A 55,200-nucleotide genomic window follows, 5' to 3' on the forward strand; every position below is an offset into this window, starting at 1 on the left:
CATCGTCCGCGACATCCAACGCGCACTCGCCATCTGGATCGGCACCTGCCCACTGTGTCACCACAGGTTTCCAACCTAACAAAGTCCTACTAGTGCTCGACCGACTTCGCGAGCAGCGGCAGCGCCCGGAACGGCACCACCTGCGAGAGCACCACCACCGACACCGACCGCGCGACGGTCGCCGAATGATGCAGTTCGATGAGCAGCGTCTGCAGGTCGTCGTGTGACGCGGCCGCAACGCGGCACAGGACGTCGCCGACGCCGGTGGTGGCCCACGCCTCGACCACCTCGGGGAACTCCTCGAGTTCCTTCGTCAGCTGCCCCAGCGAGCCCTGCGCGATCTCCAGTGTCACGAACGCCTGCACCGGGTATCCGGCTGTGCGCAAGTCGATCTCGGGGCCGTAGCCGGTGACAATCCCGGACTCCTCGAGTCGGCGCAGCCGGGCCTGGACGGTTGCTCGCGCGACCCCCGCCCTACGGGAGAGTTCCAGCACCCCGATCCGCGGCTCGTCCCGCAGCCGCGTGATCAGGTCGACGTCGAGAGCATCGAGTCGGTGCCCACCCCGATCCACGACTGGTCCGGACTCTCAGGGCGTGACTCGGGAGCGGGCGACGATCACCGGGCACTGCGCGTGGTAGAGGAGTGACTGGCTGGTCGAGCCGAGGACGGCGCTCTCGAACCCGCCGAGGCCGCGGCTGCCGACGACCATGGCGCGAGCGGATGCACTGAGCGAGACGAGGTGCTTCGTGGGGCCGGCCTTCGCGATCACCGTTTCGGCGGACACCGACGGGAACTTTGCGCCCCATGTCGCGATCAGCCGGTCGATGCGGCCGCGGGCCTCCTCGTCAGCCTCCTGGCTGCCGCGCCGGCGGCGGGCGTGGATCGCGATCAAGTCGGCGTGGCGGATCGACGCCTCCTGCATCGCGGTGCCGACCACGATGTCGGCACTATCCGAATGGTCCACACCTGCAATGATCGGGCCGGATGTGGGCGGCACGGGGCTGCCGTCGGCGCCGCGGATGATCGCGACCGTGCACTTGGCGTGGTGCGCCAGCGACAGGGCCGTGGAGCCCAGCACCATCCGCTCGAAGAAGCCGGCACCGACCGAACCGACGACCAGCAGGCTCGCGTTCTCGGACAGATCGACGAACGCGCGATTGACCCGGCCGCGCAGCAGTTCCACCTCGACGTCGACGGTGTAGTCCTCGACGGTGGCGGCCTCGCGGGCGGCCTTGAGGGATTCGCGCCCGAACGCCTCTTCTTCCTCGAGGTCGTCGGCGACGAACGGGAAGTCGTTCTCGGTGTCGATGACGTGCACCAGTTTCAGCGGCACCTTGCGGGCGTGCGCTTCGACGGCTGCCCACTTGACGGCATGGATCGCGGCGTCGGATCCGTCGACGCCGACGATCACCGGCCTGGTCTCGTTCGCTGGTGACATCGTCCACTCCGATCGCCTCGGTGCTGCACATTCGGTATCAGACTAACGGCGAAACCCGTCCGGGGGCGTGAGCTTGGGACGGCGGTGCCGGAGAGGTTCAGGAGGCGATTTCGTCCGACGGATCCTGATTCGTCCGGTTGACTGCGGCTTCCTCGAACTCTGTGAGACTCGCGCGGATCAGGGCGACGTATCTGTCGGTGTCGGGCATCATCCCGCGGTCGGCCATCACGGTCAGTGTCAGGTCTCCACCAGCAGCGGCCGCCAGGAAATGACGCAGACCGTCCCCGTCCACCGGCGGCTGCCCGCCGAACACCGCCGCGGCCGGCGCACCGTTCAGGGTGAGGCTGTCGACCCCGAATGCCACGTTGCTGATCATGGTGTGCTGGTGGCGGGGGTGGCCGGGGTCAAGATTGGCGGCTTCCCTGCGCGTGTATATGAACAGTCGCATCATGGGCGGAGGCACCGTCTCCATCGCCGCAGCGGCCCTGCGAACCGCAATGTGGGAGGTGCGGGCCTTCTCGGACTTCGACGATTCGGCGATGCGCGCCACCCGTTCGAGCGGATGCTCGACATCGGTATGCATGTCGACGTTCATGATTGCCAACTGGTTCGCCGATTCCCAAGCCTCCACCTGCCGCACCGATCGTGGCACGATCGCGACGAGCGAGCCCGGGTGGGGCTCGCCCTTCTCGGCGAGGTAACGCGCGAGAGCATCCCCCACGACAGCTAGCAGGGCGTCGTTCACGGTCGCGCCGGGAACGGCTTCTCTGATACGGCGGAGCGATGTCGTGGGCAAAGTGATCGGCACCATGGCGCCGGATCCACTCACCTTGCCGTTGAAACGGATGCCCGGCTGTTCGGCGTTCGCCAACCAGGCACCGGACATCTCGGCCTCGTTCAGGGCCCGATCGGCGGCACGGTTGCCCGGAACATCCTTCGCGAACCGGATCAGCTGACGCGGAAAACCCAACACCGACTTGGCGAGCAGCCGGGCACCGAGGCACCGCGCTGGGTGGGCAGGGGCAGGAGTGCACGTCTCGTCCGAGAAGACCTTTTCCACCAACTGCAACACCCCCAGCCCGTCTCCGATGCTGTGGTGGGCCTTGAGCGCTACCGCGGTGAGGCGGCCTGGCTGATCGACGATCCCGGAGACACCGGTGAAGAAGTGCAATTCCCACGGTGGTCGGGTGAGGTCCATACGTGAGGTCAGCAACTCGGCGAACGGCGCCTCGAGGGGCGCCCATCCGGGTTCGCTGACTGTAGTGGCCCGCACGTGGGCACTCAGATCGAAGTCGGGAACAGGGATCCAGTGCGGATGTTCCAGACCCAGCGGCACACGGCGGATGCGATGGGTGAACATGTGGTGGTGGCCGAGCCGTGCACGAACCCACTCGACTGCGCGTTCCTGGGTTAGCTCCGCATCCGGATACTGCGTGGTGTCGAAGACATACACGACAACGAAGTGCCCCAGGTGCCCGTCGGTCTCCCCGTAGATGAACTCGGCATCCCGGGTCGGAATGGGCCAAGTTCCCGCCGCGAGCCAGTCGGCAAATCTCATACGCACCTTACTCTTTTGGGTTCTTCTGCTTACAGGATGCGCAACGCGCAAAAGCCCTGAAGCACGCTTCAGGGCCTCGCGACTCCGTTCGAGCCGTGCGCGGACGAGCGGAACCGACCGACTGCCGCGCTACTTGTTCTTGATCGCGTTGCTGCCTATCCCCATGAGGGTGAAGTTGTTGGCCATCCAGAAGATCATTTTGTTGAGGTAGTCAGGAATCATTGTCAGCCCTTTCCGGAAGTAGGCATTGGTCAGGTGAACAAGGCGAGCAGATACTGCGTGATCGAATTCACGAGACTGACAGATCCGACTCCCACGAGATCAGAGCTGTAGGTGAGCGACGACTCGAACATGTTTCTCCTCCCGTTTACAGGCCGGCGACAGAGCCGATGACTGTATCGACGCTTCCGAATATCGCGACCGATCCGGCGTTCCCCATATTGAGGAGGCCCGCCACGATCGCGGCCACACCGTCGACAAGACCCTTGAGGGAGTTGATCGGCGCCACCATCGATGCCGGATCAACACTCGTGACGAGGTCCAACAGGCTTCCGCTATCCATTTTCACTTACCCTTTCTTGCGTTTCAGTTGTCACTCGAACGGAGGCATCCAGTTGAAGTCGACCGAGAAGCCGAACGGCAGGAAGATCAGCATTCCGATCAACGGCCTGAGAAAGGCACCAGTTTCGCCATCCAAGGCGGTGGCGACGGATCCGAGACTACCCATTATTCTCCCTTAACTCTCTTGATGCGGCTCACGCCGCAATCATCAGCTGAGTTCGATTGACGAGACCAGCGCATCGGACACGAGGTTGACACCGGGCATAAATGAGCCCGCCCAGGCCCCGCCCAGCAGATTCAACATCAAAGCCTTAGTCGCGTCGAAAAAGACTACGCTCATACGAAATCCCACCCTCTCGATCGGCGTTGGAAGCATTCCTCGGAAACCTGCACGGCATCGCACCCGCCTTCCACGCAGAAGCGATATCGAGCAGCACACAGACACTCAGGAAGCACACACATCTGAGGCCCTGATCGCCCCTCTCGGGTCCCTTTGTAGCCGTGATCGAAAGGAAACTAACCCATGCCCGTCCCCTTTGGGAGGCTTTTTGCGGAAGATCCTCCAGCAACCCCAAGGCGACACCATCAGACCTGGTCAGAGAGGTGCACGGAGCGAAGCCCGTGTCCACAGCATCCCCGTCGATCGGCGCTCGGAGATTGATTGCACTGGAGTCCAATGAATGCCGACGATCAAATAATCAAAATGTACTGCAGTGCAATTTTGAAGGTCCGTGGGCAGTATCTGAGACGAGTGCCAACACAATGCCGACCGGGCAACCTCCGAGCGGATGTCCAGCTCACTTCTGTACACATTGACCACCCATGTGGCGCTCAAGCGATGCAGATCGTTCAATCTGAACAGAGAAATCAGTCGATGTTGCCGAGGCGGATGCGGCGAAGGTGTGATCAAGACACGTCGTCCACGGGAGGTTCGCTCATGACCGTCGACCAGTCACTCGGCCGCCTCGACGACGCGGCGCTGCGCCAGCTGCTCGGGCTTGTCGAACACGATCCGTCCACCGATCCGTTCCCGGTGGTCGGCTGGGACGCGATCGTCTGGGCGGTGGGCAACGCGACGCAGGCCGCCGCGTACTACCGCACGGTGTTCGGGATGGACCTCGAGGCGTACTCGGGTCCCGAGACCGGCAACCGCGACCACCGCGCATACGTACTACGCAGCGGCGCCGTCAGATTCGTGCTCACCGGCGGCGTCGACCCGTCCAGCCCACTGCTCGACCATCACCGCCGGCACGGTGACGGCGTCTACGACGTCGCACTCGAGGTCACCGACGTCGACCGCTGCATCGCGCACGCGCGCGGCCAGGGTGCCCGGATCCTCGTCGAACCGCACGACGTCACCGACGAGCACGGCACCGTCCGCACCGCGAGCATCGCCGCCTACGGCGACACCCGGCACACGCTCGTCGACCGCTCCCGCTACACCGGGCCCTATCTGCCCGGCTATGTCTCACGCAGGCAGTCCCACGGCACCGGCCGGCAGGTGATCCAGGCGCTCGACCACGTGGTCGGCAACGTCGAGCTGGGCAAGATGAACGAGTGGGTGGCCTTCTACCACCGCGTCATGGGATTCACCGACCTCGCCGAGTTCGTGGGCGACGACATCGCCACCGAGTACTCGGCGCTGATGAGCAAGGTGGTCGCGAACGGCAACCACCGCATCAAGATCCCGCTCAACGAACCTGCTGTGGGGCGCAAGCGGTCTCAGATCGACGAGTTCCTCGAGTTCTATCGCGGCCCCGGATCGCAACATCTAGCACTGGCGACGTCCGACATCCTCGGCGCGGTGGACCACCTGACGGAGGCGGGCGTCGAGTTCCTGCCGACACCCGCGTCGTACTACGAGGATCCGCAACTGCGCGCCCGGATCGGCGCGGTGCGGGTCCCGATCGGGGAACTCGAGCGCCGCGGCATCCTCGTCGACCGCGACGAGGACGGCTACCTGCTGCAGATCTTCACCAAACCGATCGGCGACCGGCCGACGGTGTTCTTCGAACTCATCGAGCGGCACGGCTCACTCGGGTTCGGCAAGGGCAACTTCCAAGCCCTGTTCCTCGCGATCGAACGCGAGCAGGAGCGGCGCGGCAACCTCTGACCGTGCCGCCCCTGTGCGATCGAATCAAATGGACGTGATGCCCAGGTCCAACGACATCTGCGAACCGGTGACGGTGCGCGACCGGTCGCTCGCCAGGTACAGCACGACCTCGGAGACGTCGTCGACGGTGCACTTGTTGAGGCCGGCGAGCGGCCACTTGTAGTTGTCCAGGTAGCGCGGGAACTGGGAGAGGATCTTGCCGACGTTGGCGTCCTGGCCCATCGGGGTGTCCACCGCGCCGGGGTGGATCGAGTTGACGCGAATGCCGAACTCGCCCAACTCGATCGCCGCGGTCTTCGTCAGACCCACCAGGCCGTGCTTGGCGGAGGTGTAGTTCGACGTACCCGGGCTGGCCTTGATGCCGGCCGCCGAGCTGACCACGATGATCGAGCCGCCGCGGCCGCCGTCGATCATCGCGGGCACCGCCGCCTTGAGCGTGCGCCACACACCGTTGAGATTGATGTCGATCATCGTGGTCCACTGCTCCTCGGGCATCTCCCAGAAGCGGTTCCACGTCGAGATGCCGGCGTTCGCGACCACGATGTCGAGACGGCCGAAGCGCTCCACACCGGCGTCGACGGCGGCCTGCAGCGCGGCCTGGTCGCGCACGTCACCGATGGACGTGACGATCTCACGGCCCTCGGCGCGCACCAGGCGGGCGGTCTCCTCGAGATCCTCGGGCGTCGCCGCCGGGTAGCCGACGTCGTCGGAGATCGGTGCGCAGATGTCGAGCGCGACGATGTCCGCGCCCTCCTGGGCGAAGCGCACCGCGTGGTTGCGCCCCTGTCCGCGTGCCGCGCCGGTGATGAAGGCGACCTTGTTCTCGAGCAGTGCCATGCGAATCCCTCCGGATCCCTCGTCGTCCAGTGTCTTCGCAGATTAGGACGGCTATCCGGACCAGCGGCCCAGCATTCCAGTGACCGGGAACACAGCGCCTCCAGCGCTCGGTGGTCATTCGGGCTCCGAAACTCGTGTAAGCTGAAATTACCGACGCGGGGTGGAGCAGCTCGGTAGCTCGCTGGGCTCATAACCCAGAGGTCGCAGGTTCAAATCCTGTCCCCGCTACAAATGAAAGTCCGGGTCAACGAATTGTTGACCCGGACTTTCGCATTTGAGGCGGAACGTCGTCGCCGCAGCGGATGCCCTTCATGGCGACCCTCGATCGTTCAACCGACCCGCATGGGCAGTGCAGTCAGACGTGATAGGCGTCGGCACGGTGCGAGATGGCGGTGACCTGTACGCGTCGGGCGTCCTCGTCGATCAGGTACAGCACTCGGTAGGTTCCGCGGCGCGCGGAGTAAGCCGGGGCGAGCGGTGGCGCGAGCGGTTTACCGACCCGGTGAGGATTCTCGAGCAGGGCCCCGGTGATGAACTCGTAGACCGCGGCCGCGACCTTCTCGGGCAGGGTGTGCTTCAAGGCGCGGGCCGCCGACCTCGCAATGGAGAGGGTGTACGGCTGCTCGGGCGCGCTCATTCGTCGTCGGACTTCTCGGCAGCCAAGAAGTCGGCGAGCGAGTCGGCGTCGAGAACGTCACCGCCCTCGACCTCCGCCATGCCGGCGACATGGTCGGCGAGCAGTGACTCGTCGGCGAGGACGGCGATGGTCTCGCGCAGCGCGTCGTAGTCGTCGGCGCCGAGGAGTACGGCGGCGCGATGTCCGTTGCGGGTGATCTCGAATCGCTCGTGCGTGCGCTCCGCCTCGTCGACGAGACGGGAGAGCTGCGCCCGTGCATCTGCCACCGGAAGAGTCGTCATGTACATAATTCTAGCTAGAATTCAGGATTCGGCCAGTGCGGCGCTTCGACTCGACCACCGCGCCCGATCCACCGGGCCACGACGTGCCGGCGTCACACAGGTTTTCCGAACAACACATACGAAATGCGCATCGAAAGGGTGTGTGACGCCGACAGAAGGTGTGTGACACCGCCGTATCCGCGGAGGCACCGCCTCGACCGACAGCCTGACACGTCCCGCGCCCGCCCCGCCGCCCCTCCCGTCGACACCCCCGTCGGCGCTAGATTGCTTGTATGGCCGACCGCGATCGGGACACCCTCGGCAAGCCCCGCAACGCCCGCCCCCGGGACCGGTTGGGCCGGCCGCTCGAGTGGGGCGAGGAGGGGTTTCCGACGATGCCCGACGATCTGGATCTGGATCCCGGCGAGGCGATCACCGAGGCGCAGCGCCTGCTCGACCACGACCTGCCGTTCCACGCGCACGAGGTCCTGGAGGCCGCGTGGAAGAAGGCGCCGCACGAGGAACGTGGGCTGTGGCAGGGCCTGGCGCAGCTGGCCGTCGCCGTCACCCACCAGATGCGCGGCAACCCGGCCGGGGCGGTGTCGCTGCTGCGGCAGGGCCGGCACCGGATCGTGCCGTTCGAGGACAACCCGCCGCACGCCCTCGACGTGACCGGGCTGGTCGCGTGGGCCGACCATCTGATCATCGAACTGGACCGGGACACCCCGCCCGACACGGTCCCGGTTCCGAGGCTCCGAATGCCGTGATGGGCCATTCTGGTCGAATGACCGTTCTGCCCATGTTTCCCCTCGGCTCGACGCTGCTGCCCGGGGAACGGTTGCCGCTGCACGTGTTCGAGCCGCGCTACCAGGCGCTCGTGCGCGACTGCCTGGCCGCCACCGAGGGTCCCCGGTTCGGCACCGTCCTGATCGCGCGCGGCCACGAGGTGGGTGGCGGCGACGTCCGGCACGAGGTGGGCACGTCGGTGCGCATCGTCTCGCACGTCGACATCGGCGACGGCCGCTACGCGCTGAACTGCGTGGGCGAGGAGCGCATCCGCATCCGGCACTGGCTCGACGACGACCCGTACCCGCGGGCCGAGGTGGAGTCGTGGCCGGTGGGACCGGGCGGCCGGGTGGACGACACCCGGCTCGAGCAACTCACCGACCGGCTCACCGAGCTGTACGTCCTGCTCACCCGCATCCGCGGCCGCGAGGACGAACCCCAGCCCGCGCCGCCGCGGCTGTTCGACATCCTCGAACAGCCCGGCGATCACCTGTACGCGCTCGCGGCGTGGGTGCCGATGGGCGCCGCGGACCAACTGCAGGTGCTGGCGGCGGAGTCCGCGGACGACCGCTACCGCGCGGTGGCCGAGGCGATCGACAACGCGCGCGAGATCGCCGAATTCCGACTCTCGGGACGCCAGTGACGGGGGTCACGTTCGACGTGTACTAGCGTCCACTCTCCAGGTTGTTCAGGGGAGGGGAGAACTCATGATTCACGTTCGCCACAAGGCGGTCGCCATCGTTCCCGTCGAGCTGGCCTTCGCGCACATCGACGACTACCGCAACGTGCCCGACTGGATGTTCGGCATCACCCGGTTCGACCCGATCGGCGCGCTCGATCAGGGCCTGGGCGCCACCTACGACGCGACGATGCAGCTCGGCCCCAAGGCGTTGAAGTCGACGGTCGAGGTCACCGAGTGGGAGCAGGACCGGCTGATCACCCTCAGCTCGGTCTCCGGTTTCGGGAACCGCTCCAGCTGGATGTTCACGCCCGTCGCCGACGACCACACCGAGCTGTCCGTGGACTTCGGCTACGAGCTGCCCGGCGGGCTGGCCGGCAAGGCCCTGGGCAAGCTGATCGAGCCGTTCGTCGTCACCGCGATCAAGCAGACCGAGGCGAACCTGCGCAGGCAGATCGAGGCGCGGGGGCTGTAGCTCAGGCCGAGTGCCGGCCGCGGTATCCCAGTGCGCGCCGGGCGAAGTCGAGGCTGAACGCGATCGTCATGGTGCTCTCCTTCAGGACCGTGCCCATCACCGGGTAGGCGTGGATCTGGCCGCTCCACACGTGGGTCTCCACGGCCTGCCCGGCGTCCTCGAGCATCCCGGTCATCGCCTCGACGTCCGGGCGCATCAGTTCGTACTGCGCGACACTGAAGAACGTCGGCGGGAACAGGTGCGGGTCGGCCTCGATCGGCGAGTCGGCGCCGACGATCGGATCCGGCCCGCCCACCCACTTGTCCTTGAGCGCCTCCACCTGGTTCATCGGCAGATACGCGTCGCGGCGCATGTAGTCCGGATCGTGCTTCTCCAGTGCGAGATTGAGCAGCGGCGAGTAGCCGATCACCGCCGCCGGGGTGATCATGCCGCGGGTCGCCGCGAGCTCGGCGACCTTCATCGCGAGGTAGCCGCCCGCCGAGTCCCCCGCGACGATGATCTTCGTCGGGTCCGCACACGTGCTGAGCAGCTCGGTGTACGCGGCCATCGCATCATGGATCGAGGTGCCGATGCCGCCGTACGGCAGCTGGCGGTACTCCACCGAGATCACCGGGATACCGGCCCGCGCGGCCAGGACCGCGCACAGGCTGCGGTGAGTGGCCAAGCCGCAGAACACGAATCCGCCGCCGTGGAGGTACAGGATGGTCGCGCCGGCCAGCGAGTCGGAGGCCTGGCGGTGATGCCTGATCAGCTCGCTCGGCACACCCCCGAGCGTCATCGGCTCGATGTGCACGCCCCGCGGCCGCGGCAGCCGATCGACCACCTTCTCGAGATGCCCGAGCGCCGCGATGCCCCGATCGGTGGTGGGCCACGCCGCGAACAGCGGTTTGACGAAGATCCGGGCGAACCAGAACACCAACCATGCCCGCAGGCTCACCTTCCAGTGCCGGATGATGGTCGTCTCACGCGTTCGCATACCGCCCCCAGTCGTCTCCGCACGGGTGGCTCCGCCCACCCCGTCCGCCACCCTAGAGACCAACGCCGCCGCGCGCAGCCGCTCCGACGGTCAGATCTGCAGCAGCGGCACCAGCAGCTCGTCGTCGGTGAGCGCGCCGTGCTGCCCCGCCAGCATCGACATCCGGGGTTCGGCCTCGCTGCGCACGATCGCCGACCCGCCGCGGGCGATCGCCACCACGTCACCGATCCGGCGGCGCGCGGCCTCCGACGGGTCCGGGCCGATCAGCCCCGCGGCGACGACGTCGTCGCGGGTCCCCACCCACGCCCGCTCCCCCAGCTCCGCCCGCCACCGCCGCAGCACGGCGTCGGCGCGACCGGGTTCGGTGTGGACGTAGCGGCAGCGGGCCTCGCCGGTGAGCGCCGCGACCCCGTCCGACAGCGCGGCATTGCCGTCGAAGTCGATCCGGTCGGCGGCGGCCACCGGCACCATGCCGTGATCGGCGGTCACCAGCAGGTTCACGTCGGATCCGAGATGCGCGACGAGGTCCTCGACGAACCGGTCGATGATGGTCAGCTGCGCCACCCAGCCGTCGCTGCCGGGGCCGTACACGTGACCGAGGGTGTCCATCTGGCTCAGATAGCAGTAGACGAGCGTCCGCTCCCCCGCCTTCGCGGCGTGCACCGTCGAATGCAGCAGGTCCCCGTACGCGACGGTGCCGACGAAGCGGGCGCCGCGCAGCACCGCGCGTGTCAGCCCGGTTCCGGCGAACTCGCGGGGCAGCACCGTGGTGGTGACGACGCCGTCGGCCGCCGCCCGCTCGAAGGCGGTGTGGGACGGCTGGATCCGCTCCGGCACCACCTGCCCGAGCACGTCGCGGTGGTCGCCGACGCGCTGCCAGCGCAGCCAGTTGAACGGGCCGCCGGCCTCCGCGACGTCGGAGACGTACCCGGTGACGCCGTGCCGCCCCGTCGGCAGACCGGTGCCGAACGACGCGAGACTGGTCGCGGTGGTGGTGGGAAAGCCCGCCCGGATCGGCCGGCCCGCCGCCTCGTCCAGGAAGGGCGCCGCATCGACGTTGTGACGCAGCAGGTTCCACCCCAGGCCGTCGACCAGCAGCACCACCGTCCGGTCGGTGCGCGGCAGCCCCAGGGCGTCGACCTCGCCGGGCACCCCCAGCGACGCCAGCACCGACGGCAGCACGTCGGCGAGGGTGGGCTCGGCATACACGTCCCGCAGCGGAAGGTCGTCCGACACTGGTGGTCACTCGCAATCGTCGCTCGGTGTGCTGGGGTTGTACCCGACTGTAGGCGCGCACCCCCGCCGAGTTCGGGGAATCGGCACCGAGAAGCGGCCCGCAGTGCCAACCTGAGTTCATGACCGCCGCACATGTCCGTTCACGAGGTGATCGCTGATGGCCCGCCCGGTACGCGTCGTGGTGCTCGGGTCGGGCTCGTGGGGCACCACCGTGGCCAAACTCGCCGCGCACAACACCCCCACCCTGCTGTGGTCGCGCAACCCCGAGACGGCCGACGAGATCAACATCGAGCACCGCAACTCGCGCTACCTCGGCGAGCACGAATTGCCCGAGAGCCTGCGGGCGACGTCCGACATCGTCGAGGCGGCGAACGAGGCCGACGTCCTGGTGGTGGGGGTGCCCTCGCACGCGATCCGCAGCACGCTGGGCCAGATCTCGAACGAGGTCCGCGCGTGGGTGCCGGTGCTCTCGCTCGCGAAAGGCCTCGAGCCGGGCACCCGGCAGCGGCCCACCGAAGTGATCTCCGAATGCCTGCCCGGACATCCCGTCGGGTTGCTCGCCGGACCGAACATCGCGAAGGAGATCGCCGACGGCCTCGCCGCCGCGTCCGTCGTCGCGACGCAGGACGTGGACGTCGCGACGGCGTTGCAACCGCTGTTCGCCTCCAAGGTCTTCCGCGTGTACCGCAACACCGACGTGTTGGGCTGCGAACTCGGCGGGGTCCTCAAGAACATCGTCGCGATCGCGTCGGGCATGGCCGACGGTCTGGGCGTCGGCGACAACACCCGCGCAATGGTGCTCGCGCGGGGACTCGCGGAGATGACCCGCATGGGCGAGGCGATGGGCGCGAACCCGCGCACGTTCGCGGGCCTGACCGGGGTGGGTGACCTGATCGCGACGTGCATGAGCCCGGCGTCGCGCAACCGGCGTGTGGGCGAGGCCATCGCGCGCGGGCTCACGGTGGAACAGGCCGTCGAGAAACTCGGGCAGGTGGCCGAGGGCGTCAAGACCGCGCCGACGGTGATGGAACTGGCCCGCGACTACAACGTCGAGATGCCGATCGCCGCCGAGGTCGAGGCCGTCGTGGCCGGCCGGAGGACGCCCGAGGAGGCCTACCGCGGCCTGCGGAAAGTCGCCCCCGGCGGCGAGGACGAGGTGGCCTGACCCGGCCGACCGATTTGTCTTGAACACCGTTCAAGTTGCACACTGCTGACGTCAGGCGGTGAGGGGAGGCGCTGCGCGAAACCTCATGGATCGGAATGCAGCGTGTCGCAGGAGCAGGTTCGCCGTACCCGGGTGCTGATCGTCGGCGCCGGATTCGCCGGACTCGGGATGGCGCTCGAGCTCACCCGCCGCGGCGAGCGCGACTTCCTGATCCTCGAGCAGGCCGACGCCGTGGGCGGCACGTGGCGACAGAACACCTACCCGGGCTGCGAGTGCGACATCCCGTCGGTGCTGTACTCGTATTCCTTTGCCCCCAAGCCGGACTGGACGTCGTCCCACGCGGCACAGCCCGAGATCCTGGACTACCTGTCCCAGCTCACCGACCGGCACGGCCTCGCGGACCGCATCGAGTTCGGGACCACCGTCGCCGGCGCGCGCTGGGACGAGAACGACTGCCGCTGGCACGTTTTCGACAGCACCGGCGGCGAGTACGTGGCGCAGTACCTCGTGATCGCGTCGGGCGCACTGAACGTGCCCCGCCTGCCCCGCATCCCCGGCGCCGAGACGTTCACCGGTGTCAGCATGCACTCGGCGGGCTGGAACGACGCCGTCGAGCTCACCGGCAAGCGGGTGGCGCTCGTCGGGACCGGGGCCAGCGCGGTGCAGTTGGCGCCGCAGCTCGCCCGCGCCGCCGCGAAGCTGCACGTCTTCCAGCGCACACCGGCGTGGGTGCTGCCGCGCCGGAAGCTTCGCGCGGCGGTGGCGGCGAGTCGTCGGAGCACGCTGGCGCGCAGGCTGTTTCGTACGGGAGCGTACTGGGCGGCGGAGACGCTCGCGCTCGGCCTCGGCCGTCGGCCCCGGCTGCTGGGGATCACGCAGGCGCGCGCCCGGCGACACCTGCGCCGGCAGGTCCCCGACCCCGCCCTGCGCGCGGCGCTGACACCGGACTACCGGATCGGCTGCAAGCGGATCCTGCGCTCCAACGACTTCTACCCCACGCTGACCCGACCGAACACCACGCTCGTCACCGACGCCATCACCGAGATCCACCCGGACGGTGTCGTGACCGCGGACGGAACCCACCACGCGGTGGACGTCATCGTGTACGCCACCGGATTCCGCGTCGCCGGCGCCCTGAACCGGATGCAGCTCGTGGGCCGCGGCGGCGTCAGCCTGCTCGAACGCTGGCAGCGGGGCGGAGTCCGCACCCACCTGGGTGTCACGATCGCCGGCATGCCCAACGCGTTCTTCCTGTCCGGTCCCAACACCGGCCTGGGCCACAACTCGGTGATCGTCATGATCGAGGCGCAGATCGCGCACGCACTCGAGGCGATGCACCTGGTCGAGCGGCACGGTGCGGGCGGGCTGGACGTGCGCACCGAGGTCCAGGACGCGTTCGATGCGGCCCTGCGGGAACGGCTCTCGCGCGGCGTGTGGAGCACGGGCGGCTGCGCCAGTTGGTACCTGGACGCGCGCGGGTCCAACCACGCGCTGTGGCCCGGGTCGTCGTGGAGCTACCGGCGCCGCACCCGCGTCGTCGATCCCGCGGACTACGAGCTTCTCCGAGCCGCTCCGGAATCGGTCGCGTGACGGGGAGTCGACGATCGGCAGGAATTGGCTGGACGGGATTCGGTTCCGGTTGATAGCGTGCGCCCGACCGTGACTTCACGCCAGGAGGTGAGACCCATGTACGCAACATCCATGTGGGTGCTCCCCCTCGTGTCCACGGTCGGGCGATTGACGTAGGTGTCGCCGGGAGCGCCTGAACAAGGCAATCCCGAAAGGCCACACCATGCATTTCATCTCCGAGACATCGTCGAACGGTGTCATCGAACGCAATTTCATTCTGGACGGGATCACCGGCGTGCTCTGGTCGCCCGCATCCGGAACCGTCGGCGCACCGCTGCTGCTGTCGGGGCATTCCGGCGGCATGCACAAGAAGGCGCCGGGGCTGGTAGCCAGCGCACTCCACAGCGTCACCACCTGCGGGTTCACCGTCGCCGCCATCGACGCCCCCGGCCACGGTGACCGGCCGCGGAACCTGCAGGATCAACGATGGGCCGAGGCGATCCATCAGGCCCGGGCGGCGGGCGAGCCCATCGCCCCGATCGTCATCGACTACAACATGTCGCTGGCGGAGCGTGCGGTGCCGGAATGGCAGGCGACCCTGGACGCCCTGCAGGCGCTGCCCGAGATCGGCGCCGACGCGCCGATCGGCTACGGCGGCATGACATTGGGTGTCGCGACCGGGCTGATGTTGACGCCGGTCGAACCCCGGATCGCGGCCCTGAGCCTCGGCGGGGTTTTCGTGAACGACGCCCTGATCGAGGCGGCACGGAAGATCACCGTCCCGGTCGAGTACCGGATTCCGTGGGACGACGAGGAGATCGACCGCGTGTCCGGGCTCGCGCTGTTCGACGCCTTCGCCTCGAAGGAGAAGACGCTGCACGCCCATCCGGGCGGGCACTTCCAGGTGCCCGAGCACGAGCGTGACAGTTCGGCCCGGTTCTTCGCCCGCCATCTGGTCCGGACCGCCGACACGCCGTCGGACTGACGTTAGGCGGTATCGGCGTCCGGCCCCGCGCCGGACGCCGATACCGGCACCGCGCCCCGGACCCGCGGACGTCCCCACATGCACGAATGCAGATCTTCGACTTTGACAATGATTTTCATTACCCTATAGACCTTGCGGCATGATTCGCATCGAACCCACACCCCGACGCCTCACGCTCGCCGCCTCGGTCGCCACGTGCGCGGCCCTGCTCGCCGGCTGCACGTCCACCGCCGACGGCGCCACCACCGAGACGTCGACGTCGTCGTCGGCCGGGTCGACCGAGCCGACGCAGGCCCGGTCCGCGACACCGCGGCTGGCACTGACCTACGACGGCGGCATCCTCGTCGTCGACGCCGAAACCCTCTCGGTGGTAGGCGAATCCGAGCTCGACGGGTTCAACCGCATCAGCCCGGCCGGCGACGACCGGCACGTGATCGTCTCCACCGAGGGCAGCTTCCGGGTCCTCGACACCGGCACGTGGTCGGAGGCGCACGGCGACCACGCGCACCACTACACCGCGGCCCCGGCGCTCACCGACATCACGTTCGACGCCGACAAGCCCGGCCACGTTGTCCGGCACGCGGGCCGCACCGTGCTGTTCGACGACGGCACCGGCCGCGTCGAGTCGTTCGACCCCACCGGGCTGGCCGACGGCATGCCGCAGGTCTCGACGTTCACCACCCCGCACGCGCATCACGGCGTCGCCGTCGAACTCGCCGACGGCGGCCTGATCACCACGGTCGGCGACGAGAAGACCCGCACCGGCATCGTCGTGCTGGACGCCGGCCGGGGCGAGGTGACCCGCAACGAGCGGTGCCCCGGCCTGCACGGCGAGGCCGTCGCCGCGAACGAGGCCGTGGTGTTCGGCTGCCAGGACGGCCTGCTGATCTACCGGGACGGCGCGATCACCAAGGTGACCAGCCCCGATCCGTACGGGCGGATCGGCAACCAGGCCGGGTCCGAGGAATCGACCGTGGTGCTCGGCGACTACAAGAGCGATCCCGACGCGAAGCTGGAGCGTCCGCAGCGGGTGTCGCTCACCGACACCGTCACCGGTGAGCTGCGGCTCGTGGATATCGGCACCAGCTACACGTTCCGGTCGCTGGGCCGCGGAATGTTCGGTGAGGCCCTGATCCTCGGCACGGACGGCGCGCTGCACGTGCTCGACCCGGCGACCGGCGCGACGATCCGGACCGTGCCGGTGATCGACCCGTGGACCGAGCCCGAGGAGTGGCAGTCGCCGCGGCCCGCGCTGTTCGTGCAGGGCTTCACCGCGTACGTCACCGACCCTGCCACCAAGCGGATCCACGCCGTCGACATCGAGAACGGCCAGGTCACGACCAGTGCCGAGCTGCCGCACACCCCGGACGAGATCACCGGCGTGCGCGGCTGACTTGGCCGGAGGGTTGCGTGTATCCGCGAGTCGCGCTTAGACTCCTCGGTCATGCAGCGCATTCAGGTAGTAGTTCACCGCCGTAGCGGGGTCTGATTCGGACCGACCCCTCGCTGCGGGTCGTTGAGCTATCTACTTGTCGGTCCTTCCTTCACTTCAGGAAGACCCCCGAAAATGCGCACCTCCCAGGCTTTCGCCACCACCACCGCGTCGTTCTCCGACGATCCGTTCTCGCTCCGCTTCGGCCTCCCGCTGCCGCGCGACATGCGCGCCCAGGCACAGGGTCTGACCTGGGCCGAGTTCACCGAGCGCTTCGGCCCCACCGGCGGCCCCGTCCGCCTGGGCAGCTGGACGTCGGAGCACCTCGGCGCCGGTCGGCACACCTTCACCGCCACCCTCGGGCTCGGCGACACCATCTCGTCGGCGTCCGCGACGGCCACCGGCCCCATCGCGGCGCTGACGTCGATGCTCTACGACGCCGGTTTCCAGCTCGAGATCCTCTCGTTCCACCAGCAGCGCACGTCGGCGGGCACCGCGACGTTCCTCCTGTGCGAGCACGAGGGCGAGCGCCGCTGGGCGATGTCCATCGCCGACGACTGCAACTCGTCGGCGCGGGAAGCGATCATCGCCGGCGCCAACCTGCTGCACCGCTGAGAAAGTGATCATCCGGACCGATCCGGGGTGGGAGGCGGCTCCGAATACCGGGTGACCGCCTCCCCCTCGGAAAGGACCGCCATGCGCGCCACCAGGAAAGTCACCGCCGGATTGTTCGCCGCTGCCGCCGCGGCACTGCTCGTCAGTGCGCCCGCCGCGGCCCAGCCCACCGGATCGGCCGACCTGTGGCAGCCGCTCGCCCCGATCCCGTCGTTGGACGTGGCCCGCTACGCCGGCACCTGGTACCAGCTCGCGGCGGTGCCGCAACCGTTCAACCTGGACTGCGCGCGCGACACCCGCGCCACCTACGGCGTGATCGACGCGTCCAACGTCAGCGTGAACAACACGTGCACCACGTGGACCGGCGGGACCAACGGCATCGTGGGCAACGCCCGCGTCAACGACCCGGCCACCAACGCGCAACTGCACGTGAGCTTCCCGTCGGTGCCGTTCCAGAACTCGGCCGACGGCCCCACCAACTACGTCGTCACGTACATCGCCGACGACTACTCGTGGGCCCTGGTCGGCGACCCCATGCGCGTCTCCGGGTTCGTGCTCTCCCGCACCCCCGCCGTGAGCGCAGAGGGCTGGCAGCAGATCCGCAGCGTCGTCGAGTCCCGCGGCTACAACTCGTGCCTGCTGCTCACCTCGCCCACCACCGGCGGACGCTCCGACATCGCCCCGCTGTGCACCGTGTGATGCTCAACGATCGGTGACTGCCCCCGAACCGGCCTCGTCCTCGTCGGCCAGTTGATCGAGCACGGCCGACAGCCGACGGATCGAGGCGAGCGCGTCGGCCAGCTCGTCCCGGCCCATGGCCCGCGCCAGTCGGGCGGCGAAGGCGGCGTGAGCGGGGCCGATCCCCGACACCGCCCGACGCCCCTCCGGCGTGGGCGTGACGAGCTTGGCACGGCGGTGCGCGGGGTTCGGCTGGTACTCGGCCAGACCCCGGGTGACCAGCAGATCGGCGATGCGCTGCACGCTCTGCCGGGTGATGCCCATCTCGCGGGCGATGTCGGCGACCGACAGCGGCTGCGTCAGGACGGCGCCGAGCACCTGCCACCACGCGGCGGTGAGACCCACCGGGCGGGCCAGCCCCTCCGCCACCTCGAGGAACTGGCCGTTGAGCCGGAACGAGCCGAGCGCGAGACCGCTCAGCAGATCCTGGTCGTCCCGTGCACTCATTCCGCCATCAGTTCGTAGAAGCCCGCGGGATCGCGGTCCCCGTAGAGCTTGAACCACGACGCCAGCACACCCGGCGCGAACACGTCGAGCCGTTCGAGGATCTCGCGGGCGAAGTGGACCGGCGCGTTGGCCGCGCCCGTGATGAGGTCGCGATCGGTGACGGCCGGCTCGTCGCGGTACAGGTGCCCGCCCGCATACCCGACCGAGTTGAGGAACTCGGCCGCGTTGCTCGTGTGCGCGCGGTCGTCGAGCAGTCCGGCCATCGCCAGCCCACCCGTTGCACCGCAGATCGCGGCCACCGGCACCCCCGCAGCGAGGAAATCGCGTGCCTTCGCCGCGAACGGCGAGAACTGTTCGGTGTTCCAGATGTCGTTGCCCGCCAGGATGAGCATCGCGCTGTCCTGCGGCCTGACCACGTCCAGCGTGGTGTCCGGGACGACGCGCATTCCGCCCATCGTCACGATCGGGCTCGCGGTGGCGCCGACCGTGGCCACGGTGAATCGGCCCGGCTCCCGCTGCCACATCGGCTTGTTGATGTGATCGATCGCCAGACCGATCTCCCAATCGACGAAGGTGTCGTACACGGCGACATGCACTGTTTCAGTCATGACAGGAGGCTGTCACTTTGACAGCATTCTGTCAATACCCACCGGGCCGCACTCAACCGGTCGCGGCGTACTCCCGCGCCGCGGCGCCGGTGATGTTGGTGAGCATGCCCTTGAAGATGATCCCGTGGAACGGCAGGATCGAGTACCAGTAGAGCCGTCCCGCAAGACCTTTCGGGAAGAAGATGGCGCGCTGCTCGAGCCGGGAGCGGTGCGGGCCGTCCGGGTGCACCCGCCATTCCAGCCAGGCACCGCCCGGCGTCCGCATCTCCGCGCGCAACCGCAGCAGCGAGCCGCGGTCGATCTGCTCGACGCGCCAGAAGTCCAGGGGGTCACCGGTGTTCAGGCGGCGGGCGTCGCGTCGCCCGCGGGTGAGCCCGACCCCGCCGACGAGCCGGTCCAGCCAGCCGCGGATCACCCACGCGAGCGGGAACGAGTACCAGCCGTTCTCGCCGCCGATGCTCTCGAGCACCCGCCACAACGTGTCGGCGTCCGCGTCGCAGCCGGCGCTGCGCTCGTCGGTGTACACCGCCTCCCCCGCCCAGTTCGGGTCGGACGGAAGCGGATCCGACGGCGCACCCACCGGCGACGCGCTGGCCCAGTTGGTCTCCACCTCGCCGCTCCGTATACGGCGCAGCGCCAGCCGGACGGCCTGCCGGTACGGCGTCAGCCCCTCCTTCGGCGGCGGGATCACGTCGTCGATGTCGCGGTTCGCGGCGACGGCGTCGTTGTGGAGCGACTCGATGAGCGCCCGCCCCAGCGAACTCGGGATGGGCGTCACCAGCCCGATCCACAGTCCCGCCAGCCGCGGGGTGAGCACCGGCAGCACCAGGACGCGGCGACGCCGCAGCCCCGCCACGTCGGCGTACACCTTCATCATGTCGCCGTACGTCAGGACGTCGGGGCCACCGATGTCGAAGGTGCGACTGCCCGGCAGCGGGGCCTCGGCCGCCGCCACCAGGTAGTAGAGGACGTCGCGCACCGCGATCGGCTGGATCCGGTTGTTCACCCACCGGGGCGTGGTCATCACCGGCAGCCGATTCGTCAGGTGCCGGATCATCTCGAACGATGCCGATCCGGACCCGATGACGACCCCGGCCTGCAGCACCATGGTCGGGATCCCGGAGTCCACGAGGATGCGGCCGACCTGCGCGCGCGAGCGCATGTGCGGCGAGAGTTCGGTGCCCTCGGGGTGCAGTCCCCCGAGGTAGACGATGCGGCGGACGCCGCTCGCCTTCGCCGCGGCCGCCAGGTTGGACGCCCCGATCCGTTCGGTCTCCACGAACTCCGTCGACGTCCCCATCGAGTGGACGAGGAAGTACACGACGTCCATGTCGGCGGTGGCCGCCGTCAGCGAGTCCGGATCGCCCAGATCGCCGCGGACGATCTCGACCTGCTTCGCCCACGGCACGTCCCGCAGTTTCTCCGGGGACCGCACCAGCACCCGCACGTCGTACCCGGCCGCGAGCAGGCGCGGGGCGAGACGGCCACCGATGTACCCGGTGGCCCCGGTGACCAGCACCCGTGGTCGCTGCACCGTTCCACGGTAACCTCGATGGTCATGAGCGCGCTCGACGAACCGGTCCTCCTCGACACCGACGGGGTGTACGGCTACCTGCACCGCCCCGCAGGCGACGCGGCCGGCAAACTGGTCCTCGCCCACGGCGCCGGCGGTGACTTGAACGCAAAACTGTTGCAGGCCATGGCGTCCGGATTCGCCCAGCATGGACTTCTGGTGCTGCGCTACAACCTCCCGTTCCGCCGACGACGGGCGTCGGGCCCGCCCAACCGGGCCCACGCCGGCACCGACCGCGACGGCATCGTCGCGGCCACCGACGCGATCCGCGAACTCGCCGACGGCCCCCTGCTCCTGGCCGGACACTCGTACGGCGGCCGCCAGTCCACGATGCTGGCCGCGGAACGGCCCGATGTCGCGGACGGCCTTGTGCTGCTGTCGTATCCGCTGCACTCACCGGGCAAACCGGAGAAGCAGCGCACCGAACACCTGCCGCAACTGCGCACCCCGTCGCTGTTCGTACACGGCGACCGGGACCCGTTCGGCACGCCCGACGAGATGCGCGCCGCCCTGGAACTGATCCCCGCCGAGCATCCCCTGCTGTTGATCGAGGGCGGCCGCCACGGACTCGACCCCGACCGCGCCGACGTGGTGGCACGGACCGTCACCGCCGCCGCCGAGCTGTTCGCGCTGCCCGCCGCGCGCTGACGCCGGAGCCGTTGTCCCACATCGTCTATCGGTACCCGATCCCCGACGAGCGGGAGGTCAGGGCATCAGCGCCGAGCTGCCCGCACTGACGTCGAGCGACGTGCCGGTGACGTACCGCGCCTGTTCCGAGACCAGGTACAGCACCGCGTGCGCGATGTCCTCCGGCGCCACCCACGGCACGCGCATCGGGGTGATACCGGCGTAGCGGGACTCGACGGTCTCCCGCGTCGGATTCTCGACATCCGGGGCGAACAGCCCGTAGAAGGCCTCGTTGTGAACCATCGGGGTGTCGACCGAGCCCGGACAGACGGCGTTGACGGTGATCCCGTATCGGGCGAGTTCGAGCGCGAGCGTCTTCACGAGGCCGATCACGCCCCACTTCGCGGACACGTAGTGGGCGAGGTTCGGGATGCCGGTGCGCCCGCCCATCGACGACGTCGCGACGATGCGTCCGTAACCCCGTTCGATCATGTGCGGGGCCACCGCACGCAGCGTCTTGAACACGCCGGTGAGGTTGGTGTCGACGACGGCGTCCCACATGTCGTCCGTCAGGTCCCACGTCTTCGCGAACGCGCACACACCGGCGTTCGCGACGCAGATGTCGATCTTGCCGAACTCCGCGATCGCGGTCGCGACGGCCGCGTCCACCGCCGCGCGCTCGCGCACGTCCACGACTGCGGTTCGGCAGCGCACGCCGTGCTGCTCCACCAGCCGCCGCGTCTCGTCGAGGTCCGCGACGGCGGCCAGCGGGTACGGCACCGTCGCGACGTCGGCGCAGATGTCGATGCCGAACACGTCCGCGCCCTCCGCGGCGAGCGCGAGAGCGTGCGCGCGGCCCTGGCCCCGCGCGGCGCCGGTCACGAATGCGGTCCGCCCTTCGAGTTGCCCCATATCTCCTCCAAGTCTCTACTGCCCCAGATCATTACCGATAGGACGCCCGTCCGGTCCAGAGTCTCCTCCACGGAGCGGGCAACGGGCCCTTTCCGGAGCGGGAACCGCGCCGTCCGCAAAGCACTGCCGCGACGTGACCGCGCTGGGTAGTCTGAAAAGCGACCAACTACCGGGAGGTCGAGGAATGCTCTACAGCGATATTCCGAGTCATGCCGAGGTTCGCCGGCTCGCCGGGGTGGAGGGTCACACCTGCATCTCGATCTACACGCCCACCGAGGACGACATCCAAGAGCCGGGCAAGAGTCGTATCGAGTTCACGAACCAGGTCAAGTCCGCGCTCGAGCAAGTCGAAGACCACAAGGAACGGGTGGCATTCGAGCAAGCATTCGACGACCTGATCGAGGACGAGGCCTTCTGGTGGTATCAGGCGCGGACGCTCGTCGTGCTCGCCACGACGGACAGGGTGCGGCGCTACCGACTGCCCAACCGGCTCGGAGCGTGTGCCATCGTCAGCGACCGCTTCTACATCAAGCCGCTGCTGCGGACGGTGACCTTCCCGCAGACCGCGTTCGTACTGGCCCTCGCCGAGGGATCCGTCCGATTGATCGAGGTCACGGCCGATCAGCCGCCGGCAAAGATCGACGTGCCGGGTCTGCCCAAGGACGCTGCGAGCTACGCCGGCGTGCCGTCACTCGGCAGGACGACCGGCGGCCGCGTGCACGGCCGGGGAGGATCCGCCGGGGGTGCCGGGAGCGGGCGGGCGGCGCCCGACCGCGCGCCGGGGCGGGTGCAGGGCGAAGAGGGACGAAAGCTGCGCGTGCGCGAGTACGCCCGCGCGATCGACCACGAGCTGCGCAGCGTGCTGACGGGACGGGACACTCCCCTGATCCTGGCCGCCGCCGAACCGACGGCCTCGATCTATCGTTCGGTGAACAACTACCACCAGCTGCTCGACGAGGGCATTCAGGGCAATCCGGAAGAAATGAGCGACGAGCAGATCGCCCGGACCACTCGCACGGTCCTCGACGGTCACTACGCCCAGCAACTCGCGGACACCCGCAAGCAGTTCGACGACCTGCGCTCGAAGGGCCGGGCCCAGGTCGAGATCTCCGACGTGGCCCGCTCCGCGACGTTCGGCCGAATCGAGACGCTGCTGGTCGACATCGAGGGCATCGTCCCCGGCACGATCGACCCGGACAGCGGAACCGTCGAACTGGCCGAGCTGAACGGCAACCACGAGTACGGCGTGGTGGACGAGATCGCCCGGCGGGCACTGCTCACGGGCGCGAAGGTCCTCGCCGTCCGCTCGGGCGACGTGCCCGACGAGGTACCTGCGGCCGCGATCCTGCGGTTCGCGCAGTGAGCGACGGAACCCACTGCACCGGAACCGATCCGCGGCATGGGGCTAGGACGCCCCCGATCCGAAGGAGCCACCCGAGCCCGTAGCGAGCGCGTCGGGTACGTACAGGGCGAACCCGATGGGCGGGGTTCCGTACCCGTACTCGGCACCGGTGTGGGTCCACGTCCCGGGCAGCGAACCCGTGAAGTCCGGCCTGCTGATGTCGTTCAGCCTCCCGGTCAGGGCCATGTTCCCCGTCGGCGCACCGTAGCTGGTGGTCTGCGCGAACTCGTCGAACGGCGGGTACGCCCCGAAGGTGATGTACTTCGCCGACTGCGACGCCAGCGCCGCGCGGTCGGTCACCTTCCGGAACAGCAGGATCGGATAGCCCTGCCCGATGTATCCCGGGAAGGCGGCTTGTCCCGCGTCCTCGAAGATCGGGACGTTCGCGTCGAACGCCGCTTGCAGCGTGGCCAACGTCGGCGGCAGTGCCGCATCGGTTCCCCCACTGGATCGACACGAGGCGGCCCGGTTTCCGGTGCCACTACCGGGCTTGTCGCCTGCGGCCGCTGCACCGTTACCGGGCACCCCGTACCGAGCTCCGAGGGCGCCGCGTCACGCCCCCGCGTCGTCGCGTGCCGCGAGGAACTGGGACAGGGTCGCGACGATGAATGCGTCGGCCGCCTCCTTGTCCACTCCCAATTCGGCGAGCACGCCGGCGCCGTCCTCGAGTTCGAGCAGCGCGAGGAGCAGGTGCTCGGTGCCGATGTAGTTGTGCCCCAGCCGCAGTGCCTCCCGGAACGTGAGTTCGAGGGCCTTGCGCGCGCCGGCGTCGAAGGGGATGAGCTCGGGCAACTCGTCGACGCCCTCCGGCAGGACCGCGGTGGCTGCCTGCCGAACGGATTCGGGAGTAAAGCCCTGGGCGGCGAGCACTTTCACCGCGATCGCCTCGGGGTCCGCCAGCAGGCCGAGCACCAGGTGCTCCGGGGTGATCTGGTCGTTGCCCGCGGCCCGCGCCTCGTTCTGCGCCGCCATGACGACGTTGCGGGCGCGGGGGGTGTACCTGCTGAAGCCCTGACTGGCATCGAGGTCGGCGGGCTCCTCGGGGCCCTTCGGCACGAACCGCTTCTGTGCGGCCTGCTTGGTCACCCCCATGCTGCGGCCGATGTCGGTCCAGGACGCGCCCGAGCGTCGGGCCTGGTCCACGAAGTGGCCGATCAGGTGGTCGGCCACCTCGTCGAGGTGCTCGGCGGCGAGGACCGCATCGGTCAGCTGTTCGAGTGCATCGGTGTGCACCTTCTTGATGGCTTCGATGAGATCGTCGAGCCGCACGGGGTTCGACATGCGCGTCGGATCAGTCATACGACAACCGTAGGTTGACGATCCGGGATCGTCAACCCCGGGTTGTCGATTCTTTCGGTACTCGGACCGGCGCCTCGGCACCTATCGTGAGGAGAGGATCGTCACCAGACGAAGGAGCCCGCTGTGCCCGACTACGGCCACACCATCCGATTCGGCTACTTTCTCGTCCCCGATGCCCACGCTCCGCGAGCGGCACTCGACACCGCCGCCGTGCTGGACGAAGCCGGGTTCGACCTCGTCGGCATCCAGGACCACCCCTATCAGAAGAGTTTCCTCGATGCGTGGACCCTGTTGTCCGCCATTGCCGCTCGCACCGAGAAGCTCGCAGTGTTCCCGGACGTCGCCAGCCTGCCGCTGCGCCCGCCCGCGGTGCTCGCGAAGGCCGCCGCGAGCCTCGATCTCCTCAGCGACGGCCGCGTCGAACTCGGACTCGGCGCCGGCGCCTTCTGGGACGCGATCGCGGCGATGGGCGGCGAGCGACGCTCGCCCGGGGAGTCGGTGCAGGCCCTCCGGGAGGCGGTATCGGTGATCCGTCTGATGTGGAGCGGCGAGCGATCGATCCGGTTCGACGGCGAGTTCCACTCCGTGAACGGCGTCCACCCCGGGCCCGTTCCCGCGCACCCGATCGGCATCTGGATCGGCGGCTACAAGCCGCGCATGCTCCGCCTGATCGGGGAGATGGGCGACGGCTGGCTGCCGTCGCTCGGCTACATCGACGCCGACGGGATCGCCTCGGCCAGTGCGGCGATCGACGACGCGGCCACCGCCGCGGGCCGCGACCCGTCGCGCATCCGACGCGTCCTCAACATCGGCGACGGAATCGACGTCCGGGACGTCGAGAACCTCCCCCGCGCACTGTCCTCGCTCGCGCTCGATCACGGCTTCGACACGTTCGTCCTCAGCGGGCCCACCGACGAGCCGTCCCTGCGGTACCTGGCGGGTGAGGTGTTCCCACGCGTGCGCGAACTGGTGGACCAGGGCCGTTCCGGAGCCCGCTGACGGACGGGTCAGTCCTCCGCCGTCACGAACCCCTGGTCCACCAGCCACTGCCGGGCCACGGCCGCCGGATCCTTGCCGTCGACGTCCACCTGACGATTGAGTTCGGTGATCGCCTCGTTGGTGAGCACCGCCGAGATCGGCGCCATCACCTCGGCCACCTCCGGGTACTGCTCGGCGAAGTCCGCCCGCATCGTCAGCGCCGGGTTGTACTTCGGGAAGAACTGCCGGTCGTCCTCGAGCACCACGAGGTCGAGGGCCGCGATTCGGCCGTCGGTGGTGAACACCTCGCCGAACTTGCACTGGCTGCCGTCGGCGGTGGCCTGATAGATGATGCCGGTCTGCAGGATGCGCTTCTCCGCGCGGGCCGGATCGAACCCGTACGCCGCCGCCATGCCGGGGAAGCCGTCCTGACGGACGTTGAACTCGGTCTCGACGCACGTCGCCGCCGCAGCCGGATCACGTTGCACCAGAGCGGCGTAGTCCGACAGCGTGCGCACGCCGGTCTGCTCCGCGGTGGCCCGACTGGTGGCCAGCGCGTACGTGTTGTTCATCGGCGCCGGGTCGGTCCACACCATGCCGTTGCGCGCGAGGTCCTCGTCCCGGACGGCCTCGAACTGCGCCTGCGAATCCGGGATCGGCTGCTCGTGCCCGAGGTAGTTGATCCACCCGGTGCCGGTGTACTCGTAGCTCACGTCGATCTGCCCGGCCAACTGCGCGTCACGGGTGCTGTTGGACCCCTGGATGTTCGTGAGGTCGCGGACATCGGCACCGGCGGCGGACAACGCGAACTCGATCATGTAGCCGAGAATGATCTGCTCGGTGAAGTCCTTGGAACCGACCGTGATCCGAGCACCGTCGAGCTCGGGCACCGGCTGGATGCTCGCCGGGCCGACCTTCAGCGGGAGGGCGCCACCGGATTCCAGGCCGCACGACGCGATCAGGGTGGTCGCGAGCACCACCGCGGCACCGGCCAGGACCCGTCGAATCACCGTCATGTCAGCGCAGCCCCTTCGGCCCGAGGTACGTCTCGGCGAGGGCACCGAGCCAGTCGACCAGCAGCGCCAGTGCGACGGCCAGCACCGCACCGACGACGAGGGTCACGTTGTCGCGCAACTTGTATCCCGTGTCGATGAGGATGCCGAGACCACCCGCGCTCACCAGGAAGCACAGCGTGGCCGTACCGACGGCGAGGACCAGCGACGTCCGCAGCCCGGCCAGGATGTACGGCACCGCCAACGGGAACTCCACCCGCCGCAGCACCGCGAGCGCCGACATCCCCTGTCCGCGTCCGGCGTCGACGAGGGCCGGGTCCACCTCCTGATAGCCGAGAATCGTGTTCCGCAGCACCGGCAGCAGCGAGTAGAACGCGATGGGCAGCACGCCGATCCAGAACCCCGTCGTCCGCGTCGCGAGGTAGAACAGCACCAGCAGGCCGATCGCCGGGGCGGACGCGCCGATGTTGGCGATTCCCACGAATACCGGTGCCAGCTTGGTGAATCCGGGGCGGGTCACGAGGGTACCGAGCGGCACCGCGAGCGCCAGCACGATCAGGACCACCACGACGGTGATGAGCACGTGCTGCCACGTGAGGGTCGCGATGTTGCCGATGCTGATGCTCGCCTGCTGGGTGGCAGTGAGATCGCGGGTGAAGGCCCACCCCAGCACGCCCCCCACCAGCAGGAGCACGAGCAGCGGCTGGACCAGGAGCCTGGCCCGTTCGGCGCGTTGCGCGGCAGCCGGTGTCTGCGTGGTCATTTCGACGAGTCCTCCGCCGCACCGGCAGTGCTGTTCTGGGCGTCGGCATGATCGTCGGCGTGTTCCTCGCGCATCTCCTGCAGCGCCTGCACCAGGGTGTCGATCGTGATGAGCCCGACGAACTCGCCGCGCCGGCCGGTGACCGCCGCCGACGCGCTGCTCTGCACCAGCAGCGCCTCGAGCGCGTCCTGCAGCGTCGACTGCACCGACACCAGCTCGCCCACCGGTTCGCCGATGTCCTGCAACGACGCCGCCGACGCGAGCTGCGCCGGCGACACCCATCGCAGCGGGCGGTCGCGGTGGTCCAGGATCAGCCCCCAGTGGGCGTCCTGTTGCGCGAGCGCCCGGCGCAGGTCGGCCACGGAGCCGTCCCGGTACGCGGTGGGACAGTCCGTCATCTCGACGTCCCGGACCCGGGTGAGCGTGAGCTGCTTGAGCGAGGCGTCCGCCCCCACGAACCCGGCGACCATGTCGTTGGCGGGATTCGCCAGGATCGCCTCGGGAGTGTCGTACTGCATGATGTGGGACTGACTGCCCAGCACGGCAATCCGATCGCCGAGCTTGACCGCCTCGTTGAAGTCGTGGGTGACGAACACGATGGTCTTGCCGAGCTCGGACTGCAGGCGCATCAGCTCATCCTGCAACAGCCCGCGCGTGATCGGATCCACGGCCCCGAACGGCTCGTCCATCAGCAGCACCGGAGGGTCGGCGGCCAGGGCCCGGGCCACCCCGACACGTTGCTGCTGACCGCCGGAGAGCTGGCGCGGGAACCGGTCCCGATAGGTATCGGGATCGAGGCCCACCAGGTCGAGCATCTCGTCGGTGCGCTCGGCGATGCGCTTCCTGTCCCACCCGACCAGGCCCGGGACGGTGGCCACGTTCTTGGCCACCGTGAGATGCGGGAACAGCCCGGCCTGCTGGATCGAGTAGCCGATCCCCCGCCGCAGCCGGTCCGGATCGATCGAGTGGGTGTCGCGGCCGGCGATCGTGATGGTGCCCGACGTCGGCTCGATGAGCCGGTTGATCATCCGCATCGTGGTGGTCTTCCCGCAGCCCGACGGCCCCACGAACACGACGATCTCGCCGGCGGGAATGGTCATCGACACCCCGTCGACGGCGGCAACGCCCTGCCCGGGGTACTGCTTGACGACGTCGTCGAGCACGATCTCGACGCCCTTGCCGGTCTGTTCTTCGGCGGGTAGCAGTTCAGTCACGGATCCCCCTGGAGGTGGTGAGGCGCCCGACGAGGACCAACAGCCCGTCGAGAACGAGCGCGAGAATGACGATGAGCACGGTTCCGGTGAGCGCCTGCGGCACCGCGGTGGGGCTGCCGACGCGGGACAACCCGGAGAAGATCAGGTTTCCCAGGCCCGGGCCCTTGGCGTAGGCCGCGATCGCGAGGATGCCCATCAGCATCTGGGTGCTGACCCGGATGCCGGCCAGGATCGACGGCCAGGCCAGCGGCAGTTCGATCCGGCCCAGGACGCGCAACCGGTTCATCCCCACCCCGCGGGCCGCGTCGGTGATCGCGGGATCGACCGACGCGAGGCCGATGATCGTGTTGCGGATGATCGGCAGCAGCGCGTACAGCACCAGAGCCGTCACCGTGGGCGCGACGCCCAGCCCGAGAATCGGGATGAGCAGGCCCAACAGGGCGAACGACGGCAACGTCAGGATCGTGCTCGCCAAACCCGTCGCGACCGCCGACCCGATGGGACTCCGGTAGACGGCAATCCCGATCAGGACCGCGATGATCCCGGCGATGACCACCGACTGGACGACGGCACTGACGTGGAGGTACGAGTCCGTGAGCAGCTGCTGGCGCCGCTCGAACACGAAATCCCACAAGGTCTGGAAATCCAAACCGGGCACTCCCTTCTGCAACGCGGAAGGGCGGAAACGCCCACCCGGACAGTCCGAGCAGGCGTTTCCGTTTCGACGCCGCGCTGCGCTTGCCGTCCACATTGCCCCTATCGGGCGGATTCTGCACGGCAATCGAGTCAGAGCGTCAGCGTTCGTGACCGAAGAGCAGTCCGCTGCGCGCGATCGGACGAACCGCGATCCGTACCAACGCCAGCGAACTGTCGTCCCCGGCCGACCGGTTCGAACCGATCCACCCGCAGCCGGCACAGCTGTGGATGATCACCCATTCGCCACCGTCACGCACGGTGATCGAGATGGGGTCCATCCGGCCCCGACACGACGACGCGCGGTCGCCGGGTACGGTCCGGTCCACGTGCCGACTGCACAGACAGTGCGGACAATGGTTGCGATGAGCGGTGCCGGGCGCGCGCATCGGCACGTCCAGCCCGCACCCGACGCACCGGAACGACGAGCCGCGCCGCGCCGGGCCGTCCCTGTGCACCGGCTTGCCGCGTTGCCGTCGTCCGGCTCCGATGTTCCTGCGTGCCATTCGAACTCCTCCCCGCGCTACAACTGGGCGAGGTGCTCGAGCGGGAACGGCGGCTGCGCCAAGGGTTTCACCGCGATCCGCACCAGCAGCAACTGGTTGTCGTCGCCGGCCACCGGGCTGGCCGACAACCGGTCGCAACCGGTGCAGCGATGGATCAGCATCCAGTCACCGTCGCGGAGCACGGCGATGGCGATCGGGTGGGTCCGCGAACCGCAGCGCTGCTCGGCGGTCGAGCCGTGCTTGCCCGCCAGGCAGTTCGGACAGTGCGTGCGCGGGCCCGCGTCCGGCGTCGCCCGGGACACGGCGAGTCCGCAGCGGATGCAGGTGAAGGTCGAGAGATGTGAAATTGGTGTGCCTCGATGGGACACGCGGATTCTCCTCCGTGAGATCGATTGAACGGCAGCGATTGCCGAGCATGTCGATCCCGCGAGAAGCTCACACCGGACGGAAGACCCGATGTCGTCGTCGGATCACCGGCCTGAGCAGTTCACGGGAGCGTGAAGGTACTCGGCGGTTGTCCGGGGCATAATTCACCACTTTCACCAGCGCAGGGACCGGCCGTGTGCCGGATGTCGTGAACCCTAGGTTCCCGTCGGTGGTGCCGCAATCGAATTATCGCGCTGCGGATGCGGTGGCACCGAACTGCAAGTGCGCCAGCGCTACCCGTGCATCGTCGATAGTCGGCGGACACCTCCGGCGGCACCGGAATCGCGCGGGGCCGGGTGTAGTTGCGGACCCGGCCGCCGTCGGGATCGTCGAAGCGGGCGCCGACCACCACCACCGGGTACGCAGCGACGACGAACCGGTGGCGACACTCGAACGCGAATGGGCCGAGGTCGCCGAACTGTGGCGCACCAGCCTCGAGCAGCGGCGCACGGTCCAGCAGCACCTCATGGAGGCACTCGCCGGCAAGGCCGTCGACGTGGCACTGGTCCTGCTCAGCCCGGAGACCTACACGCGAATGGTCTTCGACAGCGACTGGTCGCCCGAACGGTACGAGCGATGGGTGCACGACACAGTGTCGGCCGCAGCCGGGATCTGATCGGAATTCCGAGGGGCGAGAGTTAGTCTCGGGCGATGACCACCCAGAAGTCCGATTCGATCCTGACCCGCGTATCACCGACCCAGTGGGCCGCACTCGCGCTCGCCGTCCTCGCGATCATCTTCGTCGCCCAGAATCGGCACGACGTATCGATCTCGCTGTTCTTCATCTCGGTGACGGCGCCGCTGTGGTTGACGCTGCTCGTCATCTTCGCGATCGGGTGGCTCGTGGGGATGCTCACCACGCGGCGGCGCAAGTCGTCGAAGGGCTGACCTCGGACTGCGATCGTCCCGACGCCCGGACAGCACCGTGCGAAGTCAGCGTCGACGGCTGAACCAACCCCGCTTGCGTTTGCTCCGGTCGGCATCGAACTTCAGGCGGAGGACGGTCCGGTCGGGGTCGAAGGCGCTCGGGGAGTGGTCGACGACGATCTCGGCGGCTTCGGTGGTGCCGATCGTGTCGCCGTCGTTGATGACGGGTCCTTGCTCGACAAGGTACGAGGCGATGCTCGTGAGGCGGTCGAAGGTGTCCTCGGCGGACTCGGGGGTCTCCGGGATTTCGACGTCCGGGAGGCCGAGCATGCCGAGACCCCGTGTGTGGCCGGTCATCACGCCGTCCGGGCGCTCACCGATGTTGATCGCGACCCATGCAAGCAACGACGGCTCGGGCAGCGTGTCCAGCATGAGATCGCGGAACAACGCCGGCAGGACGACGTGATCGGCACTGCCGAAGTACACAGCGCGAACGGTGTCGGTGAGCGCGATGATCGACGCAACGACGCGGGACAACAACACGGCGTGCGCGATCGCGTCCTCGTGTCCGTCCCCTCGGCCGAGGACAGTGACAATCGTGTGTGCCGAGTAGTCCGCCGGCGCGGGTACCTCGTTCGGCCACAGGCGGCTGTGCTCGACGATCTCGGCGACGTCGTCACCCGCCGGGGACGGGACCGTCAGCAACGCGATCATCTTGCCGTCCAGGTCGAGACACATCGGCGCATCACGGTCGGCGGACTCGTCCCCGCCGACGGCCAGCCCGGAGAAGTCGACGTCGGGCCAGTCCAGCTGCAGTTGCGCAGCCAGGGCTCCTTCGGTGACATCGGCGTCGAGTCGGTCCTGGAACAGCATCGCGAGCGTGGGCATGACTCCCCCTCAGGCTTGGTCGTGTAGCGCGATCGGTCACCTCGCCGGGTGCTTCCGGTGTCCGGTTCGCGCGTTACACCCTATCGGGCAACCGGACAGGGCCTAGGTTGGGCGCACCCCGTCCAGTACCAGCCGAACCAGGTACTCGACGAGGTCGGCCTCGCTCCACGACGGCCGCGTGAGGATCAGCATCGTGACGGCTCCGCGCAGGGTGTCGAGCACCGCACCGCCGTCCACGTCGGCGCGTACCTCTCCGGAATCGATTGCGCGACGGAACACCTCGACGTACCGGGCCCGTACCGGCTCGATGAACCGGCGTTCGGCGGCCTCCTGCAACGCCGGGTCGGCGACCATGTCTCCGATGAGTCCGGGCAGCCCCCGGCGGTACTGGGGCAGGGCGTGCAGCGCCACCATGTCCCGCACCATGGCAGTGAACGTCTCCGCGAAGGTCGCGTCGGCGGGAACCGCACGCGCCGAGAGCGGTTCGGCACGGAACAGCACCTCCTGCACCAGTGCCGCCTTGGAGCCCCACCACTGGTAGAGCAGCGGCCGCCCGACGCCGGCCCGCCGGGCCACCGCCGCGAGGGTGAGCGCCTCGTAGCCGTCGTCGATCAGCAACTCGGTGGCGGCGGCGAGCACCGCACGATGCCGCTCGCGGTCGCGGGGACGACCCCGCCCCACACCTGTCTCGCCCACTCGACACTCCTCCGCCGGATCTACTGACAAATAATCTTACGTCGTGTAAGGGTAATAGTCGGACACCTCACGTCCGGTCCGAACGAAGCGGAGCCCGAATGCCTTTGATCGACGTATCCCGGCCCAACCCGGCCGTCACGGTGCTCACCCTCAACCGCCCCGAGCGGCTCAACGCGCTCAGCTACGCCCTCGTCGAGGAACTGCACGCCGCGCTCACCGAGCTCGAGTACGACAACTCGTGCCGCGTCGTGATCCTCACCGGGGCGGGACGCGGCTTCAGCGCCGGCCTGGACCTCAAGGACTCGACGCACGTGGCGCCCACCGCAGCCGGACTCACCGGACCCGCGGCCGGGATGCGCACCCAGGAGTACATCGCCTCGCTGGTCCCCCGTCTGCAACGGCTCCCGCAGACGGTGATCGCGGCGGTCAACGGGCCCGCCTTCGGTGGCGGTCTGGCTCTGGCCGCGGCGTGCGACCTGCGGATCGCCGGGGCGTCGGCACGCTTCGGGGTGCAGTTCGTCAAGGTCGGAGTCTCCGGCTGCGACATCGGCATCAGCTACACGCTGCCACGGCTGATAGGCGCGGGACGTGCCACCGAACTGATCACCACGGCACGGGAGTTCGACGCCACGGAGGCCGAGCGCATCGGATTCGTCACGCGCATCGCGCCCGACGACGAACTGCTCGACGCGGCCCTCGAACTCGCGCGGACGCTCTGCAACCACAGCCCGTTCGCCCTGTCCATGACCAAGCAGGTCCTCGCCGCGAACTCGTCGGCGGGCAGCGTCGACGCGGCGATCGCACTCGAGAACCGCACCCAGATCCTGGCCGGCACCGGCGGCGAGTTCGCCGAGGCCGCAGCCGCATTCATCGAACGCAGACAGCCCGCCTGGGTGGACACAGGAGACCGACCGTGAATCGCGACAAACTGAATCGCCTCTTCGACCTCACCGGCCGTACCGCCGTCGTCACCGGTGGCACCCGCGGCATCGGGCTCGCCCTCGCCGAGGCCTACGTGGCCGCGGGTGCGAACGTGGTGGTGGCCAGCCGCAAGGCGGAGGCCTGCGCGCGCGCCGAACAGCATCTGAAGGACATGGGCGGCAACGCACTCGGGGTGCCCACCCATCTCGGCGAACTGGACGACCTCTCGACGCTGGTCGATCGTTCGGTCGACACCTTCGGCGGGATCGACATCCTCGTCAATGCGGCCGCGAACCCGCTCACGCAGCCGCTGGGAGCGTTCACGCCCGACGCGTGGACCAAGTCCTACGACGTCAACCTGCGCGGCCCGGTGTTCCTCACCCAGGCCGCACTGCCGCACCTCGAGGCCAGCCCGCACGCGGCCGTCCTCAACGTGATCTCGGTGGGCGCGTTCATGTTCTCACCGGGCGTCGCGATGTACGCGGGTGCCAAGAGCGCCCTGCTGTCGTTCACCCGGTCGATGGCGGCGGACTTCGCGCCCCGCGGGATCCGGGTCAATGCGCTCGCCCCCGGATCCGTCGACACCGACATGGTCCGCAACAATCCGCCCGAGGCCATCGAGGCGATGCGCACGATATCGCTGCAGAAGCGGATCGCCGATCCCGACGAGATGGTCGGTCCCGCACTGCTCCTCACGTCCGATGCCGGCAGCTACATCACCGGGCAGGTGATCATCGCGGACGGCGGAACCGTCGTGCACTGACCCGGAGTGTGACCCGTACCACTGAGCGAGAAGCGTCCTTCACATCCCCGCCCCGACGCGAGATGGTCTGCCTCGAACCGGACAGTCCGGTTCGAGGCAGACCTCGGAGGACGCATGGCACGGCTCGACGGCAAGATCGCGATCATCACGGGCGCAGCGCAGGGCATGGGCGCCGCGACGGCCCGCCTCTTCGTCGCGGAGGGCGCTCGTGTCGCGCTCGGCGACGTGCTCGAGGACAAGGGCCGCGCGCTGGCCGAGGAACTGGGCGACGCGGCGTTCTTCGCGCCCCTCGACGTGAGCAGCGAGGCGTCGTGGACCGCATTCGCCGACCAAACGGTCGAACGATTCGGCGGCCTGGACATTCTGGTCAACAACGCCGGCGTCATGCACTGGTCCCCGATCGAGGACATCGACGTCGCGAAGACCGAGCGCCTGCTGGACATCAACGTCCTCGGAAACCTGCTGGGCGCCAAGACCGTCGTGCCGACGATGAAGCGCGCCGGTCGCGGCGTGATCGTCAACATCTCGTCGGTGGACGGCCTGCGCGGCGTCAACGGGCTCGCCGCCTACGCCGCCAGCAAGTGGGCGGTCCGCGGGCTCACGAAGGCGCTCGCCTACGAACTCGGCCCGGCCGGCATCCGGGTGTGCTCGGTGCACCCGGGCGGGGTGGACACCACGCTCGGCAATCCCGGCGGCCTCCGCGGCGACGACCTGCAGAGCAAGTACACCGGTGTGCCGCTGCAACGCATCGGCGAATCCGAGGACATCGCGCGGGCCACCCTGTTCGTCGCGAGCGACGAGGCGTCGTACATCTCGGGCGCCGAACTGGCCGTCGACGGCGGCTGGTCGGCCGGCACCTACTACCCGGGTCTGCCGGGCACCCCGGCGGCGCTGCTCCCCTGACGTACCGGTGGCCGCCGCCCGCCCGGCGGCGGCCACAATGTACGCCGTGAGTTCCGAGATCGCCCCGCCCGTATCCACCCCGAGCACCACCCCGACCGGGCGCGTACGTCGGATCCACCCGGGCTGGCCCGCGGCCGCCGTCGCCTTCCTGGCGCTGGTGGGCGCCGCCGCATTCCGGGCGGCACCGTCGGTGCTCATCGACCCGCTGCACGACGACTTCGGCTGGTCCCGGGCGAGTATCTCGGCGGCCGTGTCGGTGAACCTGGTGCTGTACGGGCTGACGGCGCCGTTCGCGGCGGCGCTGATGGAACGGTTCGGCATCCGGAAGGTCGTGACCGCCGCGCTGGCGCTGATCGCGCTCGGCAGCGGCCTGACCGTGTTCATGACCACGACGTGGCAGCTGGTGCTGCTGTGGGGCGTGCTGGTGGGCCTCGGCACCGGATCGATGGCACTCGCCTTCGTGGCGACGGTGACCGACCGCTGGTTCGTCGCACGCCGCGGACTGGTCACCGGCATCCTCACCGCCGGCGGCGCGGCCGGGCAGCTGGTGTTCCTGCCCGTCCTCGCGACGCTGGCCGAGCGCTACGACTGGCAGACGGTGTCGGTGACGGTGTCGTTCGCCGCGCTGGCCGTGGTGCCACTGGTACTGCTGTTCCTGCGCAACCGTCCCGAGGACGTCGGCACCACGCCGTACGGCGCCCCCGCCGACTACGTGCGGCCCGCGACTCCGGACGCACCCGGCGGCGCGGTCGGCCGGGCGCTCGGCGTCCTCCGCTCGGCCGCCCGCACCCGCGTGTTCTGGCTGCTGGCAGGCACGTTCGCGATCTGCGGCGCCAGCACCAACGGACTGGTCGGCACTCACTTCGTCCCGGCCGCGCACGACCACGGCATGCCCGTGACGGCGGCCGCGAGCCTGCTCGCGGTGATCGGCATCTTCGACCTGGTCGGCACCATCGCGTCGGGCTGGTTCACCGACCGCTTCGACGCCCGCAAGCTCCTCGGCATCTACTACCTACTGCGCGGCATCTCGCTGATGGTGCTGCCGCTGCTGTTCGCACAGACCGTGCACCCGCCGATGATCGCGTTCATCATCTTCTACGGCCTCGACTGGGTGGCGACCGTGCCGCCCACCGTCGCGCTGTGCCGCAAGCACTTCGGCGCCGACGGCCCCATCGTGTTCGGCTGGGTGCTGGCGTCGCACCAGATCGGCGCCGGACTGGTCGCGTTCCTGGCCGGACTGGTCCGCGACCGCTTCGGCGGCTACGACGCCGCCTTCTTCGTCGCCGGCGGGCTGTGCGCGATCGCGGCGGTGATGGCCCTCGCGATCGCGAAGTCACCGCGACGCTGACGACGCACCCGCGATGAGTTTCCTCTCCCCCGTCGGTCAGTATCGAGGGGTGTCCCGGGCACGATCGACGAAACGGGAGGTATGCGATGAACGAGACCACCGACGCGAGCATCCAGGCGATGATCGCCGCCGAACGCGGAGAGATGGCGGACCTGCTGGCCGCGCTCCCGGCGGACCTGTGGAATCGCCAGACGCTGTGTGAGGGCTGGCGGGTCCGCGAGGTGATTGCCCACACGACGATGCCGTACCGCTACTCGACGCCACGCATCGTCCTGGGAATCGTCATGGCGGGAGGCAACTTCAACCGCTTCTCCGACCGGGCGGCGCGACGCGACGCCGAGGCAGTCGCCTCCGACCGACTCGTCTCGTGTCTGCGGGAGAACGTCCACCACCCGTGGAAGCCCCCGGGCGGCGGGTTCGCCGGCGCGCTGTCCCACGACGTCATCCACGGCCTCGACATCACCGTCGGGCTCGGACTCGACCGGCAGGTGCCGCTCGAGCGGTTGCAACTGGTCCTCGACGGGGTGACACCGAAGAACCTGAAGTACTTCGGCGTGGACCTCGACGGCGTCGAGCTGCGCGCCACCGACCTGGACTTCACGCTCGGCTCGGGCAGCCCCGTCACCGGATCTGCGCAGGACGTCCTGCTCGCCGTCAGCGGGCGCAAGCTGCCGCCCGGTCATCTGCACGGTGTGCAGGCGCACCGATTCACGCGGAGCTGATCGACGCCGCTCGCTGGTGGCCGCCATCCCTTTCCGTGGCACTGTTCGGGTCAGGGCAGGAGCACGAACTTCCCACGCGCATGCGGTTTCCGGAGCGCCCGGTGTGCTTCGGCCGCGTCGACGAGAGCGAACCTGGTGCCGACGGCGACGTCGAGACCACCGTCGCCGGCCATGTCCACCAGCAGCGGGCGGGCTTCACGGCGAATCCTCGCGCTGTTCTCGTTTCCCCCGCCGATCGACAGGAAGCCGTCCTGCTCCGCCCGGCCGAACGCGACGATGGTGACGATCCGGTCCCGCGGGGCTCCCAACGCGAGCGACGCGTCGACAGCCTCGTCGCTACCGACCGTGTCGATCACCGCGTCCACCCCGTCGGGGGCGATCGCGCTGATCCTCTCGGGCAACCCCTCGCCGGGCAGCACCGGCAGCGCCCCCAGGGTGCGGAGGAAGTCGTGGTGCCTCTCCCATGCCACCCCGACTACCACCGCACCCCGTGCGACCGCCAACTGCACGGCCAACTCGCCGACCCCGCCGGCGGCGCCCTGGATGACGACGACATCACCCTCCCCGACACCGGTCACCGTGAGTGCGTCGATGGCGGTTCCGCCCGCTACGAGCAGGCCCGCCGCCGACTCCCACGACAACGCGTCCGGTTTGGGCAGAACGTCTTCCGCCGGCAGCACCACCTGCTCGGCGTAGGCGCCTTCCCCGGCGTACGCGATCACCTCGTCGCCGACGCGAACCGCGTCGACGTCGTCACCGACCGCGATGACGACGCCGGCGCCTTCGACGCCCGGACGGACGGGCAGTCGCGCTGGGTCATGTCCGAAACTGCCGTTGTAGAGCTTGTAGTCGACCGGATTCACCCCGATCGCCCTCATCTGCACCACCACCTGCCCGGACTCGGGCGGCGGAATGTCCCGATCGACCACCTCGAGGACCTCCGGCCCTCCGTACGCGTTCGCGACCACGGTTTTCGCCATAACCGAAGAACCGTGGCCCCGCGACGCGTTATTCCCCTCGCCGCCTAACCGTTACGCCCCTTACCTGCGGAAACTAGTTGGATGCGGCGGCCGCGGCGGTGCGACGCTCGATGTTCTCGGCGACCTCCCGCTGCCAGGCCGCGACGGGCTTGGTGGTGTCCATCTCGAACTCGAAGCGGTTCACCATGTCCGGGGTGATGTCGGCGACGTCGACGTAGAACTGCTCGTACCAGCGACGCAGCTGGTACACCGGCCCGTCCTCCTCGCACAGCAGCGGATTCTCGATCCGGGTCTTGTTCTTCCAGATCGCGACGTCCTGCTCGAAGCCGATCGTGATGTACGACGCCATGCTGGTGGCCAGCTCCTGCGCCTCCTCGCCCCGGATCTCGTCGGTCTGCTTGACCTTGATGCCGTACATGAGCACGAACTTGTCCGGCGTGATCGGGTAGTGGCAGTTGATCAGGATCGAGTCGATGTCGAAGTCGGGATAGCGGTACTTGAGTTCGTCGACCATGAAGGACGGCCCGTAGTACGCCGCCACGGAGTCGTTCCCGACGGGGGTGGCCTTCTCCGACGCCGGTCGCTTCATATCTTCCCGGCCGACACCCTCGTAGTACTGCGTGGCGACGTGGCCCTCGAAGATGTTCTTGAACTTGATGGGAAAGCCGTAGTGCACGTAGAAGAAGTGCGCCATGTCGACCACGTTGTCGATGATCTCGCGACAGTTGGTGTCGATGGTGATCGACTTCCACACCCAGTCGGTCCACTCCTCACCGGGCTGGCTCATGTCCGGGATCGTGACCTCCGGCGGCGGCGGGTTGCCCTCGGGGTCGTGCCAGACGAACACCAGTCCGTCCTTCTCCATCGTGGTCCATGCGCGGGTCCGGGCCAGCGGGGGCACGCGGCGGGCATACGGGATATCGGTGCACTTGCCCTTGCCGTTCCACCGCCAGTCGTGGAACGGGCACGCCACCGAATCGCCCTTGACCTCGCCCTGACTCAGGTCGCCACCCATGTGCCGGCAGTACGCGTCGAGCACCTGCAGCTCGCCCTGGCTGTCCGCGAAGACCACCAGTTTGGTGCCGAACGCGTGCACCGGGTGCGGCTTGCCGTCGTTGAGGTCCCGCGTGAGTCCGACGCAGTGCCAGCCCCGCGCGAATCGCGTCGGCGCCGCACCGGCGTCGATCATCCGAACTTCTTCGCTATCCGTCTCTATCGCCGTCATGTCCGCTCCCCGAATCCCTTTCGGTGAAATTGTTCGATCGTTCGATCAACCGCTCGGGCGATCGCGTGTCCTGGCTCACAATCCGACAGGTGTCCGGCGAGAGTGACACGGATCTCACTCAATGGGACCGAATCGGACCATTTGTCCTCGATTGGTGACCAAAGTCCATACGGATCCGGCGATTGAATGCCCGCTCCGACGACCGGCGGGGCATCGTGGAGGAAGCACTGGGTACGCGTTCCACGACCCGGAAGGATCCGCCGATGTCCGACACCCCCGCGGCGCAGTCACCCGATCCGACGGCCTCGAACGGTGCACCGCCGGTCATGTTCGTCCACGGCCTGTGGCTGGCGGCCTCGTCCTGGGATCCGTGGCGCGAGAAGTTCGGCGCGGCAGGGTTCTCGACCCTCGCCCCCACCTGGCCCGGCGAGGCACCGACCGTCACCGACACCCGCGCCCACGCCGACGACCAGGCCGGCATCGGGATCGACGAGGTCACCGCCCATTTCGCCGAGGCGATCGCGCCACTGGGACGCAAACCGATCGTCGTCGGGCACTCGTTCGGCGGCCTGATCGCCCAGAAACTCCTGGCCGCGGACGTCGCCGCCGCCGCGGTCGCGATCGATCCCGCACAGATCCAGGGCGTGAAGGCGCTCCCGTTCGCGCAGCTGCGCTCCTCGTTCCCCGTCCTCGGCAACCCCGTCAACGCCAAACGCAGCGTCACGCTCACCCCGGACGCCTTCGCCTACGGTTTCGGCAACGCGCTCGACCGAAGCGAATCGGACTCGCTGTACGACCACTGGGCCATCCCGTCCCCGGGCCGGCCGCTGTTCCAGGCCGCGTTCGCCAACTTCCTGCCGGGATCACCCGCCCACGTCGACACCAACGTGGAACGCGGACCGCTGCTGATCCTCGGCGGCGGACAGGACCACACGGTGCCCGAATCGGTCAGTCGCTCGGCGTACCACCGCTATCACCGGGCGCACACCGACAACGACTACCTCGTCTTCCCGGACCGCGGTCACTCGCTGACCGTCGACCACGGCTGGCCCGAGGTGGCCGACACCGTGATCGAGTGGTTGGCGACGAAGGGATTCGGCGCGGCGGTCAGCCACTGACCTGGGCGACGTCCGGCCGGCGGGCCTTCCTCGGACCATTACCGTAGGCCCATGACAGATCTCGGCGTGCAGGACCGCCGCACCGTAATCGACGTGACTGCCCGCGCGCTGACCGAGGTCGGTGCGCCGTGGGTCGTCAACATCGTGGCGTCGATGATCATGGGTGTCGCGGTGGGCGCTCCCGGCTGGGGGGTATTCGTCGCGGTGTGCGCCGGCGTCGTCCCGATGGGCGTCATCCTGGCGGGGATGCGGCGGGCGCGGATCGGCGATCACCACGTCACCCGGATCGACGAGCGTCATCTGCTGATGGTCGTGCTGCTCGTTGTCGTGTTGGGCGGGTTGGTCGTCCAGATCGTGGCGCACGCGCCGATCGAGATGATCGCGTTCATGTCGGCGGGCCTGGTGGCGCTGCTGGTCGCGGCCGTGATCACCAGCCTCTTCCACTGGAAGGTCAGCGTCCACACCGGTGTGTCGGCAGGCGTGACAGTCGTTTTGGCGCTCGCAGTGTCGCCGTGGTGGCTGCTGACGCTGGTCCTCACACCGTTGATCGGCTGGTCCCGGGTTCATCTCGGAGACCACACGCGCGGGCAGGTCGTCGTCGGCGCGCTCGCCGGAGCGCTCGCCGCCGGCCTGACGTACGCGTCCATCGCCTAGGACGGCTCGTCGGCGCGACCCTCGATCAGGCCGGCAGGTTCTCCGTGGCCCAGGCCGTGATCTCCCGCAGCGCCGGGAGAAGCGCCTGGCCGGACGGCGTCAGACTGTAACTGACAGCGATCGGCGGACCGTCGTCGACCACCCGCTGGACCAGTCCGGCCTTGCCCAGAACGCCGAGCCGCTCGGAGAGCACCGAGTCGCTGATGCCCGCGACCGCGCGGCGCAACTCGGAGAATCCGGCCGGGCCGGACAGCAGGGTCGCGAGAATGACGCCGTTCCAACGCTTCCCGAGAAACTCGAAGGCGCGTGCGAGGGCCGCGTCGCGCTGTTCACCGAGGCGCGCACCGCGAACACGTTCGCCCCCACCCCCGTCAGCGACGCCGAGCTCGCCGAAATCTGGGAGCTCGCGAAGTGGGCGCCGACGGCAGCCAACACCCAGCCGCTGCGGGTGCTCTTCGTCCGCACCGACGAGGGTCGCGCGCGGCTCGCCCAGCACATGGCCGACGGCAACAAGGCGAAGGTGCAGGCAGCGCCCGCGGTGGCCGTACTCGCGGTGGACACCCGCTTCCACCAGCACATTCCGACAGTGTTCCCGATCCGCCCCGAAATGGCCGACTTCTACGAGGCCAACGAGGAGGTGCGCTCCGGCACCGGGTCGTTCAACTCGGCACTGCAGGCGGGCTACTTCATCCTCGCGGTCCGCGCGCTGGGCCTGGCGGCCGGGCCGATGGCCGGCTTCGACGCCGCCGGGATCGACGGCGAGTTCTTCGCGGACGGGCCGTGGAAGTCGATCCTTGTCGTCAACATCGGCCACCCCGGCGAGAACCCGTGGTTCGACCGTCTCCCCCGGCTCGACCCGGCGGAGACCCTGCACTGGGCCTGAGACGTCGTCAGCTCCCCGTCGCCGCGATCTCGGTGAGCAGGGTGGACGCTCGGTCGATGGCATCGTCGGCCGAGCGTCCCTCGCCCTGCACCGCACCCACCACGAGGCGGCCGGGCGCACCGACGGTCGCGGCGAAGAGAAAGACCCCACCCGCCTCGTCCGTGGTGCCGGTCTTGAGGCCCACCACGCCCTGCCGGCCGAGCAGCCAGTTCGTGTTCCGCACGACCCCGACGCCGGAGATCACCGCGTCGGGCCGTGCCACGATCTCGGCGATCACGGGGTGTCGCATCGCGGCCGCGGCGAGCAGCGTCAGATCGTGCGCGGTGCTGGTCGTCGAAGGCGAGAACCCGCTCGCGTCGGATCCGACCGTGGTGGCGGTCATGCCGAGTGAGCGGACCAGACCGGTCGCCGCCGTCCGGTAGTCGGCGAGCGAACCGAACGCCCACGTGGCGAGGGTGTCCGCCAGGTTGTTGGCCGACGGCAGCAGCATGCCCTCGAGGATCTCCCGTTGGGTCAGCTCTTGTCCCTGCCCGACCACCACCACGGAACCCTCGCGGGCGGCGTAGCTGCGGTACAGCTCGGCGTCGGCCTCCGTCATCGTCAGGACGGGGCCGTCCTCACCCGGCGCCAGCGGTTCCTTCCCCAACACCGTCAACGCGGTGATGATCTTCGCGGTGCTCGCGGTCGGTTGTGGGCGCTGCTTCGGATTCGCGACCCGGACCTGACCGTTCTCGTCGTCGGCGAGCACGTACGCGGTGGACGCCCCGTGTCGGTACAGGCTGACCGGGCCACCGGATCCCGGGGCCGCCATCAGATCCACGAACCAGAGTGCGGCGACGACGAGCAGGATCACGATGGCGATCGGGAGGACGAGCCCCCTTCGAAGGTTGTGCATGCCGTCCACCGTCGCGGCGGTGTATTCGGATCCTGCCGGGGTTGTGTCACCGTTCTGCTACAACGTGTGGCGCTCATTGTGGCGTCCGGTCCCGCCCGGAGGATGGGGTCCATGAGTTCGGTGCTGCTGATCGAGGACGACGACAACCTGCGTGACGCATTCGGTCTCGCGCTCGGTCGTTACGGGCACACGGTGACGCCGGCCGCCTCCGGATCGACCGGGATCGCCGCGCTGGGGAGCGGAACGTTCGACATCGTGGTGCTCGACGTCATGCTCCCGGACGTCGACGGATTCGAGGTGTGTCGGCGGATCCGGTCCGACAGTTCCGTCCCGATCGTGATGCTGACCGCCCGCGGCGAGGACGTCGACGTGGTCTCGGGACTCGAAACCGGGGCCGACGACTACGTGGTCAAGCCGGTTCAGCCGCGGATCCTCGACGCCCGCATCAAGGCGGTACTGCGACGCACGGCCGGAGCCACGGTTCCCGAATCCGCCCGCGAGGTGCACGGCGACCTCGTCATCGACCGCGACGCGTTGACGGTCACCGAGGGTGCCCGTCGGCCCGCTCTCACCCGCACCGAGTGGCAGCTGCTGCTGGCACTCTCGGAGCGCCCCGGTCAGGTGTTCTCCCGGGAACAACTGCTCGAAAGGGTGTGGGGCTTCGACCATCTGGGTGGGTCCCGCCTCGTCGACGCCTGTGTGCAGCGGTTGCGCGCGAAGCTCGAGAAGGATCCGTCGGCACCGCGGTACGTGCAGACGGTACGCGGCTTCGGCTACCGATTCGGGCCGGTCGCATGAGCTGGCGCAGACCCGGGCTGCAGGCCCAACTTGTGGTGGTCCTCTCGGCACTCGCGTTCGTCGCCGCGGTCGCGGCCTCGGCGGCGGTGTACCTCCAGGCGCGCAACAACATCTTCTCGGCGGCCCAGGACCAGATCCTGAACGGGTTCGCCGACACCATCGACGCCGCCTCCGACTGGATCGGACCGGAGCCGACCCGCCGCGAACTGGCGGAGCTCACCATTGTCGGCGACGGCAGCGTGGCGCGCTCCGGGAACGTCCAGGTCGGCAGCTGGCCGTTCGACGTCCCCGACCCGCCGCAGGCGCTGCTGAATCGCGTGGAGCAGTCCCCGATGCCGGTCTTCCAGCGCGAGTCCGGGCACGCCGTGCCACTCTTCTACGTCGCCGGGCAGATCCGGAACGACTGGAACAGTGAGGAGTTGACTCAACCGGTGCTGGTCACCGCCGTATACAACCTCGCGCAGGCCCAGTCCCAGATCGACAGCCTCGAGCGCCGGGCCGCAGCCGTCGCCGCCGTCGTCGCGGTCCTCGGCGCCCTGATCGGTCTGTGGATGGCACGCAGACTGGTGCTTCCGTTGCGCCAACTCAACGCGGCGGCCGCATCACTCGTCCCGGGCACACCCCGCCGCGAGCTGACCGCCGCGGCCGGACACGAACTGGCCGAGCTGGTCTCGACGTTCAACCGGACTGCGGCAGAACTCGATCGCACCGTCGCCGACCTCGCGGCCAAGGAGGCCGACGCGCGACGCTTCGTCGCCGACGTGTTCCACGAACTCCGCACGCCACTCGCCGCGCTCGTCGCGGTCGCCGAGATCCTCGAGGACGACGCGGCGTCGATGGAGCCCGACACCGCGCGGGCGGCCCGAATCGTGAGCCGCGGCACGGAACGACTCTCCCGACTCACCGAGGACGTCATCGAGATCTCGCGCTTCGACACCGGCCGCGCCGACCTGGACCTGCACGTCCACGATCTGACTGAACTGACCCGGGAATCGCTCGGCACCCGCGGATTCGAGGACCGGGTGCGGCTGATCGACGGCACCCCCGTCCGGTGCACCGTGGACAGGCGGCGGCTGGACATCGTGATCGGGAACCTCGTGGCGAATGCGCTCGCCCACGGACGACCACCGGTCGTGATGACCGTGACCGGGGACGACGAGACGGCCGTCCTCTCCGTCACCGATCACGGCCCGCCCATCCCGGACGACCAGCGCCGACGGTTGTTCGAGCGCTTCTACAAGGCCGACGCGTCCCGTGGCGACACCGAGGGCAGCGGCATCGGGCTGGCCCTGGTCGAGGAGAACGTCACCCTGCACGGCGGAACCATCACCGTCACATCGGGTTCCGGTGGCAACACCTTCACCGTCAGGCTGCCCCGACTGCCCCCGCTTCCCGGTCACGCGAACGAGACGTGAGCGGCGCACCCCGCCCACACAGGAGACTCACATCCTCACCTCAGGGGCCGCTCGAGGTCGGGGCATCTACTGGAACGTGCAGCACCGACCGGTGCGGTTCGAGATCACGACATGGCCCCGGCCACGGAAGGATGGCGGACTCGGCGGTGGCGGGGGGCTGGGCGGCTTCGGCAGCTAGAAACACGGTCCGCTCGCAGGTTCCGGGTCGGCAGGTCACCGGCCCGGAACGGGCACCTGCCCGTCGCTCACAGGCCAGTCGGCGATGCTCCGCAGCAGATCGTTGAGGTGGGTACAGGTGTCGACACCGCGGAACTCACGCCGGACCCGCGCCTCCACCTCTGCCACCGCCATGCCCACGAGGCGACCGGCGCTCGCGACCGCGCCCGGGCAGTCGAACCACGGCAGCACGCGCGGCGTCGCGACGGCCTCCCGGATGACGCCGGTCTCGGCGTCCGCGACCACCGCGAGCTGGTACTCGTGGATCACGGTCTCGACCCCGTCGGCGCGGCCGTAGGTGTCGCGGAACATCGCGTCGATGTGCACCGCGCCGTCGGCGACCCAACGGTCGATGCGCCGACGTCGACGCATCGAGTGCGGGGCGAGCGGGCCCGGCAGTCGACCGAAGGCGTCGTCGATCCGCGGCGCGACCGGACCGTCCGCGACGGGGCTACGCCCACGCACCCCGATCGTCGCGATGAGGGCTCCGCGTTCGGCGTATCCGGCGCACTGGTCACCGACGGGAACGTATCCGGTACTCGCAGTTCCGCTTTGCGGATCCAACTCGTTCGCCGCGGACACCGCGTGCCCGGAGATGAGGGTGCCCAACGGCACGTCGTCGAGCAGCAACACCAGCGGCGTATCCCGGCGGACGGCACCGCCCGCGACGACCGCGCCCAGGCGTCCACGGAACCCGGAGATTGCGGATTCGCCGACGAGGCCCGCGAGTTCCGGGACGGCGGGCGTGGTCTCCAGGCCGGTCAGAACGCGGCCGCGGTGGTAATCCACAGTTGCTCGGAGAGCAGCGGTTTCACGAACCGACGGAAACCGGTCCGCGTCGATCTCGAAATCCCACGCCCGCCCCGACAGTTCGAGTGCGCCGCCGATCCCGGTGGGCCGGTCCAGGTCCAGACACGTCACGCGCCGACGCGATGTCGCACGCGCCACTGGGGCCTCCGCCCGCGGTCCGCGCACGGAACCGTGCAACGCGGGGTCCGGTACGCGCTCGCTCATGCAGACGACGGTGCCTCGGGACCCGGAAACCGTCAAGACGGGGTCTCATCCGTCGGGACGAGGGTCACGAACAGACCGGTCTTTTCGGTTTGCAATGATCGGACTCGGACAGGTTGATGGAGCGGATGTCCGTGTTTGCCCGCCATCATGACTGTCGGCGTGCACAATCGAGACCGAAACGGGGGGTGGATCTTGATGAGACAGCGTCGAGACAATCATTGTCCCGACCCCCCTCCGCGCCGCAGTTCGACGTGGGCGCCACCCCGGAAGCGACTGCTCGCCCGCTTGGATCGCAACTCTCCGATCACCGTCATTCGCGCGCCACAGGGGTTCGGCAAGCTCGATCTGGTCAGGTCCTGGCTGGATACTGCTCGTTCGGACTTCCGTGCGGTGCTGTGGATTCCGGCCCCCACCGGGACTCCGGATTCCGAAGCGTTCTGGACCACGGTGATGGATCGGATCCGCACTGCGGGCGTCATTGCCGGGGAGACGAATCCGGGTGGCGATGCCACCTCGGCGGCCGAGTCGGTCCGCGAGTTCCTTGCGCGGAGCGGGGCGCCGGTACTTCTCGTGCTGGTGCGGGTCGATCTGGTTCGTGACGACCGGATCGAGGAGGAGATCCTCCACCTGCTCGACCGCTGCCACAACGTCAACATCGTCGCGACCACGTGCGGACGGTCGCTGTTCGGCGATCCGATCCGTGTGGAACCGACGCACGAATTGATTCTCACGCGCGATCTTCTCTACACCCGCGAGGACGCCCGAGAGCTGTTCGCACACTCCGAAATCGAGCTCGAGCCGGGCGAACTGGAGTACATCCTGGAGCGCGTCGGCTCGTTGCCGGCGCTCATGCGTGTCGCGGTCGTGGTCGCCAAGACGCTGCCCGACCTCGCGGGTCGGCGGGCGCTGCTCGCGCATCGGCTCGACAACGCGATCGACCGATACGTGCATTCCACTGTCCTCGCATGCCTTTCGGTTGACGCCGATCGCAATTTCGTCATCGCGGTGGCATCTGCCCGCGTCATCACTCCGGACGTCGCGACACTGCTCACCGGGGTGGACGACGCGGCCCGGCGTCTCGAGTCTCTCGAATCCGCCGGAATCGTCAACCATTGCGAGACGGTGTTCGAGGACGCCTGGGAGTTCGCCCCCGCGATCCGGGACCGGCTGATCGCCGCCCAGGAGTCGGTCGGCATCCAGCCCGCGCAGAACCTGACGAAACTCGCCCGTCATTCGCTGGAACGAGGGGACGTCGCCGGCGGCCTGGCGTACGCGGCCGAAGCCCGTGACTGGGATCTCGCGATCGATCTGATCGACACGCACTGGGTCGGTCTCGTCGGAAGTCATCTCACCGTACTGCGGGCAGTCCTCCGTGAAGTGCCGGAGGAGCGGCTCGCGTCGCGTCCCGCGATCAAGGCCGGACGCGACCTGTTCACGGCCCTCGACACGCAGTCCACGATTCCGGAGAGCGTCCTGCCCGACGATCCGAGGGACGTCGAGACATCCGGAGCCGCTCCGGCTGCCGAGCACGCGCTCGCCGTCGGTTGCGTACAGGCCCTCATGCTGCGGCTGGCGGGCGAGCACGAGCGCGCTGCGGAGTTGACGCGCCGGCTGTCGCACCTTGTCCGCGGGGCACTGGACGCCCGGCCCGACGAGATCGGACCCCAGCTTCCGGGCATGCGGCTGCAGTGGGGGATCACCTACCAACTCGCGGGGGCGTTTCCCGAGTCCACGGTCGAGCTCCGCCTCGCCCATCGCGGCGCCCTGGCACAACGGATCCGTGTCGGGGCCCGCCACGCCGCCGGCAACTCCGCGATGAACTGGGCTGTCGTCGGCGAACCGGGACGCGCCACGGAATGGCTCGAACTCGAGGACGCCCATCCGGACCCGGACGGCTGGCTCGAACCGCGGGCCAAGGTCGGCGGTCTCGTCGCCCGCACCCTGGTGGCGGTGGACCGGCTGGACTTCACGGCGGCGGCCGCCTGGCTCGACGAGCTGGGTGAGGCGTCCGGGCGAGAAGAGCTGTGGCCGTTCGTGACCTATGCGCACGGACGCTTCGCGTTGGCCGCCGGTCAAGCGCATGCCGGAATGGCCGTCCTGCAGCGGGCGATCGCATCGCATGCCGCGGTGCTGCGCCCGGGATCGACGATCGATCTGGTGCTGACGGCCCTCGAGGTCGATCTGCGCCTGGCGCTCGGCGAAGGCAACCGGGCGCTGTCCGTCCTCTCCACGCAGACTCCCGACGAGCCGATCCTCGCGGCGACCGCGGCCCGCGCCCGCCTGCTCACCGGTGCGCCGGCGGCAGCACTGGCGCTGTGCCGCAAGTTCGATTGGTTCAGCTACCCGTTCACCCGCACCCAACTGGAGGCGCTGCTCGTCGAGGCCGCCGCCCATCGGGCCCTGGGTGAGAACGCCGCCGCGACACGGGCCTGGCAACGCGCGGCCGCCATCGCCGACCGCGCCGGGCTGGTGAGCACGCTCTCGACGGTGCCGCGAGAGTTGTTGGCAGCGCTCGACTCCGCCGCGGCGAACCCGTCGTCGACCGCGCGCGTCCTGCTCGCGTCCGATGCGCCCGAGATGTACCCGGCGGCCGTGCATCACGTCGACCTCACCGCGCGCGAGCGGGCCGTGCTCGCCGAACTGGCGGTGGGTCTGTCGACGGTCGAGATGGCCCGCAAGCTGTTCGTCTCGACCAATACGATCAAGAGCCAGTTGCGGTCGCTCTACCGGAAGATCGGCGCCCACTCCCGCGACGAAGCGTTGGAGATCGCGTACCGCACCGGTTTGATCGACTGAAGGCCGTTCGAGAGGAACCCCGACATGCACGACCCCCTAGGCGCGACGTCGCCGGCAGGCCCCACGGCCCGCTCCACCGGACACTTCGCCGACCTCGACTTCGCGGGGTTCTGGAACGACGGCGACTACTCCTGCGAGAACTATCTCGAACCCACACCGAGCGACGCGCTGATCGCGGAGGTCGAAGCGGAGCTCGGCTACCGGCTGCCCGACTCCTATGTGGAGCTGGCGCGGATGCGCAACGGCGGCATGGTCGAGCGCTCGTGCCATCCGACGGACGAGCCGACGGGTTGGGCCGAGGATCACATCCAGATCACCGGCATCTACGCGATCGGCCGGACGGCGACCTATTCGCTGTGCGGCGAGCTGGGCTCGGCGTTCATGCGCGACGAATGGGACTACCCCGACATCGGCATCGGCGTCGCCGACACCCCGAGCGCCGGTCACGAGCAGATCATGCTCGACTACCGCGCATGCGGCCCCACCGGCGAACCGTGCGTGGTCCACGTCGACCAGGAGGCCGACTACGCGATCACTCCCGTCGCACCCGACTTCGCATCTTTCGTCCGAAACCTGGTGAGCGAGGACGAGTTCGACGACAGCGCGGAAACCCTCGCCGCCGACCTCGAGACGGTGCGGCTCGGCACGCTGTCGCCGATCGTGCGACGCGCTCTCGACGCCGCCGACCTGCCGGACGGTGAGGCCGTCGTCCGCGCACTCGCGGAACGGATCGTGGAGGCGAAGGGCTTCTACTCGCTGCACGCCGACCCCGACTCGCACCTGATGTACGACGCGATGTTCTGGCTGTACTCGCACCTGACGACCGCCACATCGTTCGAGGACTTCGTCCACAGAGCCGAGGGACAGACCGACTACGCCAGGCCCTGCTACACCCTCATGGTCACCACGCGCTTCGTCGACGATCCGTACGGGTTCTGCACCGGCGGCTACGCCGAGGGATTCCTGCGCGACTGGTGGGATGCGCGGATTCAGGCCGGGCACATCGTCCCGTCGGGCGCGGGCTACCGGCTCGATCCGGAGTACGCGACGCAACTCGTCCGGGTTCTGCGCGCCGTCGCCGGCACCTTGTAACCGCGTAACCGCGTATCGGTAGATCCGCACCGCAGCGCCTACCCGCCCTGCTTCAATCAGGTATGGGCCCACGCACCGGGCAGTCGATCGGATCCAGGGCGACACTCGTCCTGGCGACGCTGTCGGCCGGTCAGTTCCTGATGACCCTCGACAGCTCGGTCATGAACGTGTCGATGGCGATGGTCGCGTCCGACCTCGGAACGACGATCACCGGCATCCAGACGGCGATCACGCTGTACACGCTCGTGATGGCGACGCTGATGATCACCGGCGGCAAGATCGGGAGCATCGTGGGCCGCCGCCGGGCGTTCGCGATCGGGCTCGTCGTCTACGGGGCCGGGTCGCTCACCACCGCCCTCGCGCCCAATCTCACGGTCCTGCTGATCGGCTGGTCGCTACTCGAGGGCATCGGTGCGGCACTCATCATGCCCGCCATCGTCGCGCTGGTCGCATCCAACTTTCCTCCCGAGAGACGCTCGAGCGCATACGGATTGGTCGCCGCGTCCGGCGCGATCGCGGTCGCGGCCGGTCCGCTGATCGGCGGTGCCGTGACCACCTTTGCATCGTGGCGGTACGTCTTCGCCGGCGAGGTGGTCCTGGTCCTGGTGATCCTGCCGGTGCTCCGCCGGATCGAAGACACGCCGCCGTCCCGGGTGCGCCTCGACATCATCGGCTCGCTGCTGTCGGTGCTCGGTCTGGGACTCGTCGTGTTCGGTGTGCTGCGGTCCGGCGAATGGGGCTGGCTGCGCAACCGACCCGGCGGGCCCGAGATGTTCGGTCTGTCCCCCGTGTTCTGGCTCGTCGTGTCCGGACTGCTCGTGGTCTACGCATTCATGCGGTGGGAGGCGCGCCTGACCCGGCTGGGGCGGGAACCGCTTCTCGACACCCGCCTGCTCGGCAACCGGCAACTGTCCGGCGGCCTGACGATGTTCTTCGCGCAGTTCCTAGTCCAGGCCGGTGTCTTCTTCGCAGTGCCGCTGTTCCTGTCCGTCGTCCTCGAACTCAGTGCGCTGCAGACCGGGATCCGCCTGCTCCCGCTGTCGATCGCGCTCCTCCTGGCCGCCGTCGGTATCCCCCGGGTGCGGCCGCACGCGTCGCCGCGACGCGTCGTCCGCCTCGGGTTGGGGTCCATGATCATCGGCATCCTCATCCTCGCGGCCGGCATGAATCCCGGAGCCAACGCCGGCATCGTCGCCGTCCCGATGCTCCTGATGGGGCTGGGCCTGGGGGCGCTCGCGTCACAACTGGGCGCGGTCACCGTGTCGGCGGTGCCCGATGCACGCAGCGCCGAGGTGGGTGGTCTGCAGAACACCGCCACCAACCTCGGCGCGTCTCTCGGCACCGCACTCATCGGATCGGTCCTGATCTCGACCCTCACCGCGTCGATCATCGCCGGAATCCAGAACGATCCGCGGGTCCCCGAAACCGTGCAGCAGCAGGCCGAGACCGATCTCGCGAGCGGCGTGCCCTTCCTCAGCGACACCCAACTCGACGCCGATCTGCGCGACGCCGGTGTGGATCCGAACACCGCGAGCGCGGTCGTCGACGCGAACTCCGACGCCCGGCTCGAGGCCCTGCAGAGCGCGCTCTCGGTGGCCGCGCTGCTGGCCGTCGCCGCCCTGTTCGGCACCGGGCGGATACCTCGCAGGCCGGTCGGATCCGACGAGGAGAACGCCGACGAGTGAGGCCCGTCAGGCCCGCGAACACAGAATCCCGTTGGGCGACAGTCACTCCGGGCGCATCGAGCCCGTCTCGTTGAACCGCTGGTGGAACGACAGCGCCTCGCCCAGCAGGTGCGGGGTGTGGCCGGCCGACGGGTACGCCTCGGCGCGGTCGACATAGTCGAGCAGCATGGCCCGGTAGTCGGGGTGCGCGCACTTGTCGATCACGACGCGCGAGCGCTTGCGCGGCGAGAGCCCGCGCAGATCGGCCAGGCCCTGCTCGGTGACGAGCACCTGGACGTCGTGCTCGGTGTGGTCGACGTGCGGGACCATCGGCACGATCGACGAGATCGCGCCGCCCTTCGCGGTGGACGGGCTCAGGAACATCGACAGGTAGCCGTTGCGGGCGAAGTCGCCCGAGCCGCCGATACCGTTCATGATCTTGGTGCCCATGACGTGCGTCGAGTTCACGTTGCCGTAGATGTCGGCCTCGAGCATGCCGTTCATCGCGATGATGCCGAGACGGCGAACGATCTCCGGGTGGTTGCTGATCTCCTGCGGCCGCAACACGATGTGCTTGCGGTAGAAGTCGATGTTCGACATCAGTTCGTCGATGCCCTCCTCCGACAGCGCCAGCGACGTGGCCGACGCGTACCGGACGGTGCCGTGCTTGATGAGGTGCAGCATCCCGTCCTGGATCACCTCGGAGAAGCACGTCAGGCCCTTGTGCGGTCCGGCATCCAGACCCTGCAGCACCGCGTTGGCGACGTTGCCGATGCCGGACTGCAGCGGCAGCAGGCCGTCGGCGGGCAGCCGCCCCTTCGACACCTCGTACTCGAAGAAGTCGAGCACGTGTGCCGCGATGGCCTGGCTCACCTCGTCCGGCGGGGTCAGCGGGCTCGCGCTGTCGCGGGCGTTCGTCTCGACGACGGCGACCACCTTGTTCGGATCCACCCGCAGCGTCGGCTGGCCGATGCGGTCCTCCACCGAGATCAGCTGGATCGGCTTGCGGTACGGCGGCAGCGCGGTGCCGTAGTAGACGTCGTGGATGCCGGCCATCGCGTCGGGCACCCACGAGTTCACCTCGAGGATGACCTTGTCGGCGACGTCGAGCCAGGTCTTGTTGTTGCCGATCGACGCGGACGGGACCAGCTCGCCGGACTCGGTGATCCCGGCGACCTCGACGACGGCGACGTCGACGTTGCCGTAGTAGCCCTCCCACACCTGCTGCGCGACGTGCGAGAGGTGGATGTCGACGTAGTCCATGCGGCCGCTGTTGATGTTGCGGCGCGCGGTCGGCTCGGACTGGTACGGCATCCGCAGCGAGATGCCGTCGACCTCGGCGAGGAGGCGTTCGGTGCCCACGGACACCGAGGCTCCGGTCAGGAGGTTGATGGTGAAGTTCGACCCGGCACCGCGGACGGCGTGGATGCGGTCGGCGAGGGCCGGGATGATCGCCTTGGGTGTGCCGGCGCTGGCGAACCCACTGATCGCGACGGTGTCGTGGGGGTGGATGAACTTGACGGCCTCCGCGGCGGAGGTCACCTTGTTCCGGAAACCCGAATTGCGGATCCGGGTCGGGTTCGACAGGGAACCGGCTTCGTCCATGCGCGAGGTCACAGTGACAAGGCTAACTCTCGACCTGCCGATGAAATGTCCGCCTCCATTGATCAAAATGTCTCTGACGTGCGGGTTTCGTTCCGCAATGCGCGCGGAGATCGGTGACGCGCCCGAAACGTGCGACGAGCGTGCACATCGCCGCGACGAACAGCGTTCCCCGGTTCAGCCGAACACCCAGTTTCCAAGAACCATGTAAGCCGCGGTGCCACCGACGATGCTGAGCAACGCGTGACGGCGCCACAGGTGCAGACCCACGGTGACGGCCAGCGCGACCACCGCCGGCACCAGCGACGACGGCGTCGCCGAGACGTTCCGCAGCGTGTACACCGCGAGGATCAGCATGATGCCCACCGGCATGTGTATGCCCAGGTAGTGCACCAGCGCCGACGAACGCAGCGGGGCGACGATCGCGAACGGCACGGCGCGCAGCGCGAAGGTGACGGCCATGATCACCGCGAGGGCGGTCAGGATGTACGCGACGTCAGGCATCGACGGCGTCCTTCCCGCTCCGGCGGTGCAGCAGGAAACGGACCATCAGCGCTGCCACGAACAGCGTCATCGCGACCATCAGCATCTGTTCGCGCGCGATGACCAGGGCCGCCAGCGCGCTCAGCAGCGCCAGGATCGGGGTGGGGATGTCCCGGCGGGCGCGGAACGCGTCGAGCGCCAGCACCACGAACAGGGCGGTGAGCGCGAAGTCCAGGCCGACGAGTTGCATCGGGATCGCGTTGCCGACGACGGCACCGACGACACCGCCGAGCACCCAGTACAGCTGGCAGAACACCTGGATGAAGAGGACGCGGCGACCGCTCAGGGTGTCGGGATCCTTGCCCGCGGTGACCGCGTACGCCTCGTCGGTGAGCGCGTACATGCTGTAGACCTTCGCGAGACGTCCACGCACCCGGTGCATCGGGAACGACAGCCCGTAGAACACGTGCCGGAAGTTGACGAGGAACGTCGTCATCGCCACCGACGCGAGCGGCGTGACCGCCAGCACCAGCCCGATCGCGAGGAACTCGAGCGAGCCGGCGTAGATCGTGAGCGAGAAGATCGGTGCCCACCACCACGCGAACCCGGACTGGACCAGCAACAGGCCGAACGCCAGCCCGAGCGGGAACAACCCGAACCCGACGGACACGGTGTCGCGGGCCGCCGCGCGGACATCGGACCGGCGCGACTCGGCGGGGGAGGCTTCGAGGCCCG

59 protein-coding genes, 1 tRNA gene and 1 pseudogene (1 of these 61 only partly in view) are annotated in these 55,200 nt (G+C 68.8%); 29 read left to right on the plus strand and 32 right to left on the minus strand.

The features are described 5' to 3' along the window. Positions 1-89 precede the first annotated feature (89 nt). From DEU38_RS23920 to DEU38_RS29485, 5 genes are all read right to left on the minus strand, one after another. Positions 90-572, minus strand: a complete 483-nt coding sequence (locus DEU38_RS23920) for an Lrp/AsnC family transcriptional regulator (protein ID WP_114723881.1) — start codon at positions 570-572, stop codon at positions 90-92. A gap of 15 nt (positions 573-587) precedes the next feature. Then, a complete protein-coding gene (locus tag DEU38_RS23925; RefSeq protein WP_114723882.1) occupies positions 588-1,439 on the minus strand; it encodes a universal stress protein in 852 nt (283 codons plus the stop codon). 97 nt (positions 1,440-1,536) lie between these two features. After that, on the minus strand, positions 1,537-2,997 hold the full coding sequence (locus DEU38_RS23930; RefSeq protein WP_114723883.1) for a wax ester/triacylglycerol synthase domain-containing protein: 1,461 nt from the start codon (positions 2,995-2,997) through the stop codon (positions 1,537-1,539). 367 nt (positions 2,998-3,364) lie between these two features. Continuing rightward, positions 3,365-3,541, minus strand: coding sequence for a hypothetical protein (locus DEU38_RS28710; protein WP_181818924.1), 177 nt, complete (start codon positions 3,539-3,541; stop codon positions 3,365-3,367). A 48-nt stretch (positions 3,542-3,589) separates the two neighbouring features. Continuing rightward, entirely contained in the window at positions 3,590-3,724 is a 135-nt protein-coding gene (locus DEU38_RS29485) for a hypothetical protein (protein ID WP_258558129.1), read from the minus strand. Between the two features lie 771 nt (positions 3,725-4,495). Between DEU38_RS29485 and hppD the strand changes: the two genes are divergently transcribed. Next, a complete protein-coding gene (gene hppD / locus DEU38_RS23940; protein WP_114723885.1) occupies positions 4,496-5,671 on the plus strand; it encodes a 4-hydroxyphenylpyruvate dioxygenase in 1,176 nt (391 codons plus the stop codon). Positions 5,672-5,695: 24 nt separating this feature from the next. On the opposite strand, the gene DEU38_RS23945 is transcribed toward hppD, so the two are convergent. Further along, positions 5,696-6,508: a mycofactocin-coupled SDR family oxidoreductase gene (locus tag DEU38_RS23945; RefSeq protein WP_114723886.1), complete on the minus strand. Its 813-nt coding sequence runs from the start codon at positions 6,506-6,508 to the stop codon at positions 5,696-5,698. A 154-nt stretch (positions 6,509-6,662) separates the two neighbouring features. On the opposite strand from DEU38_RS23945, the gene DEU38_RS23950 reads away from it, so the two are divergent. Next, positions 6,663-6,736: transfer RNA gene (locus DEU38_RS23950), tRNA-Met, on the plus strand. Positions 6,737-6,863: 127 nt separating this feature from the next. Here the strand turns inward: DEU38_RS23950 and DEU38_RS23955 are convergent. Next, positions 6,864-7,145, minus strand: coding sequence for a type II toxin-antitoxin system RelE/ParE family toxin (locus DEU38_RS23955; protein WP_114723887.1), 282 nt, complete (start codon positions 7,143-7,145; stop codon positions 6,864-6,866). Beyond that, entirely contained in the window at positions 7,142-7,432 is a 291-nt protein-coding gene (locus DEU38_RS23960) for a type II toxin-antitoxin system Phd/YefM family antitoxin (protein ID WP_114723888.1), read from the minus strand. The genes DEU38_RS23955 and DEU38_RS23960 overlap by 4 nt, the downstream gene beginning before the upstream one ends. 266 nt (positions 7,433-7,698) lie before the next feature. Here DEU38_RS23960 and DEU38_RS23965 point away from each other — a divergent pair, with 266 nt between their 5' ends. From DEU38_RS23965 to DEU38_RS23975, 3 genes are all read left to right on the plus strand, one after another. Next, a complete protein-coding gene (locus tag DEU38_RS23965; RefSeq protein WP_114723889.1) occupies positions 7,699-8,172 on the plus strand; it encodes a DUF309 domain-containing protein in 474 nt (157 codons plus the stop codon). Positions 8,173-8,189: 17 nt separating this feature from the next. Further along, positions 8,190-8,834, plus strand: coding sequence for an LON peptidase substrate-binding domain-containing protein (locus DEU38_RS23970; protein ID WP_114723890.1), 645 nt, complete (start codon positions 8,190-8,192; stop codon positions 8,832-8,834). A 64-nt stretch (positions 8,835-8,898) separates the two neighbouring features. Then, positions 8,899-9,345: an SRPBCC family protein gene (locus DEU38_RS23975; RefSeq protein ID WP_114723891.1), complete on the plus strand. Its 447-nt coding sequence runs from the start codon at positions 8,899-8,901 to the stop codon at positions 9,343-9,345. 1 nt (position 9,346) lies between these two features. Here DEU38_RS23975 and DEU38_RS23980 read toward each other — a convergent pair whose 3' ends face one another. Continuing rightward, positions 9,347-10,321 carry an alpha/beta hydrolase fold domain-containing protein gene (locus tag DEU38_RS23980; RefSeq protein ID WP_114723892.1) on the minus strand — a complete coding sequence of 325 codons (975 nt, stop codon included), beginning with the start codon at positions 10,319-10,321 and terminating at the stop codon, positions 9,347-9,349. Between the two features lie 90 nt (positions 10,322-10,411). Then, entirely contained in the window at positions 10,412-11,557 is a 1,146-nt protein-coding gene (locus DEU38_RS23985) for an alkaline phosphatase family protein (protein WP_114723893.1), read from the minus strand. 157 nt (positions 11,558-11,714) lie between these two features. Between DEU38_RS23985 and DEU38_RS23990 the strand changes: the two genes are divergently transcribed. The 6 genes from DEU38_RS23990 to DEU38_RS24015 all read left to right on the plus strand — a co-directional run bounded on the left by DEU38_RS23990 (position 11,715) and on the right by DEU38_RS24015 (position 18,022). Beyond that, positions 11,715-12,722, plus strand: coding sequence for an NAD(P)H-dependent glycerol-3-phosphate dehydrogenase (locus tag DEU38_RS23990; RefSeq protein WP_114723894.1), 1,008 nt, complete (start codon positions 11,715-11,717; stop codon positions 12,720-12,722). A gap of 102 nt (positions 12,723-12,824) precedes the next feature. Next, on the plus strand, positions 12,825-14,312 hold the full coding sequence (locus DEU38_RS23995; protein ID WP_114723895.1) for an NAD(P)/FAD-dependent oxidoreductase: 1,488 nt from the start codon (positions 12,825-12,827) through the stop codon (positions 14,310-14,312). A gap of 202 nt (positions 14,313-14,514) precedes the next feature. After that, complete coding sequence (locus DEU38_RS24000) at positions 14,515-15,276, plus strand: alpha/beta hydrolase (protein WP_114723896.1); 762 nt, start codon at positions 14,515-14,517, stop codon at positions 15,274-15,276. A 139-nt stretch (positions 15,277-15,415) separates the two neighbouring features. Then, the gene (aztD, locus tag DEU38_RS24005) at positions 15,416-16,669 is read left to right on the plus strand and encodes a zinc metallochaperone AztD (protein ID WP_114723897.1); all 1,254 of its coding nucleotides are present in this window, start codon (positions 15,416-15,418) and stop codon (positions 16,667-16,669) included. A 174-nt stretch (positions 16,670-16,843) separates the two neighbouring features. After that, complete coding sequence (locus tag DEU38_RS24010; RefSeq protein ID WP_114723898.1) at positions 16,844-17,323, plus strand: 2-isopropylmalate synthase; 480 nt, start codon at positions 16,844-16,846, stop codon at positions 17,321-17,323. 81 nt (positions 17,324-17,404) lie between these two features. Then, complete coding sequence (locus tag DEU38_RS24015; protein ID WP_114723899.1) at positions 17,405-18,022, plus strand: lipocalin family protein; 618 nt, start codon at positions 17,405-17,407, stop codon at positions 18,020-18,022. 3 nt (positions 18,023-18,025) lie between these two features. Here the strand turns inward: DEU38_RS24015 and DEU38_RS24020 are convergent, their stop codons facing one another. The 3 genes from DEU38_RS24020 to DEU38_RS24030 are packed head-to-tail and all read right to left on the minus strand — an operon-like array spanning position 18,026 to position 20,650. Beyond that, positions 18,026-18,508, minus strand: coding sequence for a MarR family winged helix-turn-helix transcriptional regulator (locus DEU38_RS24020; protein ID WP_114723900.1), 483 nt, complete (start codon positions 18,506-18,508; stop codon positions 18,026-18,028). Beyond that, positions 18,505-19,116, minus strand: coding sequence for a DJ-1/PfpI family protein (locus DEU38_RS24025; RefSeq protein WP_114723901.1), 612 nt, complete (start codon positions 19,114-19,116; stop codon positions 18,505-18,507). The genes DEU38_RS24020 and DEU38_RS24025 overlap by 4 nt, the downstream gene beginning before the upstream one ends. Positions 19,117-19,168: 52 nt before the next feature. Beyond that, a complete protein-coding gene (locus tag DEU38_RS24030; protein WP_114723902.1) occupies positions 19,169-20,650 on the minus strand; it encodes an SDR family oxidoreductase in 1,482 nt (493 codons plus the stop codon). A 24-nt stretch (positions 20,651-20,674) separates the two neighbouring features. Between DEU38_RS24030 and DEU38_RS24035 the strand changes: the two genes are divergently transcribed. Further along, positions 20,675-21,337 (plus strand): alpha/beta fold hydrolase, encoded by a 663-nt coding sequence (locus tag DEU38_RS24035; RefSeq protein WP_114723903.1) that lies wholly within the window; start codon positions 20,675-20,677, stop codon positions 21,335-21,337. A 57-nt stretch (positions 21,338-21,394) separates the two neighbouring features. Here DEU38_RS24035 and DEU38_RS24040 read toward each other — a convergent pair whose 3' ends face one another. Next, the gene (locus tag DEU38_RS24040; protein WP_114723904.1) at positions 21,395-22,228 is read right to left on the minus strand and encodes a mycofactocin-coupled SDR family oxidoreductase; all 834 of its coding nucleotides are present in this window, start codon (positions 22,226-22,228) and stop codon (positions 21,395-21,397) included. 184 nt (positions 22,229-22,412) lie between these two features. Between DEU38_RS24040 and DEU38_RS24045 the strand changes: the two genes are divergently transcribed. After that, the gene (locus DEU38_RS24045; RefSeq protein ID WP_114723905.1) at positions 22,413-23,591 is read left to right on the plus strand and encodes a hypothetical protein; all 1,179 of its coding nucleotides are present in this window, start codon (positions 22,413-22,415) and stop codon (positions 23,589-23,591) included. Positions 23,592-23,633: 42 nt separating this feature from the next. Here the strand turns inward: DEU38_RS24045 and DEU38_RS24050 are convergent, their stop codons facing one another. Together DEU38_RS24050 and DEU38_RS24055 are read right to left on the minus strand one after the other, a co-directional pair. Beyond that, the gene (locus DEU38_RS24050) at positions 23,634-24,155 is read right to left on the minus strand and encodes a hypothetical protein (protein WP_147283583.1); all 522 of its coding nucleotides are present in this window, start codon (positions 24,153-24,155) and stop codon (positions 23,634-23,636) included. 27 nt (positions 24,156-24,182) lie between these two features. Further along, positions 24,183-24,929: a Clp protease N-terminal domain-containing protein gene (locus DEU38_RS24055; RefSeq protein WP_181818925.1), complete on the minus strand. Its 747-nt coding sequence runs from the start codon at positions 24,927-24,929 to the stop codon at positions 24,183-24,185. A 123-nt stretch (positions 24,930-25,052) separates the two neighbouring features. Between DEU38_RS24055 and DEU38_RS24060 the strand changes: the two genes are divergently transcribed. Then, a complete protein-coding gene (locus DEU38_RS24060) occupies positions 25,053-25,928 on the plus strand; it encodes an LLM class flavin-dependent oxidoreductase (protein ID WP_114723907.1) in 876 nt (291 codons plus the stop codon). Between the two features lie 8 nt (positions 25,929-25,936). Here the strand turns inward: DEU38_RS24060 and DEU38_RS24065 are convergent, their stop codons facing one another. The 6 genes from DEU38_RS24065 to DEU38_RS24090 all read right to left on the minus strand — a co-directional run bounded on the left by DEU38_RS24065 (position 25,937) and on the right by DEU38_RS24090 (position 30,464). Continuing rightward, entirely contained in the window at positions 25,937-26,923 is a 987-nt protein-coding gene (locus DEU38_RS24065; RefSeq protein ID WP_114723908.1) for a glycine betaine ABC transporter substrate-binding protein, read from the minus strand. A gap of 1 nt (position 26,924) precedes the next feature. Further along, a complete protein-coding gene (locus DEU38_RS24070) occupies positions 26,925-27,683 on the minus strand; it encodes an ABC transporter permease (RefSeq protein ID WP_114723909.1) in 759 nt (252 codons plus the stop codon). Continuing rightward, positions 27,680-28,897, minus strand: a complete 1,218-nt coding sequence (locus DEU38_RS24075; RefSeq protein WP_114723910.1) for an ATP-binding cassette domain-containing protein — start codon at positions 28,895-28,897, stop codon at positions 27,680-27,682. Before DEU38_RS24075 ends, DEU38_RS24070 begins: the two co-directional genes overlap by 4 nt. Next, the gene (locus tag DEU38_RS24080) at positions 28,890-29,546 is read right to left on the minus strand and encodes an ABC transporter permease (RefSeq protein ID WP_114723965.1); all 657 of its coding nucleotides are present in this window, start codon (positions 29,544-29,546) and stop codon (positions 28,890-28,892) included. The genes DEU38_RS24075 and DEU38_RS24080 overlap by 8 nt, the downstream gene beginning before the upstream one ends. A 145-nt stretch (positions 29,547-29,691) precedes the next feature. Next, entirely contained in the window at positions 29,692-30,096 is a 405-nt protein-coding gene (locus tag DEU38_RS24085; protein WP_114723911.1) for an RNHCP domain-containing protein, read from the minus strand. A gap of 17 nt (positions 30,097-30,113) precedes the next feature. Continuing rightward, complete coding sequence (locus DEU38_RS24090) at positions 30,114-30,464, minus strand: RNHCP domain-containing protein (RefSeq protein WP_114723912.1); 351 nt, start codon at positions 30,462-30,464, stop codon at positions 30,114-30,116. A gap of 437 nt (positions 30,465-30,901) precedes the next feature. On the opposite strand from DEU38_RS24090, the gene DEU38_RS24095 reads away from it, so the two are divergent. Continuing rightward, on the plus strand, positions 30,902-31,138 hold the full coding sequence (locus DEU38_RS24095) for a hypothetical protein (protein WP_181818926.1): 237 nt from the start codon (positions 30,902-30,904) through the stop codon (positions 31,136-31,138). A 35-nt stretch (positions 31,139-31,173) separates the two neighbouring features. Further along, a complete protein-coding gene (locus DEU38_RS24100; RefSeq protein ID WP_114723913.1) occupies positions 31,174-31,410 on the plus strand; it encodes a lipopolysaccharide assembly protein LapA domain-containing protein in 237 nt (78 codons plus the stop codon). 45 nt (positions 31,411-31,455) lie between these two features. Here the strand turns inward: DEU38_RS24100 and DEU38_RS24105 are convergent, their stop codons facing one another. Then, complete coding sequence (locus tag DEU38_RS24105) at positions 31,456-32,277, minus strand: DUF4261 domain-containing protein (RefSeq protein WP_114723914.1); 822 nt, start codon at positions 32,275-32,277, stop codon at positions 31,456-31,458. 102 nt (positions 32,278-32,379) lie between these two features. After that, positions 32,380-32,973 carry a TetR/AcrR family transcriptional regulator gene (locus DEU38_RS24110; RefSeq protein ID WP_258558130.1) on the minus strand — a complete coding sequence of 198 codons (594 nt, stop codon included), beginning with the start codon at positions 32,971-32,973 and terminating at the stop codon, positions 32,380-32,382. A gap of 98 nt (positions 32,974-33,071) precedes the next feature. Here DEU38_RS24110 and DEU38_RS24115 point away from each other — a divergent pair, with 98 nt between their 5' ends. From DEU38_RS24115 to DEU38_RS24135, 5 genes are all read left to right on the plus strand, one after another. Then, on the plus strand, positions 33,072-33,890 hold the full coding sequence (locus DEU38_RS24115) for an enoyl-CoA hydratase/isomerase family protein (RefSeq protein ID WP_114723915.1): 819 nt from the start codon (positions 33,072-33,074) through the stop codon (positions 33,888-33,890). Next, a complete protein-coding gene (locus DEU38_RS24120; protein ID WP_114723916.1) occupies positions 33,887-34,657 on the plus strand; it encodes an SDR family NAD(P)-dependent oxidoreductase in 771 nt (256 codons plus the stop codon). Before DEU38_RS24115 ends, DEU38_RS24120 begins: the two co-directional genes overlap by 4 nt. Positions 34,658-34,771: 114 nt before the next feature. Next, a complete protein-coding gene (locus DEU38_RS24125) occupies positions 34,772-35,560 on the plus strand; it encodes an SDR family NAD(P)-dependent oxidoreductase (RefSeq protein WP_114723917.1) in 789 nt (262 codons plus the stop codon). A 46-nt stretch (positions 35,561-35,606) separates the two neighbouring features. Next, positions 35,607-36,908, plus strand: a complete 1,302-nt coding sequence (locus DEU38_RS24130; RefSeq protein WP_397484752.1) for an MFS transporter — start codon at positions 35,607-35,609, stop codon at positions 36,906-36,908. Between the two features lie 86 nt (positions 36,909-36,994). Beyond that, the gene (locus DEU38_RS24135; RefSeq protein ID WP_181818927.1) at positions 36,995-37,630 is read left to right on the plus strand and encodes a maleylpyruvate isomerase family mycothiol-dependent enzyme; all 636 of its coding nucleotides are present in this window, start codon (positions 36,995-36,997) and stop codon (positions 37,628-37,630) included. Between the two features lie 50 nt (positions 37,631-37,680). Here DEU38_RS24135 and DEU38_RS24140 read toward each other — a convergent pair whose 3' ends face one another. Continuing rightward, entirely contained in the window at positions 37,681-38,610 is a 930-nt protein-coding gene (locus DEU38_RS24140; protein WP_114723919.1) for an NADP-dependent oxidoreductase, read from the minus strand. Between the two features lie 73 nt (positions 38,611-38,683). Further along, positions 38,684-39,835, minus strand: coding sequence for a Rieske 2Fe-2S domain-containing protein (locus DEU38_RS24145; protein WP_114723920.1), 1,152 nt, complete (start codon positions 39,833-39,835; stop codon positions 38,684-38,686). Positions 39,836-40,098: 263 nt separating this feature from the next. Between DEU38_RS24145 and DEU38_RS24150 the strand changes: the two genes are divergently transcribed. Then, on the plus strand, positions 40,099-40,953 hold the full coding sequence (locus tag DEU38_RS24150) for an alpha/beta hydrolase (protein WP_114723968.1): 855 nt from the start codon (positions 40,099-40,101) through the stop codon (positions 40,951-40,953). A gap of 51 nt (positions 40,954-41,004) precedes the next feature. Beyond that, positions 41,005-41,607, plus strand: coding sequence for a hypothetical protein (locus DEU38_RS24155; RefSeq protein ID WP_114723921.1), 603 nt, complete (start codon positions 41,005-41,007; stop codon positions 41,605-41,607). A 25-nt stretch (positions 41,608-41,632) separates the two neighbouring features. Here the strand turns inward: DEU38_RS24155 and DEU38_RS24160 are convergent. Further along, positions 41,633-41,929, minus strand: a pseudogene (locus DEU38_RS24160) (winged helix-turn-helix transcriptional regulator); the annotation flags it as partial. Positions 41,930-41,932: 3 nt separating this feature from the next. Here DEU38_RS24160 and DEU38_RS24165 point away from each other — a divergent pair. After that, positions 41,933-42,490 (plus strand): malonic semialdehyde reductase, encoded by a 558-nt coding sequence (locus DEU38_RS24165; RefSeq protein WP_114723922.1) that lies wholly within the window; start codon positions 41,933-41,935, stop codon positions 42,488-42,490. 7 nt (positions 42,491-42,497) lie between these two features. On the opposite strand, the gene DEU38_RS24170 is transcribed toward DEU38_RS24165, so the two are convergent. Continuing rightward, on the minus strand, positions 42,498-43,385 hold the full coding sequence (locus DEU38_RS24170) for a D-alanyl-D-alanine carboxypeptidase family protein (RefSeq protein ID WP_114723970.1): 888 nt from the start codon (positions 43,383-43,385) through the stop codon (positions 42,498-42,500). 102 nt (positions 43,386-43,487) lie between these two features. Here DEU38_RS24170 and DEU38_RS24175 point away from each other — a divergent pair, with 102 nt between their 5' ends. Both DEU38_RS24175 and DEU38_RS24180 read left to right on the plus strand, forming a co-directional pair. Then, on the plus strand, positions 43,488-44,183 hold the full coding sequence (locus tag DEU38_RS24175) for a response regulator transcription factor (protein WP_114723923.1): 696 nt from the start codon (positions 43,488-43,490) through the stop codon (positions 44,181-44,183). Continuing rightward, entirely contained in the window at positions 44,180-45,598 is a 1,419-nt protein-coding gene (locus tag DEU38_RS24180; protein WP_114723924.1) for a cell wall metabolism sensor histidine kinase WalK, read from the plus strand. Before DEU38_RS24175 ends, DEU38_RS24180 begins: the two co-directional genes overlap by 4 nt. 213 nt (positions 45,599-45,811) lie before the next feature. Here DEU38_RS24180 and DEU38_RS24185 read toward each other — a convergent pair whose 3' ends face one another. Then, entirely contained in the window at positions 45,812-46,828 is a 1,017-nt protein-coding gene (locus DEU38_RS24185) for a DUF2889 domain-containing protein (protein WP_114723925.1), read from the minus strand. 285 nt (positions 46,829-47,113) lie between these two features. On the opposite strand from DEU38_RS24185, the gene DEU38_RS24190 reads away from it, so the two are divergent. The 3 genes from DEU38_RS24190 (at position 47,114) to DEU38_RS24200 (ending at position 52,401) form a co-directional block, all read left to right on the plus strand. Then, positions 47,114-49,624, plus strand: a complete 2,511-nt coding sequence (locus DEU38_RS24190; protein ID WP_258558131.1) for a LuxR C-terminal-related transcriptional regulator — start codon at positions 47,114-47,116, stop codon at positions 49,622-49,624. 24 nt (positions 49,625-49,648) lie between these two features. Then, a complete protein-coding gene (locus DEU38_RS24195) occupies positions 49,649-50,716 on the plus strand; it encodes an SMI1/KNR4 family protein (protein ID WP_114723927.1) in 1,068 nt (355 codons plus the stop codon). A 62-nt stretch (positions 50,717-50,778) separates the two neighbouring features. Further along, a complete protein-coding gene (locus tag DEU38_RS24200; RefSeq protein ID WP_114723928.1) occupies positions 50,779-52,401 on the plus strand; it encodes an MFS transporter in 1,623 nt (540 codons plus the stop codon). Positions 52,402-52,443: 42 nt separating this feature from the next. Here the strand turns inward: DEU38_RS24200 and DEU38_RS24205 are convergent, their stop codons facing one another. The 3 genes from DEU38_RS24205 to DEU38_RS24215 form a co-directional block, all read right to left on the minus strand. Then, positions 52,444-53,985, minus strand: coding sequence for an acetyl-CoA hydrolase/transferase family protein (locus DEU38_RS24205; RefSeq protein ID WP_181818931.1), 1,542 nt, complete (start codon positions 53,983-53,985; stop codon positions 52,444-52,446). 174 nt (positions 53,986-54,159) lie between these two features. Beyond that, positions 54,160-54,486 carry a branched-chain amino acid transporter permease gene (locus tag DEU38_RS24210; protein ID WP_114723930.1) on the minus strand — a complete coding sequence of 109 codons (327 nt, stop codon included), beginning with the start codon at positions 54,484-54,486 and terminating at the stop codon, positions 54,160-54,162. Continuing rightward, positions 54,479-55,200, minus strand: the 3' portion of a protein-coding gene (locus DEU38_RS24215) for an AzlC family ABC transporter permease (protein ID WP_309473114.1). 25 nt of this gene lie beyond the right edge of the window; only the last 722 of its 747 coding nucleotides appear in the window; its start codon lies beyond the right edge, outside the window — the gene reads right to left on this strand; the stop codon is at positions 54,479-54,481. Before DEU38_RS24215 ends, DEU38_RS24210 begins: the two co-directional genes overlap by 8 nt.

It is taken from the genome of Rhodococcus sp. AG1013, assembly GCF_003350365.1.
Classification (GTDB): domain Bacteria; phylum Actinomycetota; class Actinomycetes; order Mycobacteriales; family Mycobacteriaceae; genus Prescottella.

Bases quoted from the DNA above. Each gene is read 5' to 3' on its own strand.
- DEU38_RS23975 (WP_114723891.1), top strand. From the start codon at position 8,899: ATGATTCACGTTCGCCACAAGGCGGTCGCCATCGTTCCCGTCGAGCTG.
- DEU38_RS24085 (WP_114723911.1), bottom strand. From the start codon at position 30,096: ATGGCACGCAGGAACATCGGAGCCGGACGACGGCAACGCGGCAAGCCG.
- DEU38_RS23990 (WP_114723894.1), top strand. From the start codon at position 11,715: ATGGCCCGCCCGGTACGCGTCGTGGTGCTCGGGTCGGGCTCGTGGGGC.
- DEU38_RS24065 (WP_114723908.1), bottom strand. From the start codon at position 26,923: ATGACGGTGATTCGACGGGTCCTGGCCGGTGCCGCGGTGGTGCTCGCG.
- DEU38_RS24185 (WP_114723925.1), bottom strand. From the start codon at position 46,828: ATGAGCGAGCGCGTACCGGACCCCGCGTTGCACGGTTCCGTGCGCGGA.
- DEU38_RS24210 (WP_114723930.1), bottom strand. From the start codon at position 54,486: ATGCCTGACGTCGCGTACATCCTGACCGCCCTCGCGGTGATCATGGCC.
- DEU38_RS29485 (WP_258558129.1), bottom strand. From the start codon at position 3,724: ATGGGTAGTCTCGGATCCGTCGCCACCGCCTTGGATGGCGAAACTGGT.
- DEU38_RS24015 (WP_114723899.1), top strand. From the start codon at position 17,405: ATGCGCGCCACCAGGAAAGTCACCGCCGGATTGTTCGCCGCTGCCGCC.
- DEU38_RS24040 (WP_114723904.1), bottom strand. From the start codon at position 22,228: ATGGGGCAACTCGAAGGGCGGACCGCATTCGTGACCGGCGCCGCGCGG.
- DEU38_RS24115 (WP_114723915.1), top strand. From the start codon at position 33,072: ATGCCTTTGATCGACGTATCCCGGCCCAACCCGGCCGTCACGGTGCTC.
- DEU38_RS23930 (WP_114723883.1), bottom strand. From the start codon at position 2,997: ATGAGATTTGCCGACTGGCTCGCGGCGGGAACTTGGCCCATTCCGACC.
- DEU38_RS24020 (WP_114723900.1), bottom strand. From the start codon at position 18,508: ATGAGTGCACGGGACGACCAGGATCTGCTGAGCGGTCTCGCGCTCGGC.
- DEU38_RS24175 (WP_114723923.1), top strand. From the start codon at position 43,488: ATGGGGTCCATGAGTTCGGTGCTGCTGATCGAGGACGACGACAACCTG.
- DEU38_RS23980 (WP_114723892.1), bottom strand. From the start codon at position 10,321: ATGCGAACGCGTGAGACGACCATCATCCGGCACTGGAAGGTGAGCCTG.
- DEU38_RS23925 (WP_114723882.1), bottom strand. From the start codon at position 1,439: ATGTCACCAGCGAACGAGACCAGGCCGGTGATCGTCGGCGTCGACGGA.
- DEU38_RS24170 (WP_114723970.1), bottom strand. From the start codon at position 43,385: ATGCACAACCTTCGAAGGGGGCTCGTCCTCCCGATCGCCATCGTGATC.
- DEU38_RS24200 (WP_114723928.1), top strand. From the start codon at position 50,779: ATGGGCCCACGCACCGGGCAGTCGATCGGATCCAGGGCGACACTCGTC.
- DEU38_RS24155 (WP_114723921.1), top strand. From the start codon at position 41,005: ATGACAGATCTCGGCGTGCAGGACCGCCGCACCGTAATCGACGTGACT.
- DEU38_RS23955 (WP_114723887.1), bottom strand. From the start codon at position 7,145: ATGAGCGCGCCCGAGCAGCCGTACACCCTCTCCATTGCGAGGTCGGCG.
- aztD (WP_114723897.1), top strand. From the start codon at position 15,416: ATGATTCGCATCGAACCCACACCCCGACGCCTCACGCTCGCCGCCTCG.
- DEU38_RS23965 (WP_114723889.1), top strand. From the start codon at position 7,699: ATGGCCGACCGCGATCGGGACACCCTCGGCAAGCCCCGCAACGCCCGC.
- DEU38_RS24150 (WP_114723968.1), top strand. From the start codon at position 40,099: ATGTCCGACACCCCCGCGGCGCAGTCACCCGATCCGACGGCCTCGAAC.
- DEU38_RS24135 (WP_181818927.1), top strand. From the start codon at position 36,995: ATGAACGAGACCACCGACGCGAGCATCCAGGCGATGATCGCCGCCGAA.
- DEU38_RS24145 (WP_114723920.1), bottom strand. From the start codon at position 39,835: ATGACGGCGATAGAGACGGATAGCGAAGAAGTTCGGATGATCGACGCC.
- DEU38_RS24025 (WP_114723901.1), bottom strand. From the start codon at position 19,116: ATGACTGAAACAGTGCATGTCGCCGTGTACGACACCTTCGTCGATTGG.
- DEU38_RS24140 (WP_114723919.1), bottom strand. From the start codon at position 38,610: ATGGCGAAAACCGTGGTCGCGAACGCGTACGGAGGGCCGGAGGTCCTC.
- DEU38_RS24105 (WP_114723914.1), bottom strand. From the start codon at position 32,277: ATGCCCACGCTCGCGATGCTGTTCCAGGACCGACTCGACGCCGATGTC.
- DEU38_RS24100 (WP_114723913.1), top strand. From the start codon at position 31,174: ATGACCACCCAGAAGTCCGATTCGATCCTGACCCGCGTATCACCGACC.
- DEU38_RS24195 (WP_114723927.1), top strand. From the start codon at position 49,649: ATGCACGACCCCCTAGGCGCGACGTCGCCGGCAGGCCCCACGGCCCGC.
- DEU38_RS23970 (WP_114723890.1), top strand. From the start codon at position 8,190: ATGACCGTTCTGCCCATGTTTCCCCTCGGCTCGACGCTGCTGCCCGGG.
- DEU38_RS24180 (WP_114723924.1), top strand. From the start codon at position 44,180: ATGAGCTGGCGCAGACCCGGGCTGCAGGCCCAACTTGTGGTGGTCCTC.
- DEU38_RS24125 (WP_114723917.1), top strand. From the start codon at position 34,772: ATGGCACGGCTCGACGGCAAGATCGCGATCATCACGGGCGCAGCGCAG.
- DEU38_RS24070 (WP_114723909.1), bottom strand. From the start codon at position 27,683: ATGACCACGCAGACACCGGCTGCCGCGCAACGCGCCGAACGGGCCAGG.
- DEU38_RS23945 (WP_114723886.1), bottom strand. From the start codon at position 6,508: ATGGCACTGCTCGAGAACAAGGTCGCCTTCATCACCGGCGCGGCACGC.
- DEU38_RS24035 (WP_114723903.1), top strand. From the start codon at position 20,675: ATGAGCGCGCTCGACGAACCGGTCCTCCTCGACACCGACGGGGTGTAC.
- DEU38_RS24010 (WP_114723898.1), top strand. From the start codon at position 16,844: ATGCGCACCTCCCAGGCTTTCGCCACCACCACCGCGTCGTTCTCCGAC.
- DEU38_RS24055 (WP_181818925.1), bottom strand. From the start codon at position 24,929: ATGACTGATCCGACGCGCATGTCGAACCCCGTGCGGCTCGACGATCTC.
- DEU38_RS24000 (WP_114723896.1), top strand. From the start codon at position 14,515: ATGCATTTCATCTCCGAGACATCGTCGAACGGTGTCATCGAACGCAAT.
- DEU38_RS23960 (WP_114723888.1), bottom strand. From the start codon at position 7,432: ATGTACATGACGACTCTTCCGGTGGCAGATGCACGGGCGCAGCTCTCC.
- DEU38_RS24045 (WP_114723905.1), top strand. From the start codon at position 22,413: ATGCTCTACAGCGATATTCCGAGTCATGCCGAGGTTCGCCGGCTCGCC.
- hppD (WP_114723885.1), top strand. From the start codon at position 4,496: ATGACCGTCGACCAGTCACTCGGCCGCCTCGACGACGCGGCGCTGCGC.
- DEU38_RS24205 (WP_181818931.1), bottom strand. From the start codon at position 53,985: ATGGACGAAGCCGGTTCCCTGTCGAACCCGACCCGGATCCGCAATTCG.